Source organism: Acaryochloris sp. CCMEE 5410 (assembly GCF_000238775.2).
Lineage (GTDB): Bacteria > Cyanobacteriota > Cyanobacteriia > Thermosynechococcales > Thermosynechococcaceae > Acaryochloris.
Genome location: NZ_AFEJ02000001.1, coordinates 346027 through 403697 on the forward strand (window position 1 = coordinate 346027; position 57671 = coordinate 403697).

General features: G+C 47.1%; 42 protein-coding genes and 1 pseudogene (1 of these 43 running past the window's edge). 21 read left to right on the forward strand and 22 right to left on the reverse strand.

From position 1 onward, the window contains the following. Positions 1–53: 53 nt before the first annotated feature. Both ON05_RS01455 and ON05_RS01460 read right to left on the reverse strand, forming a co-directional pair. Positions 54–452 carry a hypothetical protein gene (locus ON05_RS01455; RefSeq protein WP_010473066.1) on the reverse strand — a complete coding sequence of 133 codons (399 nt, stop codon included), beginning with the start codon at positions 450–452 and terminating at the stop codon, positions 54–56. A 300-nt stretch (positions 453–752) separates the two neighbouring features. Continuing rightward, positions 753–1478, reverse strand: a complete 726-nt coding sequence (locus ON05_RS01460; protein WP_010473069.1) for a hypothetical protein — start codon at positions 1476–1478, stop codon at positions 753–755. A gap of 198 nt (positions 1479–1676) precedes the next feature. On the opposite strand from ON05_RS01460, the gene tnpC reads away from it, so the two are divergent. After that, positions 1677–3101, forward strand: a complete 1425-nt coding sequence (gene tnpC, locus ON05_RS01465; RefSeq protein WP_262562131.1) for an IS66 family transposase — start codon at positions 1677–1679, stop codon at positions 3099–3101. On the opposite strand, the gene ON05_RS01470 is transcribed toward tnpC, so the two are convergent. The 3 genes from ON05_RS01470 to ON05_RS01480 all read right to left on the reverse strand — a co-directional run bounded on the left by ON05_RS01470 (position 3086) and on the right by ON05_RS01480 (position 5866). Beyond that, positions 3086–3391, reverse strand: coding sequence for a hypothetical protein (locus ON05_RS01470; protein WP_010482443.1), 306 nt, complete (start codon positions 3389–3391; stop codon positions 3086–3088). The genes tnpC and ON05_RS01470 overlap by 16 nt on opposite strands. A gap of 213 nt (positions 3392–3604) precedes the next feature. Then, on the reverse strand, positions 3605–4570 hold the full coding sequence (locus ON05_RS01475; RefSeq protein ID WP_010482441.1) for a glycosyltransferase family 10 domain-containing protein: 966 nt from the start codon (positions 4568–4570) through the stop codon (positions 3605–3607). 494 nt (positions 4571–5064) lie between these two features. Beyond that, positions 5065–5866, reverse strand: a protein-coding gene (locus tag ON05_RS01480; protein WP_262562132.1) for an IS1 family transposase whose coding sequence is annotated in 2 segments (ribosomal slippage) — positions 5065–5550 and positions 5552–5866 — 801 coding nt in all. Because the reading frame shifts where the segments join, the coding sequence is not laid out codon by codon here. Positions 5867–6270: 404 nt separating this feature from the next. Between ON05_RS01480 and ON05_RS01485 the strand changes: the two genes are divergently transcribed. Continuing rightward, positions 6271–7265, forward strand: a protein-coding gene (locus ON05_RS01485) for an IS1 family transposase (RefSeq protein WP_262561043.1) whose coding sequence is annotated in 2 segments (ribosomal slippage) — positions 6271–6727 and positions 6727–7265 — 996 coding nt in all. Because the reading frame shifts where the segments join, the coding sequence is not laid out codon by codon here. On the opposite strand, the gene ON05_RS01490 is transcribed toward ON05_RS01485, so the two are convergent. The 4 genes from ON05_RS01490 to ON05_RS01505 all read right to left on the reverse strand — a co-directional run bounded on the left by ON05_RS01490 (position 7221) and on the right by ON05_RS01505 (position 11549). After that, complete coding sequence (locus ON05_RS01490; protein WP_262561044.1) at positions 7221–7748, reverse strand: hypothetical protein; 528 nt, start codon at positions 7746–7748, stop codon at positions 7221–7223. The two genes, ON05_RS01485 and ON05_RS01490, sit on opposite strands and share 45 nt — an antisense overlap. Positions 7749–7869: 121 nt before the next feature. Then, positions 7870–8409 carry a hypothetical protein gene (locus ON05_RS01495; RefSeq protein WP_262561045.1) on the reverse strand — a complete coding sequence of 180 codons (540 nt, stop codon included), beginning with the start codon at positions 8407–8409 and terminating at the stop codon, positions 7870–7872. Between the two features lie 326 nt (positions 8410–8735). After that, positions 8736–8993, reverse strand: coding sequence for a hypothetical protein (locus tag ON05_RS01500; RefSeq protein WP_029315032.1), 258 nt, complete (start codon positions 8991–8993; stop codon positions 8736–8738). 417 nt (positions 8994–9410) lie between these two features. Beyond that, positions 9411–11549, reverse strand: coding sequence for a serine protease (locus ON05_RS01505; RefSeq protein ID WP_010470120.1), 2139 nt, complete (start codon positions 11547–11549; stop codon positions 9411–9413). A 182-nt stretch (positions 11550–11731) separates the two neighbouring features. Here ON05_RS01505 and ON05_RS01510 point away from each other — a divergent pair, with 182 nt between their 5' ends. Continuing rightward, complete coding sequence (locus tag ON05_RS01510) at positions 11732–11866, forward strand: hypothetical protein (protein ID WP_255345074.1); 135 nt, start codon at positions 11732–11734, stop codon at positions 11864–11866. Positions 11867–12098: 232 nt separating this feature from the next. Here ON05_RS01510 and ON05_RS01515 read toward each other — a convergent pair whose 3' ends face one another. The 5 genes from ON05_RS01515 to ON05_RS01535 all read right to left on the reverse strand — a co-directional run bounded on the left by ON05_RS01515 (position 12099) and on the right by ON05_RS01535 (position 19558). Continuing rightward, on the reverse strand, positions 12099–12932 hold the full coding sequence (locus ON05_RS01515; RefSeq protein WP_010470118.1) for a PAS domain-containing sensor histidine kinase: 834 nt from the start codon (positions 12930–12932) through the stop codon (positions 12099–12101). Between the two features lie 367 nt (positions 12933–13299). Beyond that, positions 13300–13674, reverse strand: a complete 375-nt coding sequence (locus ON05_RS01520) for a hypothetical protein (RefSeq protein ID WP_236618855.1) — start codon at positions 13672–13674, stop codon at positions 13300–13302. Positions 13675–13927: 253 nt separating this feature from the next. Beyond that, complete coding sequence (locus tag ON05_RS01525) at positions 13928–14377, reverse strand: response regulator (RefSeq protein ID WP_010470115.1); 450 nt, start codon at positions 14375–14377, stop codon at positions 13928–13930. 19 nt (positions 14378–14396) lie between these two features. Then, complete coding sequence (locus ON05_RS01530; protein WP_010470112.1) at positions 14397–16052, reverse strand: GAF domain-containing hybrid sensor histidine kinase/response regulator; 1656 nt, start codon at positions 16050–16052, stop codon at positions 14397–14399. Beyond that, entirely contained in the window at positions 16049–19558 is a 3510-nt protein-coding gene (locus ON05_RS01535) for an NB-ARC domain-containing protein (RefSeq protein WP_010470111.1), read from the reverse strand. The genes ON05_RS01530 and ON05_RS01535 overlap by 4 nt, the downstream gene beginning before the upstream one ends. 243 nt (positions 19559–19801) lie before the next feature. On the opposite strand from ON05_RS01535, the gene crtL reads away from it, so the two are divergent. Continuing rightward, the gene (crtL, locus tag ON05_RS01540; protein ID WP_236618858.1) at positions 19802–20995 is read left to right on the forward strand and encodes a lycopene beta cyclase; all 1194 of its coding nucleotides are present in this window, start codon (positions 19802–19804) and stop codon (positions 20993–20995) included. On the opposite strand, the gene ON05_RS01545 is transcribed toward crtL, so the two are convergent. Further along, positions 20992–21297, reverse strand: coding sequence for a GFA family protein (locus ON05_RS01545; RefSeq protein ID WP_071826338.1), 306 nt, complete (start codon positions 21295–21297; stop codon positions 20992–20994). The two genes, crtL and ON05_RS01545, sit on opposite strands and share 4 nt — an antisense overlap. Before the next feature lie 277 nt (positions 21298–21574). On the opposite strand from ON05_RS01545, the gene ON05_RS01550 reads away from it, so the two are divergent. Further along, complete coding sequence (locus ON05_RS01550) at positions 21575–22810, forward strand: calcium-binding protein (RefSeq protein WP_010470107.1); 1236 nt, start codon at positions 21575–21577, stop codon at positions 22808–22810. A gap of 1264 nt (positions 22811–24074) precedes the next feature. Beyond that, on the forward strand, positions 24075–30674 hold the full coding sequence (locus ON05_RS01555; protein WP_010470105.1) for a GAF domain-containing protein: 6600 nt from the start codon (positions 24075–24077) through the stop codon (positions 30672–30674). Between the two features lie 17 nt (positions 30675–30691). Here ON05_RS01555 and ON05_RS01560 read toward each other — a convergent pair whose 3' ends face one another. Then, positions 30692–31273, reverse strand: coding sequence for a TetR/AcrR family transcriptional regulator (locus ON05_RS01560; RefSeq protein ID WP_010470104.1), 582 nt, complete (start codon positions 31271–31273; stop codon positions 30692–30694). Then, positions 31257–32666, reverse strand: coding sequence for a cytochrome P450 (locus ON05_RS01565; RefSeq protein WP_010470103.1), 1410 nt, complete (start codon positions 32664–32666; stop codon positions 31257–31259). The genes ON05_RS01560 and ON05_RS01565 overlap by 17 nt, the downstream gene beginning before the upstream one ends. Positions 32667–32994: 328 nt before the next feature. Between ON05_RS01565 and ON05_RS01570 the strand changes: the two genes are divergently transcribed. The 5 genes and pseudogenes from ON05_RS01570 to ON05_RS01590 all read left to right on the forward strand — a co-directional run bounded on the left by ON05_RS01570 (position 32995) and on the right by ON05_RS01590 (position 37713). Continuing rightward, positions 32995–35721, forward strand: a complete 2727-nt coding sequence (locus ON05_RS01570; RefSeq protein ID WP_139025621.1) for a GAF domain-containing protein — start codon at positions 32995–32997, stop codon at positions 35719–35721. A 24-nt stretch (positions 35722–35745) separates the two neighbouring features. Then, positions 35746–36216: a response regulator gene (locus tag ON05_RS01575; RefSeq protein ID WP_010470100.1), complete on the forward strand. Its 471-nt coding sequence runs from the start codon at positions 35746–35748 to the stop codon at positions 36214–36216. Between the two features lie 124 nt (positions 36217–36340). Next, positions 36341–36559: pseudogene (locus ON05_RS01580) on the forward strand (transposase); the annotation flags it as partial. A 96-nt stretch (positions 36560–36655) separates the two neighbouring features. Beyond that, on the forward strand, positions 36656–37231 hold the full coding sequence (locus tag ON05_RS01585; protein WP_262561048.1) for a winged helix-turn-helix domain-containing protein: 576 nt from the start codon (positions 36656–36658) through the stop codon (positions 37229–37231). Continuing rightward, complete coding sequence (locus ON05_RS01590) at positions 37171–37713, forward strand: IS630 family transposase (protein WP_262561049.1); 543 nt, start codon at positions 37171–37173, stop codon at positions 37711–37713. Before ON05_RS01585 ends, ON05_RS01590 begins: the two co-directional genes overlap by 61 nt. A gap of 176 nt (positions 37714–37889) precedes the next feature. On the opposite strand, the gene ON05_RS01595 is transcribed toward ON05_RS01590, so the two are convergent. Continuing rightward, positions 37890–39629, reverse strand: a complete 1740-nt coding sequence (locus ON05_RS01595) for an ABC transporter ATP-binding protein/permease (protein ID WP_010476311.1) — start codon at positions 39627–39629, stop codon at positions 37890–37892. Positions 39630–39714: 85 nt separating this feature from the next. Here ON05_RS01595 and ON05_RS01600 point away from each other — a divergent pair, with 85 nt between their 5' ends. Further along, complete coding sequence (locus tag ON05_RS01600; RefSeq protein WP_029315370.1) at positions 39715–40596, forward strand: inositol monophosphatase family protein; 882 nt, start codon at positions 39715–39717, stop codon at positions 40594–40596. Here the strand turns inward: ON05_RS01600 and ON05_RS01605 are convergent. Then, on the reverse strand, positions 40585–41712 hold the full coding sequence (locus ON05_RS01605; RefSeq protein WP_010476309.1) for a DUF6765 family protein: 1128 nt from the start codon (positions 41710–41712) through the stop codon (positions 40585–40587). The genes ON05_RS01600 and ON05_RS01605 overlap by 12 nt on opposite strands. A 636-nt stretch (positions 41713–42348) precedes the next feature. On the opposite strand from ON05_RS01605, the gene fghA reads away from it, so the two are divergent. From fghA to ON05_RS01640, 7 genes are all read left to right on the forward strand, one after another. Beyond that, positions 42349–43197 carry an S-formylglutathione hydrolase gene (fghA, locus tag ON05_RS01610; protein ID WP_029315369.1) on the forward strand — a complete coding sequence of 283 codons (849 nt, stop codon included), beginning with the start codon at positions 42349–42351 and terminating at the stop codon, positions 43195–43197. A 76-nt stretch (positions 43198–43273) separates the two neighbouring features. Continuing rightward, on the forward strand, positions 43274–43828 hold the full coding sequence (locus ON05_RS01615; RefSeq protein ID WP_010476307.1) for a phycobiliprotein lyase: 555 nt from the start codon (positions 43274–43276) through the stop codon (positions 43826–43828). A 40-nt stretch (positions 43829–43868) separates the two neighbouring features. Then, positions 43869–45230: a ribosome biogenesis GTPase Der gene (gene der, locus ON05_RS01620; RefSeq protein WP_010476306.1), complete on the forward strand. Its 1362-nt coding sequence runs from the start codon at positions 43869–43871 to the stop codon at positions 45228–45230. A gap of 268 nt (positions 45231–45498) precedes the next feature. After that, a complete protein-coding gene (locus ON05_RS01625; RefSeq protein WP_010476305.1) occupies positions 45499–47013 on the forward strand; it encodes a DarT ssDNA thymidine ADP-ribosyltransferase family protein in 1515 nt (504 codons plus the stop codon). Between the two features lie 1079 nt (positions 47014–48092). Next, positions 48093–49415, forward strand: coding sequence for an MFS transporter (locus tag ON05_RS01630; RefSeq protein WP_010476303.1), 1323 nt, complete (start codon positions 48093–48095; stop codon positions 49413–49415). Between the two features lie 124 nt (positions 49416–49539). After that, positions 49540–51639 carry a tetratricopeptide repeat protein gene (locus ON05_RS01635; protein ID WP_010476300.1) on the forward strand — a complete coding sequence of 700 codons (2100 nt, stop codon included), beginning with the start codon at positions 49540–49542 and terminating at the stop codon, positions 51637–51639. 139 nt (positions 51640–51778) lie between these two features. Next, the gene (locus tag ON05_RS01640) at positions 51779–52189 is read left to right on the forward strand and encodes a hypothetical protein (RefSeq protein ID WP_010476298.1); all 411 of its coding nucleotides are present in this window, start codon (positions 51779–51781) and stop codon (positions 52187–52189) included. A gap of 178 nt (positions 52190–52367) precedes the next feature. Here the strand turns inward: ON05_RS01640 and arsH are convergent, their stop codons facing one another. Both arsH and ON05_RS01650 read right to left on the reverse strand, forming a co-directional pair. Next, positions 52368–53000, reverse strand: coding sequence for an arsenical resistance protein ArsH (gene arsH, locus ON05_RS01645; RefSeq protein ID WP_010476296.1), 633 nt, complete (start codon positions 52998–53000; stop codon positions 52368–52370). Positions 53001–53201: 201 nt separating this feature from the next. Then, positions 53202–53543, reverse strand: a complete 342-nt coding sequence (locus ON05_RS01650; protein WP_010476294.1) for a hypothetical protein — start codon at positions 53541–53543, stop codon at positions 53202–53204. Between the two features lie 474 nt (positions 53544–54017). Between ON05_RS01650 and ON05_RS01655 the strand changes: the two genes are divergently transcribed. Then, on the forward strand, positions 54018–54506 hold the full coding sequence (locus ON05_RS01655) for a 2TM domain-containing protein (protein ID WP_010476292.1): 489 nt from the start codon (positions 54018–54020) through the stop codon (positions 54504–54506). Between the two features lie 124 nt (positions 54507–54630). On the opposite strand, the gene htpG is transcribed toward ON05_RS01655, so the two are convergent. Further along, positions 54631–56637: a molecular chaperone HtpG gene (htpG, locus tag ON05_RS01660; protein WP_010476290.1), complete on the reverse strand. Its 2007-nt coding sequence runs from the start codon at positions 56635–56637 to the stop codon at positions 54631–54633. 432 nt (positions 56638–57069) lie between these two features. Here htpG and ON05_RS01665 point away from each other — a divergent pair, with 432 nt between their 5' ends. Further along, positions 57070–57671, forward strand: the 5' end (the start) of a protein-coding gene (locus ON05_RS01665; protein ID WP_010476289.1) for a response regulator. It continues 613 nt past the right edge of the window; 602 of the gene's 1215 nt are visible here — the first part of the coding sequence; the start codon lies at positions 57070–57072; the stop codon falls past the right edge of the window.

Genomic DNA, 57671 nt, shown 5'->3' on the forward strand with positions numbered 1-57671 from the left:
GGGTATAAGCAATGGCACATTGACGGATCTTGTTAGCGGCCAAAAGGTCTGGGTTAAGGGGTTGTAGCGAGAGGCAGAATTTGCTGGTCAACCCAGTAGAGATCCCATGCCTGATTTAACATCACCGTCTTCATCGCAGCAAGAGCATCAGCAGTGGCTTCTGACCAATGCATCCCTCTGTTCTTCTGCCGTTTGGCAACAATCAAATCACACGCTTTCTCTGCATGAGCACTACCCATATATTGTCGTTGGAGGCGACGCTCATTGTAATTAACGATATAGGGTTTTCGAGCCTTGAGATAGTCAATCAATTCTTGGAGTTTGTTCTCGTTCTTGGTCTTAGGCCGACAGACTTCTAAAGCTTGAATAGCAGGGCCTATTCTTCCTACCCATAGAGAAGAGTTTAGCTTCCTTTTAAGAGCTTTTTTCTCTTCACGAGTCGAGCAAATCATCCCCGCAAAATCGGCACATTTTCGACGAAGATGATGCCAGTCGAGGAGCAGCTCTTTGTGAGTAAACTGACTCAGATCGGTCTCGAAATAATTGCGTAGCCACTTAGCGCCATCTCCTAAAAGGGCTATGCCTTACCCACAAGTGGATTAAACGCATATGCAGAAGCATTTTTGGTGCTAAGACAAATGTTTCAATATCCCGTAGATTGGCCTTTTCCACAGCATCGTCAACGACAGAATAGGGGTTCAACCTCCTCGCCGTGCCCACTAGGCATTCTCTGGGGCAAAGAATAAGGGGGGTTAGCTCACCTCAAGTCTTTTGCTGGTAAGTACTTCAGGACTTGTGGGTAAGGCATAGCCTAAAAGGGTCACCCATCCATTCAATCCAGCACAGAAGAATAGCATCAGAGAAAGTTGTTTGAGCACCAGTGAGCCAGTTGCACTCAAATAGCGAAACCCCTTAGTCGTCGCAATCCGGGCTACCCGAATCGTCAACCACTTACTCGCTTCTGGCTGACGAACTAAGATGTCATCCGTTGCTGCGATGGTCTGTTCGGGTTGAATTTCAGGACCCAAACGTCTTAGCTTTTCGGCTGGCCAGCAGGCAGCTTCATTGTTACGGGCTTGCAGAACCCGTTGCCAATCCTGATTTGTAACACCCTCAGGCGCTTTAGGATTGGGGGTGGCTAGAGCTTGCTCCACTGCAGCCGTCAGTTCGATTGGCCATGCGGCTCGATGACGAGGTGTTTTCGCCTCAATGAGATTGACCTGGAATTTGCTCAAGTCGCTTTGGTCCTCCCATTGCTCCACTTCCTTTGCTTCGGCAGCTCGGATCATGTCGCCATGCCGTTTCACTAGGACGCTCACTTCACTTCTAGAAATCACTTTGGGCTGTTGAGTTTGCCAGCTCAGTAACCGCTCGACGGTTCGGAAAGGTAAATCTTGCGGAAATAAACAGGCCCACTCTTGCAGCGTTCGAGTAATAATCGTTCCATGGTGCTCGGGTAATAGGTCGTTTCCGGGCATGATGTGTTTGTCAGTCTGCTGGTTGAAACACACTTGCCGTTGTAAGTGCAAAATGCCCAAGCGACAGGCAATCGTTACTGCCCAGGCTTAAATCATTGTGTTGAGAATGAAGGTATAACTCTATCTGAGACTATGTTTTAAGCACACCAGCAGTCAATCCGTACTCATTCGTTGAACAAGAAAGTCTCTGACCAGAAAATTAGTGAATCTGATATTCGAGCAATCTACCATCAAGGAGAGGATGCAGTTGTTGAGCTGGTCACCCTTCTTATTAAACGGATAGAGCGACTAGAAGAGCATCTTGGCAAAGATAGTCGGAACAGTAGTAAACCACCCTCAAGCGATGGCTTTGGGAAGCGGACCAAAAGTCTACGGGGTAAGAGTAAGCGTAAAAGTGGGGGTCAAAAAGGCCATCCCGGTAGTACCTTGGAATGGCGTGAAACCGTCGATGCCGTAGTGTTACATCCAGTCACTCAATGTCAAGGCTGTGGTGCCTCGTTAACAGAGGTCGCCGTCCTTGAGTATGAACTGCGCCAGGTTCATGAGCTGCCCTCCTTGTCATTACAGGTCATCGAGCATCAAGCAGAAGTCAAATATTGTGAGCACTGTCAAACCTTGAACCGGGGTAAATTCCCCAGCGATGTCACCAATGTGGTTCAGTATGGCAGTAATCTCAAAGGCTTGATGGTGTATTTGATGGAGGCTCAACTGTTGCCGTTTGAGCGCACCCGTGAACTGCTTAAAGACCTCTTGGGTTGTCAGGTTTCTGAAGGAACCCTGTGCAACACCCGTACAACCTGTGCCCAGCAATTAGAACCGATTGAAGCCCAGATCAAAGACGCTATTGAGCAAGCAGCTGTGGGACATTTTGACGAGACGGGGTTGCGAGTCAACAGCAAGTTGTGGTGGCTGCATGTCGCTTGTACGAGTGGATTAACCTACTACTTTGTCCATGCCAAACGCGGCACAGCAGCGATGGACGAAATGGATATTCTGCCAAACTTTACGGGCACGAGTATTCATGATGGTTGGAAGAGCTATGCCCGCTATGGTTGTACGCATAGCTTATGCAATGCCCATCATTTGCGCGAACTCCGATTTATTGTTGAACGCTACAAACAACCTTGGGCTGAGGAGATGATCTCACTGCTGCTAGATATCAAAGCTGAGGTAGAGCGGGCAAAAGCTGAACACTTAAGCGTTCTCGATGCGAGACAAGTCGAGGCGTTTGAGCAGCGGTATCGCCAAGTGTTAGCCGATGGATTCAAGCATAATCCAATGCCAACCGTCGATGAAAATGCACCCAAGAAACGAGGCAAGCAGAAGCAGAGTACACCCAAAAACTTGCTCGACCGACTTCGAAAGCACCAAGCTGCTGTCTTGGCGTTTATGTATGATTTTCAGGTGCCTTTTGATAACAATCAGGCTGAGCGCGATATCCGCATGATGAAGTTGAAGCAGAAGATATCGGGATGTTTTCGCTCCTTGGCAGGTGCCCAGCAGTTCTGCCGCATTCGCGGTTATATTTCAACTTTGAGAAAGCAAGATATCCCTGTACTGGATGCACTCAAAAGTATTTTTGCTGACAATCCTGTTAGACCAGTGCTTCAGCCTGGGCAGTAACAGGCAATCTTTTGACTAGCATAGCCATCAAGTTCCACAACATCTGGTCCAAATTGAGCACAGTACTCATCGACCTGCTGTTGGTCGAGTAGATCCCAATGAAGACATAACAAATGACGCATCATCTGTTGACCAACCGTGATAGTCTGCTGCTCTAGAGCGTCTAATGTATGCCCCAGAGACGGCTCATCTACTTCCAAGGTAGGGACAGGAATCCGATTCAATTCACTTATGGAGGATGAGGGAGAATCGTCTTCAACCCAACCAATAGAAATACACAAGTGACCCATCTGATGCCCTGCCAATAAGGATTAGAATGACTTTCTTCCTTACCCTATCAGTCTATTCCCAATGTATTTGATTGACCCAGACCTTTTGGCCGCTAACAGCCCAAGTCAGATCGCAGCATAAATTGAGTTAGTAGCACATCATGGAACGAATATTGCAAGAGGTCTACTGTAAAGGAATAGAACAACCCGCAAAAATTTATAAGTGGCCTATTTTTAGGAAAGAATTTCATTGATGCGTTCAATAATATTTACAAGCATTTTTTGATACTTATATTTAATTCTGTCACGATTATCAGCCAAGTTATTGTAAACACTAATACATAGATTCAAGCGTTCAATATACTCATCTTCAGTCATATTTTCAACAAAATTAAATATATCCTCATGTGGATAAAAATCGGCAACATCTATAAAGCTATTCTTAGGAAAAGTCTCATAGATGCGGTTGTATTTACCAAAATAAATTGGAAGACAACTTCCTGCAATACTGTCCCAAATTTTTTCAGTACAATAATAGTCAAAATTAGTATTTTCAAGACACAAGTTAAAATCATATTTCTTCAGTATATCTTGCTTTGAATCTAGCCAATTATCATTTCTTGATTCTCCAACTGACATGCCATTAGGCCAATCTTTTCCATATATGTCAACAAGCCCTTTTCGATAACCAGCAATACCTAAATTCTGGCGAATTTCTGTTAAATTAATATTGCGATTATCTTTAGTTAAGGTAAATTTTTCAGGCTGAGGAATATATGTGCTTAGAAAAGCAATACATCGCGTTTTATTCAAAAATGCTGAGTTATTAATCTTCTGTATTAATGGAACTTTTTCTCGAATTGCCCATGAGTAAATTGTATAATTACTAATATGAATATCGCCTGTATATACATTCATAATATAAAACTTTGGTAATATTGAATAAGACTTTAATTGAGCACAAAAATCAGTATTAAAGCGAGGCTCATGAGTCCAAAGGAGAATTGGATGATCACCGTATTTAATCATCAAATTTATTCTTTTCCGAATTCCTGGGTTTCGGCGAGTGATAAATAGATCACAATCGCTAGCACTATCAGTAAATTCAATATTGTGTTGTCTGAAGAAATTATTTGCTTTTGCATTATTAACTGCAAAAGGGGTATATTTCATTGAATCTAAACGATATAGTTTAATCATTAATAAACTTTTAATTACTTTAATTTAGTACTTTATAAATTAAATATCATTACATAACAATTCAGCATTGTTGTCATTCACTACATCGTAATGATAAGAAGACATCTTGCAAGGTGACCAAATCCAAACATGTCAATTGATCTTGATTCATCGACTATATCGTTTATTCACTAACGCTAACACTTTTGGCGCGAGTGGTTTCACGCCTGGTTGACTGACAAAAGTTAAATTACAAAACTTGAAACTTCTGCCAGATGTGGATTTAGAGCTGTCATTCAACTGCATATACAAACGTGTGAATCTGAAACTCAAGTTGATCTTAGCGTTTTCCATCTTGCTTGCGAGAAGCGATGGCCCGATCAGGATCCTTGTGAGTAATAAAACCCACAGAGCAAATTAACTGCCAGCACCTGGGTCCTGCGGCCTTGATCCACTCCCATCCAATGCGAAAATAACTATTGCAACGAAACCAATGGGTATCGATCGATTGTGCATCAACAAAGTGTGGGATAGGTGGCTAAATCTTGCCATTCCCAAGGATGCTCCGTCAGTCCAGCCCGTTGGGCAGCCGTGTTCTTGAATCGAGAGTGGCACCAGATCCAATTGAAATAAGTCAGCACCAGTCTTAATGTCACTGCACTCTGTTGCCAGACTTTACCAAACTTGTTCTGACGCCGATGCCAGCGCCCGGTCTGTTGGCGTAGTATGCCATTGGTCCGCTCTAAGCGCTGTGTCAGAGCTTTACTCACTTGATGGATCACCTCATCGGCTAATTGTCGTGAATACCCTTCCCAGCCATCGGTTTGCCAATGGTGACAGGCAGTTTTGCCTTCGGTATTCTCAATTAATTCTTGAGCGAGTTCGTCGGTATGTTTGCCAATACGGCCACTGAGCACCAAGCCACTGTCTTTGGCGAGACTCAACGCTATCCAGCAATCACCGACGCTCAACTCTTCCGGGTCACAGGGCTTTTGCTTTTTTGACAAAGGACCACAACTCATCTGCATTGATGACGTCAGTCGAAACGGCCTGAACGTCTTGGTTGTGAATCATTTGGGCTTTATGGCTCGCTGAACGAATCACACTCACACAAGGGTTGTAAGCCACACCTGTGATGCGGGATAGGCCTCTGAGGTTACTGCCTTCAGCATGAGATTGAAGGATGGTCTGGATGGTTTCAGAAGAAATCTGACGGCGATAATAAAGGGTATCAAAGGTCTCACTGAAGGTTTGGTGACAGTGGGGGCAACGGTAACGTTGGCTGCCTTTACTGGTTTTACCGTCAGAAGATAGGATAACTCAACTCCCTATAGGTTTAACAAACCCACACTTTTTTGATGCACGACCCAATTTTGAAAGCCTGTTTTTCAGACATTAATGGAGTCTCCTAGTTTGACATTTAGGCACAAGAATCCCGATTGCCTCGAAGAATCTTGGCGTAACGTCAGAAACGAACTAGGAACTCATATTGAAATTCCAAACAGAGTAATGTCTGCGTTCAATATAATCTCATATCCCTTCTTTTTTGAAATAAGTAAATCTGCTCAAATCACTATAAGTAAATCAGTTTGCAGACCATCCCATACATGACTATCTCTTGTCAGCTTTGGATAGTTTTTAGTCCTGCCTATTGTCCAGTTGGCACTGGTCTGTTAGCAGGATCTAGCTATAATGCTTCCGACGCAACCTAATGTAGATCAATGGAATGCCCATATTGTCTAAGCGAGAAGATCCTAAAGCGCGGCTTTGATAGCCTGCAAGATGGGACATTAGTCCAGCGATATCAGTGTAAGGATTGCAATCGGCGTTTCAACGAACGCACGGGTACCCCAATGGCTCGCTTACGCACCGCTAGTTCAGTAGTGAGCTATGCCATCAAAGCTCGCACCGAAGGGATGGGTATTCGTGCTGCAGGTCGAACTTTCGGTAAATCTCATACCACCATTATGCGTTGGGAAAAACGCCTAGCAGACCAAGCACAGAACTGGTCACCTCCCGCACCAGCAGCCTCTGATGTGACGGTAGAAGGGGATGAAGTTTACACGCGTGTAGGCAAAAATCTTCCCCCCAGCCAATCCCAGGGCTGGACCATCCATTTCCTTGAACGCGAAAGCCGCTATTGGTTGACAGCACAAGCTGGCCTCAAGGATGCACAACTTTTGCAAATGGCGTTTACTCAGCTTGGGAGTGGGTCAAAGCCTGTGATGGGATTCGATGGTTTACCGATGGTGAGAGGCGTTATGGACAAGAACTTTGGAAGCTCGCCAATGTCTATCTCAATGGTGAGGAGTGTCATCCTGACTATGGGCATCGCAAGGTTTGGCGAGAGGGGTTAGAAGTCGCGATGAAAGTTAAAGGGTCTCAGGGGAATCGGCGAGTAGAGTGGGTGAAAGCAGAGCATCCCTTTACCGCTATCAGTCTAGGGTCTGAGGTCCATGCCAATCATAATGAGGCTCACAATGCTGCCTTGAGGAGACGATGTAGTGCTTATCGAAGACGGCAGAATCTCTACGCTAAGAAGCGGTCGGGGTTACAGCGAGTGCTAGATGTACAACGCCTGATTCATAACTGGGTTAGACCCCATTGGGGGCTCAGTAAGCAGACCACACCAGCAATGGAGATGGGATTTTGTTCTCGTCCGTTGAGCACACTAGAACTCCTCACCAATAAAGGGTTTAGGTATGTGCCCTGTTAGTAGACCAGTGCCGTCCAGTTGATTGGAGTCTGGGGATGGTTGATTTGAGGGGGGTGTAACTTGCGGAGAAGAATTAGATTGAGATTTGATATTGTTAGAAGATGTCTCTAAATCCTTAATCTGAGTAGTAACTTGTTGTAATTGGGTTTGTAGTTGTGCCAACGTAGTTTGGTTGGACTGCAGGGTATCCGTTAAATTTCCGGGAACAGTCTTACGGAGGTCGGTCATTTGATGCTCTAGTTGCTCAACCTGATTAGCGAGACCTGGATCAATACCATTAGCCCTTTGCAATTCTTCTTGGTCTAATTTTTGCAAGTTAATTACTAACCAAGCAAATCCACCAACCGCCAATAGAATAAGTCCAATGATTAGCCCTATGAGGGATGTGGTACGGTTTCGTAGTTGTTGAACATCGCCATTGAGCTTAGTATTCTCAACTCTAATGTTTTGAACCGTCCGATCTAGCTCCGCATACTTTGTCAAATACGATGATTCATGGGATGACTCATAGAAACTAGGATCTGAACTAGATGGGTATGGTGGATTGCTCATAGGTTGTAGATGGTTTTTAGATGGACTTTTTATTATTTGGAAAGTACATGTGCTATTCAGTTCCCTCTGGGACTGGAACCACTGGCGGTGTCGTTGGTGCTCCTTGCGGATTGCTTGGGGGTGTGGGTTCCACCGGCATAGTATTTTCTGGTGTCATGGTCTCTGGAGGAGTAGGGACTTCTTCTGGGGAGGTCATTGTTCCATCGGGTTGTTCAGCCCCTCCTTCCATCGATTCATCCATATCATCCGTCGTAGAACTGTCTACTGGTGTTTCTTCTGACTCGGTATCAGAAGAATCCATCTCAGGAGCAGTGGAATCCTCAGGTTCTGAAATTTCGGGTTCGACACTTTCAGGCGTATCTGCAGCCCCTTCAACGTCAGATGAATTGTCAGATGAAGGAACAGTATCTGATTGACTAGTTCCTGAACAACGAGAGTTGAGAGGGAAGTTTTTACAGAGGATTTTCATTACCTCAGGAGAAAGTTCCTCTTCCTGGGTTTCACTCTCATCGACTTGTGCAACATGGGTATTCGTACTGGCTAAACCTTTAGTTGAATCAGGTGTGTCAGCTAGTGCAGGTAAACTTGCCATAAGGCTAGACATACCAATAACTGTTGAAACCAGCTGAATGGGAAAAAGAGATTTAAAATATTTCACGAAAATTCCTTCGCCTTCGTAGGCAGAACAATAGTTGGGTCGCAGGATGCTGTCCTTTATCCGTAGGACGACTGAGGACAAATACGATCCAGGTTGTGATGGATTATTTCTGGTAAATCAAATAGGAATATTGATTTGCACAGTATTCAATTACCAAAGTAGGTTGTGGGTTATGAATGATTTCTCCCACGATGGTTCAGCAAGCTAGGCTAGTCACCAGACTTATGCCATGTCAGTTTAAGACTGGCTAGTGAGGGTTCTTAAGGAGATGGTTCCTCAGAATTGTCAGGCGAGTTTTCTTCTTCATTAGGAGAAAGTGGTGCCTCAGAAGCAGGTGTTTCCTCTTGAACAGAGGGGGATGACTCTTCTTCTGATTGATTGAGTTCTGCCCCCCCTTGAGGAGACTCACCTTGGTTGACAGGCGGTGCAGGGATCTCTCGATTAGCCGTTTCACATGCACCCAAAATAGATGCCAATGCCATCATCAAAAAAAGAGGGACAAATCTAAGTTTCATCATGGATACCTCCTGACAAAACTACTGGATAGCAGTCTTGGTATATGGGCTATATTTCAGAGCCTACGAGGCAAAGGTGAATAATGTGAGAATTTATTGAGAACTCTTCAATTTGTGCAACGGAACCCATACAAAACTAAAGGGGTTGTCGATATATAGAGTGGTACTTGATGATCTGGAAGCGGTTGTTATTGTACAAACGATTTGCGCCACCCAGGTTTCTACTGTTGACTCCTAAGACAGTCTCAGTCAGGTCCTGGTCCTTTTGATACTTCAGACTTAGGGAGATTACAGCCCACGCCAGCCCCCATTTGCCCCAAGGATGATCAATTATATAAATCCCATGAAGCTCTGTTGGCGATCATATTTTGTGTTCGTGGCTGATGAACTTACCTGGCCTGCCATTTGGTTGATGGCTGACTATAGTTTATTTGCCCGTTCTAGCCAGTCCTTGGCACTGGACGGATCTCCCTGCTGTTGGTACAGCTTCGCCACCTGACGATAATCTGCCTTTGCCCCTGCACGCTGACCTGCTTTTTCTCTGGCGCTGCCGCGCATGATAAACCAAGACGTTTGAAAGGGCTGTAATTCAATCATCTTGGTATAGTCCGCGATGGCTTCAACGTAGCGTTTTTGCTTCTCGTACAGTTGCCCGCGACTCATATAAACCGATGTATCATTCGGTTTAAGGGTTTGCAGCTGACCATAGGCTGCAATTGCCCCCTCAATATCATTCTGATCTTCACTCAGGGAAGCAATCTGCTCATAGGCACGGGAATTGCGAGGATTAATCTTCGTGATCATCCGATAGTCCTGGAGTGCACCCTGGGGGTTGCCACTGTAACGGCGCACATGGGCACGACGATCGTAGGCTTCGACATTCTTTGGATTGAGCTTGATCAGCTGGTCATAATCTTTGAGAGCGCCCTGCTGGTCCCCTTGAATAAAGCGGGTACTGCCTCGTTGACTGAAAGCCAATACATTCTTTGGATCCAGCCGAATAATGGCGGAATAGTCTTGGATCGCGGATTGATAATCGGTCTGGGCCATATAAAGGGTGGCGCGCCACAGATAAGCCTGCAACCGATTGGGGTTCAGTTCAATTACCCGACTAAAATCCGAAATTGCACCCGCTGCATCACGACTCGCATTCCGATAGGCTCCCCGGAGCCAATAGGCTTGTTCGGCCTTGGGATCGAATTCGATTACTCGATCTAAATCTTGCAGAGCAGCTTGGGTTTGACCACTTGCGATCGCATAATTCGCCCTTGCTAAATAAAGGCGAGCTTCACGGGGCGAAGTGCCAATAGCCTGAGATAAGACGGCCCGAGCGCCAGCGTAGTCGCCCGACTGGGCTTTAATCGCGGCGTTAATCAGTGCATCATCAACGGGAGAGGGGGGCGGTGCATTGGCAGGTAGATGGGCCTTGAAGGTCATCCCTAAGGACTTGGCTTGTTTCAGAAATGATTCGATAGGAATCCCGAGATTAAACCCTGTTTTAATCCGAATATCGGTATTGATGGTTGAAGCTTCTAGGGCACTATCGACGTCTCCTCGCCCGTGAATGCCGATGAGTTCACCATTTCTATTGAAAACGCCACCGCCACTCATGCCCGGGAGGGTGCGGTTGGTGTAGATCATGGCATAGCCATCAGCAAAGCTGCGGCTGCTGCGGGCGGTAATTTTACCATCGGTAAAGTTATAGACGGGTTGAGTGATAGCCGCCGTTGTCATCGGAAATCCCGCTACGAAAACGGGTAACCCCTCGCTAGCGGTTTGCCCGTTGGCGAGGGAACAGACGCTGTAGGCGCGATCGCTTTGGAAGGTGACGACAGCAAGATCAATATCCTTTAATGGGCGCACCTGCAGTGCTGTATGTTGTTGCTGATCGTCGGTGGTAATACGGTAGGGGCTATCGGTTGCAGCCACAACGTGAGCAGCGGTTAGAAGAGTATAGGTGTTGCCTTGGCGCTCAATAATTACCCCCGAACCCTCGGTGATGCCATTCCCCAATCTAACGGTGACCTGCTTAGCTCGTTGGGCAATATTTCCAGTGGCCAGAGCAACGGGAGAAGTCCCCGTTGGTCGGTCGGTCTGGGGCAGGGCAATGGGCTGTGCTTTGGTTTTGCAAGTATCGGGATAAAGGGCGGCGATAGGCCCCGTGGATACGCCTTCTGGAACAGGAACCGCGGGACTACCTGGACCTTGGAGCGGTAGACCCGGTTTTTTGGTGACGACCTGACCTTCTACACGAACCCCATAGCCAATGCTGACATTATGACCAATTCTGACGGTGGCAGGCTGCGGTTCAGGTGGATTCGTCCCTGGGAAGGGGGACAGAGCTGCGGGTAGGGGTGCTGTGCTGGTGTGATGGTCTCCGACTGGCCTCTGGCCATCGCAGTTCTTGGATACGGTCTGGGCTTGACTGGAGGTTGGGGCTAGGAGTACTGGCAGCCCCAGTAGGCCTAGATTGAACAGCAGTAATCCCCACATTACCCCTCGATGTTGCTTCATAACCCGCTTTTGCTTTTGTACATCACCATAAAAATCCAGCGACATCTCAGTGCAGCTTTATACCTGCCTTTTCGCTGGATCTACAAGGCCATGATAGCCTTCCCATTGATGAACGTCCTGCCGACTCACCTCGTTTGCGTGAATTTTCTCGATTGGGCTGAAAAACACCTATCAAGTTTTTTGGTCTTCAGGAATTTTTTTCTGTAGCCCCTCGATACCTGGAGGATATGCCAGATTCTCGGCACCGTTGGTCCCCCCAAGTTAATGGGCATAAGAACCATTCAAAGCTTGGGTTAGAAAGCTCTGCAACTTTGGCCTTCCCCTGGTTTGTGAGCGAAAAACGGTTTGTCCTAGAGCAGTAAACTCATCCAAAGATCAAAGAAGGGGCAGCACCAAGGCGTCCCCCCTTGATTAGGCAAACGGTTTACTGACCATAATGAATTGGGCAATACAAAGGGACATTGGAAAGAAAAAGCTCAGGATAGTAATGATGCTATTAGAATAGGCCAGTAATTATCTAACGCAGGAGTGTAAGTACACGATGTTGTAGATTTTGGCCAAGCCCCTATTGTTATGAAACAACCTCAGTAGGCGCTAGCGGGGGATGGTAGGCAGTTCAACAGTAACGGTAGTTCCGGACTGTGGATCAGAGCTAATTCGCAAGTGTCCACCATGTTCTTCAACGATGCGTTGCACTATGGGTAGCCCTAACCCATTTCCTGTGGACTTAGTGGAATAGAAGGGCTGAAAGACCTTGGCTAACTGATCGTCAGGAATCAGCTCGCCCCAGTTATGAACATTAATGCAGACCCGATGGTTTTGGCTCTGTAGTTGAATATCAATTTCATCTCCAATACTGGATGCTTCGCAGGCGTTTGTTACAAGATTAATCAATACCTGCTTAAGTTTGTCCGCATTTCCCTGAATGTTAACTGGGTTACGCTTGGGGTTATAAGCCAATTTCTTATTAACCGCAGCAGGAATGGCTTGTAAGTTTTTGATACAGCTCGTGATTAGAGCGTTTAGATCTAGGGAGGTAGCGCTCAAGTTGTCAGGTCTGGTATAGAGCAAAATCTCATTGACGAGACGTTGTAACCGGTCCGCTTCATCTAGGGCGAAATCAAGCCGCAGTTGAAAAATCTCTGGCAAATTGAGATTTTTGAAAGACTGAAGGCTCATGAGTATTGTGGTCAATGGGTTCCGCACTTCATGGACAATCATGGTTGAGAACTTGCCTAGCTCTGCGAAGCGCGCATCCTCGGTTTGACGATTGCTTAAAAATGGTTGCCCTTTAGGGATTAGAGCATCTAATTGGGTAAACGCCCTCAGCTCAGACTGTTGTGTTTGGATTTGAGACTGATAGTCTCGACTGATGAACGGCTTACTCTGGGGTAAGGTCCGAGGTGAAAATGCCTGATATGTATTCATTGGAAAGATTAACCCACTGGAGAATAGAAGCATCGGACATATTAATCGTGCGAAGCACATCGTGTCGCAGTGTCAATCTGTTGTGAAGTTTGTCCAAGAGTCACTTGATTTTGCAGTTGGCCCTGACGATTGAATAGCTACACTGATGCTTTTACCTAGGTAAAAGCATGCCGATTGCTAGATTGATACACCTTTAGGATCCGCTGCTCCACCAGACAAAGGGGACTTCAATCTGTCTGAGAATTGTGATGCTGATGCAAGCACTGATATCCCTGGGGTAAGGAGTCGTTGTACCACTGATGAACGATTGAGACATGACACAGAGCTGTTGAATCGAGAGCTGCCACAGCTCTGTGAAAGGCCCTGACTAAGGGTCCGTCTTGGGTGTCTTGTCTGGAGACAGCATATTCAAGATCCGAGAAGAGAGATTGTCGCTACTTTCCATCATTTCATTGGCGAGTCCTTTGACTTCAGGATCATCAGATTTTAGGAATTCTGCTGCCATTTCAGAGATTTCCATCTGCATAACCAGCATTTCCATTAACTTCTTCCGCCTTTGGTAGGCTGGGCTGATTTCTTTCCGAAACGGAGAAGCAATCAAAAAGCTTGAATTGGGTTGGGTGGGTAAGTTGGACTGAGTTTTTTGTAAGGGGACTGCAGCAGCAGGAGCGGCCATACTTAATGCAATCAGTGAAGCAATGGAGCTAACTTTACCGGGGAGAGCCATTCTTTGAGATCTCATATACGGTGAACTGCACCCAATCTTCTATCTGCCTTTTCATCGAATGGGAAGATATTCCCAGTTCAAGCTAAAGATCGGTTGATAGATTGGTTGCGTAATCACCCTATCGGTTGCCCCTCCTAGGGAGTCTTTTAGTTTTTTGCAGGAGATAACAAAATCTTGCGGTTCGAAGGAAATGATCTGGTTAATGCAGAAATGTCAGAATTTTCTGTGTCTGACACTACCTTATTTGATGTTGTTTTGGCTGGGATGACTAGCTCAAAAAGGCATCAAATAGGTTGAGGGTTCGAAGGCGGAGGGTCGCAGCTAGGGCATCATACTGAATTTTGATGCGTAGCATAGAACGAACCCTTGCTCGCAGTTCTAGGCTATTGATGGGTTTAGAGATAAAGTCGTCTGCTCCGGCATCTAAGGATCGGGCTAGATCTTCTTTGGAGGTAAGGGCCGTGACGATGATGATGGGAATATGCTTCCAGTTGGGGTTGGCTTTAATCAGGCGGCAGGCTTCAATACCATCCATTTGTGGCATCATGACATCGAGCAGAATGACATCAGGCTGCAGGGAATCTAGCTGCTGAATGGCCGCTGGGCCGCTGGCCGCATAGGTCAACTGATAGCCTTCCCGCAGGAGTAACCCCTCGATCACGTCGAAGACCCGCTCTTCGTCATCAATCACAAGGATGGAATGTTGTTTGCTATCCATAATAATTCCTACAACATCGCTAAATCTGGAGGTGTTTAGTGAGCATCTGGGTGAGTTGCTCCATCTTTAAGGGTTTGGAGAGAGAGTCACTAAATCCAGCGGCGAGGAAGCGCTCTTGATCCTCAGGCATTAACAGGGCAGTCAGCGCAATGATAGGGGTATCAGGGAGATGGTTGCGAATTTGTCGAGTGGCTTCTAAGCCATCCATTTGGGGTAAGCGAATATCCATAAAGATTAAGTCTGGGATTTGAGTGGTGGCGAGGTCGATGGCGGTTTGGCCGTCGGTTGCGATCGCAACCCGGTATCCCTGTTCTTCCAGATAATCCGTGAGCAACAGAACAATAGCTTCTCGATCTTCGGCCAGCAAGATCAACGGCTCAGAGATATTCTGAGGTTGATGGGGCAAATCGGTAGGTTCTGCTTTTTCTGGGGGGAATTGAGAGCAGGGTAGCGTAACGGTAAAGGTGCTGCCTCTACCCACTTCACTCTCCACCTTAACGGTACCGCCATGGAGGTTGACGAGGCGTTGCACTAGGGTTAATCCTAACCCAGTGCCTGAATAGGGGCGTGCCCAGGAGCTATCCAACTGCACAAAGGGTTCAAAGATGTTGGAGAGTTCCGCCGGAGTAATGCCAATCCCGGTATCGGTAACGCTGACTTGGACTTGCTCAGCGTCTGCTGTCGCCTGCACAGATACTTCACCGTCCTGGGGCGTAAATTTGAGGGCATTGCTGATCAAATTCTGTAAGACTTGGCGAAGACGCAGCTCGTCTCCGGTGACCTCTGCTAAATCCGAGGGAATATGGTGGCTCAACGTAATATTCTGCTCCAGAGCCTGTGGCCGGACTATTGCTAGGCAGCTCTCAACCAAGGCACCCATTGAGACCCGCCCTCGCTCTAAGACCAAATTACCCGACTCAATTTTGGACAGATCAATTAAATCATTCAGCTGGGCTAGGAGGGTTTCACCACTCTCTTCAATGGTGCAAACGGACTTTAGTTGTTTGGGGTTGAGGGAACCGTAAACTTCCTCTCGCAGGACTTCTGCCAAGCCGATAATGGCCGTTAAAGGGGTGCGCAGCTCATGACTCATGGTGGATAGAAATTCATCCTTGAGCCCTGCTGCCCGCTTTAGGGCGGCATTGACAATCACTAACTGTTCACTCAGTTGCTGATACTGGGCATTGACTAATTGCTGACGTTGATAGAGCTGGTAGTTATCGATTGCGATCGCAGCCCGTTCTGCTAGGACCTCAGCGAACTGGACCTCTTCCTCTGTACAGCGATGGGGCTGTCGATAAAACGAACAGACGGTGCCTAAGACTTTCCCCATTGGGGTTTTAATGGGAATCCCCAGGTAGGCTGCATAGCCTGCGGGCATCTGCCCGATTGGATCATGAGCCGAATCCTCCACCATTAGTGTGGCCCCCTGTTCCACCACGCAATTGGTGATGGACCCATGCAAGTTCCAAACGGTTTCGGCATTGTCCATTTCCACGCTACTGGCCAGGATTTGATATTGCTCTCCTTGGCAGAGGGTGACGATGGACCAGTCGGTGCCAATCAGTTGGCTAATTCCTGAGACAACGGTTGTCAGATAAGCATTCAAGTCACTCTGGCGGTAACTCAGGGAGGTCAGGACTTCTAACAGGTGGAGAGTACGGTCGGGCGTCATGATTCAATCGCTCCCAAGCGGCGCAGCATCTGACGGCGCGATTCCGTGAGGCCCCGCGTTCCTGAAATATCTAGTCCTTCGTAGGGGCGCTCTAGGGACAGGGTGCCTAACGGTTGGCCAGATGCTACGGACCATAGCCGTAAGGTGCCGTCTTGTCCCCCACTCACCAAATACTGACTATCGGGGGTGAAAGCCACGGACCAGACCGAGTGGGTATGCCCTGTGAGGATCTGGAGACATTCCCCCGTCAAGGCATCCCAGAGCCGAACGGTGTTGTCCGCACTACCACTGGCAATATATTGCCCATCTGGACTGATCTGGACAGTCAAAGCAAGGCTATGATGACCTTTCAGGATTTGGTAACAGTCTACTGTGGAGAGATGCCAAAGTCGGATCGTCCGGTCTTCACTGGCCGTTGCCAGGATATCTCCAGCGGCACTGACAGACCAAACGGTGCCCGTATGTCCGGTCAAAGTGTGGCGACAGTCACCAGTGCCCATATCCCATACTTTAATGGTTTGATCCGCACTACTACTGATCAGCAAATTGTCGGAGAAGGTAACGGATAAGACCCAACTGTCATGGCCAGTGAATGTCCTAAGGGTGTGGTGATTAACGACATCCCACAGCCGAATCTGATGGTCAGCACTGCCGCTAGCGAGGGTCTGACCATCGGGGCTAAAGGCAATTGTCCAAACCGGGCCACTATGGCGAGGGGCCATGGTCAACTGCCGCCCGGTTCCAGGCTCCCAGAGCTGGACGGAGCCATCTTCTCCACCGCTGGCAATCCGTTGACCATCGGGACTAAAAGTGACCTGGCGAGCTGAGGATTGTAGATGGCGCTGCCGACAATGCTGCTGATTTAGATCCCACAGCCTAACCACATGATCGGTACTGCCGCTAGCAACGGTTTGACCATCTGAACTGATCGCTACAGACCAAACCGCATTGGTATAGCCTTGAAGGGTGCAGAGTCGCTGTAGGTCCTGCTGTAGCTGCCAGACTCCTAGGGTTTGCTTATCACAAGCTAGAAGCAGACCATTCTGACTAAAGTCGACGGCCCAGATTTGACGGTCGTATGTGGCCTGGAACTGCAGCAGTTCTCCGGTGGGAACCCGCCAACATTTGAGGAATTGGCGATCGCCTGCCCCTAATATTTCTCCATCCGCACTAAAAGCCATTGACCATACAGACGTTAACGCCTCAATCACATGAATGCACTTTAGGGTTCTTACCTGCCAGAGACGAATTGTTTGGGCATCGCTGCTGGCTAAATATTGGCCATCGGGACTCACGGCAATACAGGTAATGGGTAGGGAATGCCCGGTAAAGGTGGCTAGGAGCCCAGAGGTTGGATGCCAAAGCCGAACTGTTTGATCGGCACTGCCGCTGGCTATCCATTCCCCCTCTGGATGGTAGGCAACAGCAGTGACGCCATCGGTATGCCCAGAGAGGATGTGGATACAGTGTCCCGTCGTCACATCCCAAAGGCGAAGGGTGCAGTCATTACTGCCACTGACCAGGGTTTGACCATTGGGGTTAAAGGCAATGGACCAAATCCGATCCTGATGGCCGCTGAGGTTCTTTTGTCCCTGCCCCTGCTCCAGATCCCAGAGTGAAATGGTTTGATCGAAGCTGCCGCTGGCGAGGGCTTGACCATTGGGGCTAAAGGCAATGGACCAGATGGGTTCTGGATGGGCCTGGTAGGAACATAACAGCTTGCCATCCTGAATTCGCCAAATTCTGGAAATGCCATCGGTATGGGCAGTGGCGACCCATTCGCCGTTGGGGCTAAACGTGGCGTCACAGATATCGCCAAAGGTCTGGGTGAAGACGCTTTTAGCGATATCAGCATTTTTAAAGCTCCCATGATGGAGATTAATCCCTTGGAGATAGGCTTGCCAAACGGTGAGTCGGGAAAAGTCATAGCCCGTGAGATCGATATTGAAGTACACCAGCAGATTAAGAAGATTGCCTGCAGCATAGCTGGGCTGGGACGAGAGTTGCGACAGTATCTGCTTAAAGTGAACTTCAATCTGGGCGGGGCTGCCCAGTCTCTTTAGAAGCCGTTCGGCTATCGGGGCCAACACCAAGCGAATTTGGCAGTCGCGCAGATAGTCTGGGTTGTTCGCTTTGATCAGGGCATGGGAGTAGAACAGAGACGTCTCAGGCAGGGGCAGATTAAGGAGTTCTGTACTGACGGTATCAATCAAGCGATCGCAAACATACTCCATAATCACGGGCTGTAGGGTCAGCTCAAATACGGTACTATCCCGTTCCAACAGTGAGCGACGGTCAATGGATTCGATGGCTTCTAGAAGATGAGCTGAGGGAACGAGAATGTTAGCTTGGAGAGTTTCGAGCGAGAGGGGGGCACGTGCGATCGCAAGCCAATACAGAACCTGCTGTTCTAAGGAAGATAGCCTTGCAAACTGTTGATCCAGCAGGAGACGGATTTCACTAAAAGCAATTTGTTCTTGGTCGAGAAATCCTTGGATATCGCCCCCAAAGAGATCTTGGATGGCGGTGGCGACAATTTTTAAGGCCAGGGGATTACCCTGATAGGTTTCAACTAGCTTACCAGCGGCGGAATTGAGATGGGTAAAGCCTTTTTGACTAAGAAGTTTCTGACCCGTCGATGCTTCTAAGCCCTGTAGCAGGTAAGTACGAACGGGTAGGGCTTCCCCTTCAAAGGCTGCGATTCCTTGGGGTTTTTCACGGCTGGTGAGAATTAAACAGCTCTGATGGTGGGTGCTGGCGATTTGGTGTAACAGCTCCCCATACCCTTGAAAGTCAGACTGATACCGACCAGCGGGACGACCGCGCTCCAGGATGGACTCTACATTATCGAGAATCAACAGACATCGAGACTGGCGCAAGTAGTTGATTAGTTCAGCGATTTGGCCATCCAAGTGCTGGGGTAGGTCAGCCTGCCGTTGCCCAGACATGACTTGCAGGTAGTCCAGTAACAGCATCTCGATGGGGGGAGCATTACGCAGGGACCGCCAGATCAGGGTTGTAAATTGATCTTGGACTTGCTGGGCCAGTTTGACGGAGAGGGCCGTTTTTCCCATGCCCCCCATGCCCAGCAGGGTAACTAAACGACAGCGATCCGTGACGATCCAGTGGCTGACGGTTTCTAAAGCCTGATGGCGGCCATAAAAGGGAGTGATATCGGGTGCTCCACCCCAATCCTGTTGGGCGGGGATGGTCTGGAGGGGTGAAGGTTGCTCACAATCCTCTTGCGACAGGTCGAGGTCTAAGCCATAAAATAGAACTTCCAGGGTGGTGAAGTCTACAGTTTCTTGGCGCAAAATCTTGCGGACAGTGGTAGGGTGCAAGCCCTTGGGATCAATCATTTGAATCTGCTGAGCAATGCGGGCGGCATTATGTTTTACGCCCGTTTGGGCTTCTAAGGTGAGTAACCGTTGCTGCAGTTTCTTCATCCCGATTGGCGTCAGAGAGAATCCGCGCTGACGCTGGGGTGCAGAAGATTGATCATCCATACTGACTAGGGTACTGCTCTGGGGGCATTACAGACACTGCTAGTGACAAACAGTTTTTAGATTATCCACTCAGTCCTGAAACCAATCTGTGGCCAAGCACTAGAGCGATCGAGGAAGATTTTATCCGTATTCAACTGCATGTTACAGTGCGATCAAAGACCGAGGATTCCCTTGAAAACTCTCTAAAAGGACACGGCTAGGTTGGATTTTGATGCGCTGGTAATTGGAGCAGGCCCCGCTGGGATGATTATTGCGGCGGCCTTGGCCGAGCAAGGCGTAAACGTCGGCGGTCTGACGGCTATCCCACTGGAACAAGTCTGGCCGAATACCTATGGTATCTGGCGGGATGAACTCGAAGCGTTGGGATTAACGGACTTATTAGGCCATTGTTGGGACAATTGTGTTTCCTATTTTGGTAAAGGGGAAGTTAACCACGGTCGTGCCTACGGTTTATTCGATAAAGCCAAGCTGCAAAACCATTTGTTGGCCAAATGCGAAGTCGGGAGAGTGATATGGCAGCAAGGTGAGGCCACCCAGATAGAGCATAATCATAAGTACTCAATCGTCACGACTGCGGCGGGTGAAGCTATACGAGCCAGGGTAGTGATCGATGCCAGCGGCCACAATCCCATGTTTATCCAGCGGCCAGATCAAGGGGCGGTTGCCTTTCAAACGGCCTATGGTATCGTCGGACATTTTTCTGCACCTCCCGTTGAGCCGCAACAATTTGTGCTTCAGGATTTTCGCAGTGAGCATCTGTCAGCAACTGAACGGGCCACCGAGCCACTGACCTTCCTCTACGCGATGGATTTTGGGGATGATGTCTATTTTGTGGAAGAGACATCTCTGGCGATGGCCCCTCCTGTCAGTTTTGAACTCCTAGAGCGACGCTTGCACCAACGATTGGCAGCCCGAGGTGTTCAGGTGACCGCTGTCCACGAGGTGGAACGCTGCATCTTTCCGATGACGCTTCCCTTGCCCGATCTCAATCAGCCCGTGGTGGCTTTTGGTGGGGCGGCGAGTATGGTACATCCCGCTTCCGGTTATATGGTCGGGGCGCTACTGCGCCGTGGACCGGGTTTGGCCGCAGCGATTGCCATCGCTCTCCAGGATGCTCAAGCTGAGCCAGCCGAGATTGCCCGGAAGGCATGGCAGGAGCTATGGAATCGCGATCGCTTACGCAAGTACTATCTCTATCGGTTTGGCCTAGAGAAGTTAATGCGGTTTGATGAGGGGCTATTAAACCAGCATTTCGATACGTTCTTTAGTTTGCCTAAAAATCAATGGTCGGGATTTTTAGCTGATACCCTATCGACACCCGAATTGGTCGGAGTGATGATGCGCTTATTTGTCATCGCTCCCAATTCCCTGCGCTGGGGGTTGCTGCAAATGCCGGGTCAGGAAAGCAATCTGCTCTGGCAATCAGTCGCCTCCTAATCGCAAAATCGCCGCTGGCTGGGTTTTCCCAATAACGTCTGCCAAGCTTGCAATATTGGTTCGAAGGTTTCAGGCTGTTGGGGATAAAGAATGGCATCATTCGGGATTTGTACCCAAGGTTGAGCACTGGTTACCCAGAGATGGGTAACGGGCATGAACCATTTGGTGTTGTCGAGGGTTCCAGGCTTCACGTTAAAAATTTCTGGGTTGCGTTCTGGTGCATGATAAATCCGCGTTCCACAGCTAGGACAAAATGCACTGCAGAGATTGAATGAGTGCTCACTTAATTGGCCCTTTGAAATCGGCTGGTGTGAAGTCTAGGTTCAACGAGGTTATTCTTTTTGTGAATCTTATTTTAGAGGGAATTGATATCACTTTTAAAAGTATTTCTCTGCCATTTTCTTGCAATCTATTTAACGAATTGAAGCCTGTTTTTAATGTTTTATATTCTCTTGAAAATTGCATTTATATCTCATTTTTTAAACATGTTTAGCTCATATATTACTCAGCTTGTTCTTATTTTTAAAAAATAGTCTGGGCCATGAACCTGACTCAATTGAGTCACTATGGAGATTTGATATGTTCTCATTATTGCCAGGTAGCACCGACCCCTTATTTGTTAGCGAATTTGAGGGGGCTGAATTTTTCGGTAGCCCACAAGTTGGCGGTGGCGTTTTTGCGGTGGGCCAAGAAGATACCACCAATATTTTTGTGTTTGATGACACCAATGATGTGGCTGCAGGCGGCGATGAAGTTGATATCTTGATGGCCAATGGCGGTGACGACAATATTATGGGAGCCGAAGGAACGGACTTCTTATTTGGGGGATTTGGGGACGATATTGTTCGCGGCGGCGAAGGGGATGATGTTGTTGTTGGGAATGAAGGCTCTGATATCTTAATCAGCGGCAGCGGTAGTGATATTTACGAGTACTTTGCCGATCAAATCTTGCCGGGAGATCTGGATATCATCCTAGATTTTGAAGCAGGCGAAGATGCGGTGGTGATTGTTGGTAGTACGGATGTGACCTATGACAACACTACTGGTTTTCTAACGGTGGATGGAACGACAGCCGCTGTTCTTGATGCCGGGTTGGGGCTAGAGGTGTTGACGCGGGCGAATTCTGCGGTTGTCTTTGAGGCGGGGGCAGATGTGTCCAGTTTTGGCACTGCGCCCACACCTGAAGACGCGGAGGATCAGCCGGACACTTTGGATAGTGAGGAAGGATCTGAGGCGCTATCGATTGTAGATACTGCCCCTAGTCTGGCCCCTGGGAGTACCGATCCGCTGTTTATCAGCAATTTTGAAGGGGCGCAGTTTTTTGATGCTCCTCAAGAGGGCGGTGGCGTTTTTGCGGTGGGTCAAGAGGACACCACGAATATTTTCGTATTTGAAGACAGCAACGATGTGGCTGCAGGTGGCGATGAGGTTGATATTTTTATGGCCAATGGTGGTGATGACAACATTATGGGGGCTGAAGGAACGGATTTTATGTTTGGGGGCACCGGAGACGATATCGTCCGGGGTGGCGCGGGCGATGATGTCGTCGTCGGGAATGAAGGATCAGATGTGCTGATTGGGGGAACCGGGGCGGATATTTTTGAGTTCTTTGCCGACCAATTTGGTGTGGGCGATCTGGATGTGGTGCTGGATTTTGAAGCAGGTAGCGATGCCCTCGTCATTGTCGGCAGTACAGATGCTAGCTACGACAATGTGACGGGTTTTGTATCTGTGGATGGCACTGAAGTGGCTACCTTGGATGCGGGGTTAGGTCTGGATGTGTTGGTGCGGGGTAACTCTGCTGTGATTTCTTAGGGCCTTGGCCTGATTATCTGAAATTGCTAGGTAAACCTGGGTCTGGGCCTTTTCGTTAGGGGCTGAACTCGGGTTTGCCCCTGGGGCGATCAAAACTGCCCTTTGAGATTCGCTGAATTCTGCGGTAGGCGCCCCCATTGGAATCTTACTCGGATGGGAATTGCCGAAGTTCCTTCTATGAAAGCATCATCGGGGTGTTGATGCACCCATCTCCACATGCACTCTGAGGAGGGTTCTCAGGCATATCAACATTGAGAATAAAGGAACTGAGAGCGAAACCCAAAACGGCAAGGCAAGTAAGCGGAATAAATGTCTGTCTGAGTTCTTGCATGGTGGTTGGGGAGAGCGACACTTCCAATCTAGGGTTCATTTCTGAGAGAACCCTGATGCAGGATTGAGGGATTCAAAAAGATATCTGAAGGATTTCCAGATTATTGATGAGAATGCTGAAGATTACAGCTCAGAGAACTCAGTACAGGACAAAAATTGAAGTCATCACTCACTGTCGTCATCATGAGTCGCGTTGAGAAGTTGATTTGGAAGCCCAATTAAACTCCGAGTGATCCGATTCCATAACTCAGACGTTATGCACCACCTAGATCATGTACTTCAGCAAATCCGACAGGCAAGTGAGCAAAAGCATTGATGGACAATCAAAGTCCCCCAGAATGGGGGATTTAGGGGGCTAATGCAGCATAATTGAGGCTTTTGGATAGAAAAACATCGGATCTAGTTGTGAGGAGTCGTGCTCTCCTTAAAAACTACCCCTCGCTAGCTTACAAAAGTTTGTCCTGTACTAAAGTCAGTGAATGGTTATTTCGTCATGTTGTACAAAAGTGGTGAAAGGTCTATCTCAGGACTGCAAATTGATTAATGCTGAGATTTCTGCCGTTTGTTTTAGCAACCACCAGGCCCCCTGAATCCCTTATCCTAGGGGACTTTAAGGCTATATCTAGAGCAACCGCCAGGCCCCCTAAATCCCCCATTCTGGGGGACTTTGAGGCTATATCTAGGCTGATTATCAAGATTGAAGGCTCTATGGCTACGGAGGTTCAACTCTGTTGCTCTAATCAATTAAGACACAAGGGGCTATCAGTGATATTAGAGCTGTGTTCTACCATAATTTCTGGTGTTATTACGTCGGCTACCCTCAGGAGACGCACTCTGATGATTGATTGACCGCTATTCCTGATCGATGGACTAGGGGATTTTTTCGTGGATTACGGTAGCATTTGAGAATGCCAGTCAGAAGAGGTCAGTTGTGATGACTACTGAAGTTCGAGCAGACGGGCATCAGAATTTGCTCAGATCTGATTTATCAAGGCAAGAGCGGCTGCTAGCGGGGGTCGCTGAGGCTACGAGGCGGTTATTGGCGATCGCAGATTTTGATACGGCGGTCAATGGTGCTCTGGAAGCGATCGCAACTGCAGCAGAAAGCGATCGCATCTTTGTCTATCAGAATCATATAGAGCTGAATACCCATAGAGAGTTCGCAACCTGTCCCTATGAGTGGACAACTGCAGGTGTTGTCAAAGCAAGTAAGCTTCCCAATCAATTTCCAATGTTTTACGACGAAATTGAGGGGTATCGCGAATGGCTATCTGATTTAAAGACGGGCCAACCTGTACAAAAATTGGCCCGAGAAATGTCAGTGTTAGGGCAGGATAAACAAGTCCAGGAACAGGCGCTGTCAGTGCTCACAGTACCCATTTTTTTAGAGGGTTATTACTGGGGGAACTTTGGCTTTGATGATTGCACCACAGAACGGGTATGGAGCGAGGCGGAGATTGCCGTGCTGGAGACAGCAGCGGCGAGTTTCTCAGGAGCGCTGGAACGGCGCGATAATCTAGCGGAACTACAGCGGCGAGATGCATTACTAAAGAGTGTAAATGCAGCAGCGCAGTGCTTAGTTGCAACGAGTGAGCTAGAGCAGGCGATTCCAGAGGCGTTGCGAATTTTGGGGGAAGGAGCGCAGCAGGATCGGGTTTATGTGTTTGAGAATGTGGTGGAGGCTGAAACGGAAGAAATTCTGCTTGAGATGCCCTTTGAATGGGTAGCGCCAGGAATTATCTCTTCTCAGAAAGTCAGTAGGTTCCCGATTCGATTTCATGACTTTCCTGAAGTTGCAACTCAGCCGATTTTGGAAGGTCGAGTTGCTCAGTTTTTAACGAGAGATTTGGAAGGGGCTGCACCTAAACACAATGAAACTGAACAAACAAAGTCTTTAGTTGGCGTACCAATTGACATATCCGGTCATTGGTGGGGAGTGTTAGGTTTCGATGATTGTAAGGCCGAGCGGGTTTGGAGCGATGCGGAAATCGCTGTTCTAGAAACAGCGGCGGCTTGTATTGGCAGCGCCATTGAACGCGATCGCACCCGTAAAGAACGCGAAGCAACGGCTCAGGCGCGTGCTGAAGAGCTATCTCAAGTCAACAGTATTTTACAAACCAGTCTCACGAATCTTGCAAGTCAAACGGATCTCAATGCTTTTTTAGGTCATGTTACCCACTTAATCAATCAGGCTGCTGGCGCTTTTTCCGGTTATGTATTCTTACATGACACGCCGACCAATACCTTAGAGTTGCGACTTTCGGTCAAACAAGGACAGGTTTGTATCGGTGCATCTGCAACGGACCCCGAGTTATTTCAACACCCCTTTCCAGCAGATATCACGCCAGCCTACCCGGATTTATGTAAAACCCGTGAGATTGGTTTATATGGTGGTTATTTGTATACCGATTCGGACCTGATGTGGCCTGGGAATGCTGAATGGCATCGTCGGTCTGGGCATAAAGAAGCGGCGGCTGTGGCTTTATTTGCAGGCGATCAACCTATCGGAATGCTAGGACTCACCTTTGACCATGAGGTTGATCTTAGGGATGAAGATCGAGACCTGATTCGAGCCTTAGCAGACCAGGCTGCTTTAGCTATTCAGCTTGCGAACCTAGCTGAGGAAACAAAGCAAACAGCTTTATTACAGGAACGGGAACAGGCAGCTCAGACTCGTGGGGCCGAGTTGGCAAAGGTGAACCATGTCCTGAAAGAAACGATTGATACCCTTGTTGCTGAACCCGAACTGTCTCGCTTCTTGGGTTTGGTGCTGAAGGCAATCGCCCAACAATTTAATTCACCTTTTCTAGAGTTTTGGAGCAATTGGCGTACTGACGAAGAAAACGTTGCGTATTTAGAGCAAGTTGTCATTAATGGTGAGGTTCTAACGGGAGAGCAGCTTGGTGGACATCACGGCATCAATGGTCTGTCCATACCACCTGAGTTGATTAAGGCAGATGATTTATCGAAGCGGACGCAATACGTTGAGATTGATATTTCACCCAATAATCCGTTCGTAGAGCCGTTGTACGACAATCTCTATTCTTGGTGTCGAGATCGCGGCGTTGATCTACCAGATCATGCCATTAACTTTCCGATTATTCTGGGTCAGCAATCTTTAGGCGCGATCGCAATTTTCTTACCTAAGGAACGAGAGTTATCTGAGGAGACTATTAAGCTAGGATATGCTCTTGCCAATCAAGTGGCGTTGGCTATGCAGCTGACGCAGCTAGCTGAAGAAACAAAACAAACCGCTTTATTGCAGGAACGGGAGACGGTCGCTAAAGCAAGAATTGCTGAGTTGGCAGAACGCGATCGCATCTTAGAAGCCACGGCAGCAGCAGCTAATATCATGCTCACTGACGAGAACTTTGATAGTGCTATTAATACAGCATTAGCGATTGTGGGGCATGGGCTAGAAGTGGATCGAATCTTGCTTGGGCAGCACATCGATGCGTCATCGACAGAAGAACCAATCTACATTCAGTTTTTAAATGAGTGGGTTTCTGCTGGGACGACCAGCCAAATAGAGCATCCTGAACTGGTAAAAGTTAGCGATGAAGGCATTGAGTTTATCTATGAATCACTCCGTCAAGGCCAGATCTTTGGAGGAATCATTGATGAGTTACCCGAACCGTTTCGTAGTGGTCAGATAGAGTTAGGAGTCAAATCTACCTACTCTATTCCAATTATGGTTGAGGGCGATTATTGGGGGGTAATCGCTTTTGATGATTGTCATCAGCTCACGCGGCGCAGTGAAGCTGAACTAGAAGCATTGAAAACATTAGCAAACTGTATAGGTAGCGCTATTGCGCGTGATCGAACCCGCAAGGAACGAGAGGCTGCTGCTCAGGCTTATGCGGCTGAGCTAGAGACACATAACCTAGAATTGGCAAACCGCGATCGCATCCTCGAAGCCACTGCAGCAGCAGCCAATGTTTTGCTAACAGATAAGGACTTTGAAGGTGAAATTAAGCAAGCACTCCAACTCATTGGGGAAGCCGTAGGAACAGATCGAGTCGGCATTGCCCAACATCTTGAGGATCTCACCGAAACCAGCCCTGGGCACTGGCTAGTGATTCATGAGTGGTCCATTCCTGAGATGACCCCTGTCGCCGACCTTTGCTATCCAGACCCCATGCAAGGAACCTATGGTGGTGCTGAACAGCTCTACAAGATACATCAACGAGGTGAAAGTTTTAGCATCAAAACGGAACAGATGATGGAGCCGTTTCGTAGTTCTATGGCGTTTATGAACATCCAAACGTTACATGCGGTCCCTATTATTTTGCGCGAGCAGTATTGGGGCACCGTGGTGTTTGGAGATTGTCGCCAGCAGCGGCAGCGTAGCGTAGCTGAACTTACGGCCCTACAAACGGTAGCGGATTGTATCGGCAATGCCATTGATCGCGATCGCATCCGCAAAGCCCGTGAAGCTGCCGAGCGCACTGCCCTAATCGAACGGGAAAGGGCGGCCCGTGCAGTAGAGCTAGAAGCGGCAAACCAAGTCCTGACCACCCGAGATCGTTGGCTAGAGACCACCGCTACCGCTGCCAACCAGCTCCTAACCGCCGATATCTCGACCAGTGTTAACACGGCTCTGCAGACGATTGGCACCAATCTAGAGAGCGATCGCCTGGGCGTGATGCGTCATGTTGCTGATGCGACTGAGCTAGGTCATTTCCAGATCCTTTATGAATGGGACTCAGCGGGTACTGCGGCTCAAATCGACGACCTAGAACTTCACCAAATGCCTGCCAGTGACTTTGCTGAGTGGACCTGGCATTTGATGACAGGCCAACCCGTCGGTGGCCCCGTAGAAGAACAGCCCGAACCCTTTCGCAACACAATGCGGAGCCTTGGTACCCTCTCGACCTATGCCGTCCCCATCTTTATTGAGACGGAGTTCTGGGGGGTGATGTTTATGGATTACTGCCGTGAATTGCGGCAGCTTACCTCTGCGGAATTAGCCGTGTTTAAAACCGTTGCCACCTGTATCGGTAGTGCTATCTATCGAGAGCAAATGAGCTGCGATCGCGAACAGGCTGAACGCGATACCCTTCTGCAGCACGAGCGGGAACAAGCGGCCCAAAAACGAGCTGCTGCCCTGGAGATCTACAATCGCCAACTTCAACAGCGCGATACGTTACTCAATAGTGTTAATGCTGCCGCCCAGAGTTTGGTAGCTAATGAAGACCTGGCTACGGCATTACCCACAATGCTGAAAATTTTGGGTGAGGGAACGGGCCAGTGTCGGGCCTATATTTTGCGGAATTCACTAGATGAGCAAACAGGCCAACTGTTGTTTAACCTGATGCTGGAGTGGGATGCCCCTCAGATTCCCTCCAAAATGGAGGTAGGGGCTCATTTCCCGGTCCCCATTGATCGCTTTCCTGATCATTTAACCGCTCCCCTCAAAGCAGGACGGGCGACTCAATTTCTGGCCAGTGAATTGGACGGTATCAAGCCCGCAGATCGTCAACCAGGGCAAGTTCTCTCTCTTGTGGGCGTTCCCATTACAGTGGGCGGTGAATGGTGGGGATTATTAGGATTAGATGATTGTGTGGAAGAGCGGGTCTGGAGCGATACCGAAATTGCGGTTTTAGAAACGGCTGCTTCTGCAGTGGGGGGTGCTGTGGAACGCGATCGCAGCCGTCAAGCTCGGGAAACAGCCGAAAAAGCGGTTCTGGCAGAGCGGGAAAAAGCTGCACGGGAGCGGGCGGCGGAGCTAGCCAAAACCAATGAAGCGATCGCAAGAAGTCTAACCAGCTTAGTGGCCAGTCCCGAGTTGGATCAATTTTTAGGTGCAATCATTGCCGAAATGGCTCGACAACTCAATGCTTGTAAGGTGCATCTATTCCTCTACGACAAGCCTACCCATACCCTAACTCAGCGCGTTGCCGTACAAGACGGACATATTTATCTCGGTGCTGGGCCAAACGACCCCGAAATGCTCAGCCATCCTATTCCAGCCGATATAACCCCTGGGTGGGATGCCATCATCAATGGTGAACGTCCCCTCACCTATGACGAGACCCTGCCCTACGACGAAGAAATTTGGTGGCCAGAAACGTTAGTGTGGCACAAAGCACAGGGTCATAAGGCGATTACCTGTATTCCCATGAAAGCAGGGGATGTACCGATTGGTTACATTGGATTCTGCTTCTACGATCGCACCGTCCTCAGCGATGAACAGCTCGAATTTATGCAAGCGCTGGCGAACCAAGCGATTGTTGCCATTCAACTCACCCGCCTAGCCGATGAAGCCAAACAAGCCGCAATTTTGCAAGAGCAAGAAAAGGCTGCCCGAGAACGAGCGGCAGAGCTGGCGAAGACCAATGAGGCCATTTCTCAAACTCTGGATGCCCTCACCACTGAGCCAGAACTAGATCGTTTCCTCGGTCAAATCTTGACCCAAATCATCGAGCAAATCGGCGCGGATGATACCCACCTCTTTTTGTATGATGCCGAAACCCATACCTTGCACTCCCAACTTGCCGTTCAAAACAACACGGTCTATTCAGGCAATGCCCCTGGCGATCCCGAAATTTTCCACACCGATATTCCAGTTGATATCACCGCATTTTGGCAAATCCTCCTTAATGCCCCTAAGCCAGTTACCCTGGATGAAAACAATCCTGATGCAGCAGAATTCTTCTGGCCGACAACCGTAGAGTGGCACACCTCCCGAGGCCACCAGTCTGCCACCTGTGCTTGTATGAAAATCGGCAACCAACCCATTGGATTTATTGGGTTCGCCTTTTGCGATCAGACGGTTCTCAGCACAGAACAGCTCGAATTTGTCCAGGCTCTCACTAATCAAGCCACCCTCGCCATTCACCTCACCCGTCTGGCGGAGCAGGCCCGCACCAATGCCCTTACTGATGAGCGCAACCGACTGGCCCGCGAAATCCACGATACCCTGGCCCAGGCATTCACGGGCATCTCCCTGCAGTTGGAAGCCGCTAAAAATATCATGAACCAACAGCCGGAAACTGCAAAAAGCTATCTCGACCAGGCCCGCGACCTCACCCGTCAGGGACTCTCTGAAGCCCGTCGTTCGGTTCACGCCCTGCGCTCCCAAGCACTGGAAAGCGAAACGCTTGTCAAAGCGCTCCAGAAAAATCTTACCCAGATGACTCTCAATACGTCCTTACAGACTGAATTCCAAATTCAGGGGACTCCCATTCTTCTAGAAGAAGGGCTGCAGCTCAATCTCCTCCGCATTGGTCAAGAAGCCATAACCAACGCCCTCCGCCATGCCCAGGCTCAAACCCTCACCGTTACCCTGACCTTTACGGACCAAGAGGTTAGCCTTTGTGTCACGGATGATGGCCTGGGCTTTGAACCCCAAGATGTGGCAGATATAGCAGGATTTGGACTAGTGGGGATTCGTGAGCGCACGGCCCGTTATCAAGGCCAAGTCAAAATCACCAGCCATCCGAGTGAGGGAACCACAATAGAAGTGAAGTTGCCAGTGCAGCCCAAACCATCCTCCCCAGGTAGGGAAGAGGATGGCAGAACTGGACGTTGATTCTAGCTTTGCAAAACTCACCCTTGCCATTGGCGAATAAACCACTCAATTACCATTTCTAGACTCTTTTCATCCAATTCATAGTGGTCTTCTGCTGTCGGCTTGGGGAAAAAATACCCAATGGAGTACAAGAACACCTTCAGATCTTGTTCAAAGTTCTCAACCTTAAAAACGTTTGCCTTAATCCCTTCTTTAAGTAGAAACGCAACATTATCTCTAACCACCTGACTTTCTTCTTCCTGCAGCTCTGGTTTAAGGCGCATCACCGCCCGAGCGAGTTCTGCCGCATGAGTTCCGCTTAAACGATGGTCTTGAACAGCACGGAAACGATTAACCAGATAACGTTTAAGCTTTTCAGGGGCTGGCAACGGTGACTGTAAAATCTGATTTGAATCAAGCATATGTTGCTGAACATACGCCTCAGCTGCCGCAATCAAAATCTGATTCTTATTCTTGAAATATAGATAGAGTGTGCCAACCGCTATACCTGCATCCTTAGCAATTTCCTGCATGGTCGTTTTCTTGACCCCATATTGACTCAGCCGTTGCTTTGCCGCTTGCAAGATCGCGTCTCGTTTGGCCTCATCCAGTCGCTGCATATCGATCAGTCTTTTGGTGGATCGTCACTTTAATGCCATATTTTGGACGCAGGGTGAATCTTGGATCAATTTCAATTGGCTGATTTGGCACTAACGAGATCCTAAACTTTTGAATGATCGCTGCCAAAATTGTCTTCGCCTCCATCAGGGCAAAATTCTTACCAATACAGACATGGGGGCCGGCCCCAAAGGGGAGATAGGCATACTTGTGGCGATGGACTTGGTCAGGTAGAAAGCGATCTGGATCAAACTGCTCAGCATCATCCCAATACTGGCGATGGCGAGACGTAAAGTAACTGTTGATATTAATAATGGCACCCTTGGGAATAGCATATCCTTGCAGCTCATCCCGCTCCAGTGCCATTCTCGGCGCTAGCCCTATTCCCGGTGGATAAAGCCGCAAAGACTCATCAAAGACACGTCCGGTATATTCGAGTTGCGGCAATGTCTCAAAACTGGGAGCCTCTGCACCCAATTCAGTGTTGATTTCATCCTCTATCCTGGTCAGGATATGAGGATGGGTGCCCAGAATATACCAAGTCCAGGCTAACGCTGTGGCCATCGTTTCATGGCCTGCATTGATCAGGGTAATGACTTCATCTTGCAATTGGCGATCGCTCATTCCTGTTTGAGTCTCTGCATCCTGGGCAGTCAGCAACATGGATAGCAAATCATAATGTTCGGTCCGATCATAGCGACGCGATTGAATAATATCTAAAACGATACGATTCAAGGTTTGTTTGGCTTGGCGAAATTTTAAATTTCGAGGTGTGGGCAGCCAAACCGGCACGGCAAGGGGGGAAGTCAGACGAAAGTAAACATACGCCAATGCCGTTCGGAAGGCTTTACCCAAAGCATCAGATTCTTGACTGATATCGACACTAAACAGGGCTAGACTAACGATCTGGAGAGTCAGGCGGGTCATTTCAGCCGCGATATCAATGACTGCTCCCTCGGGCTTTTCTTCCCATTCCCGAATCAGGGACTGAACGCATTTGAGCATCACAGTATGGATATAAACCAACTTTTTCTGCTGGAAAGCAGGCTGCATCAACCGTCGATGTTTCTGCCACAAGTCACCTTCGCTGGTAAATAACCCCTGCCCCTGAACTAATCCCATTGGCTTTAGGAAAAAATCAGGCTTGCCATATCGGTTTGGGTATGTGGATAAAATATGCTCTGCATGGTCGGGATGAATGGCTGAGTACAGCGTCAAACCCGGCATGATCGGCAATCGGACTAAATCCCCATACTCCTGATGGAGCGTGCCCAGGTATTCAATGGGCGTCTTTTGCAGGGAGGGAAGCTTAAAGAGCAAATACCCTGGTGGGCCAGGCGGGGCTGGTAGATAGCGTTTCGTTCCCTGTTGAGGGACTTCTTCTAGATCAGGCATAATGTAAACGTTAAGTGAATAATGAATATATTTATATAATATTCATTATTGCTCACACCCCAATTCAGTAACTGTGTTGAAAAACACAGAGCACCTAAAAAAGTGCCGACAACCAGGATCTAGCAAAAAAATTCTCAAACTGTGATGCCCACAATACTGAGCCTCCGGTAACAGGTGGATCTTTATCCTGTATAAGGACTTTGGGAAATAATTGGGAAATCTACACAAATGCGGGGCATCCTAACGCTAGGAGAGCTGTGTGTAACTCATGCACGATTACTAAAGAATGGCCAATCGTGGCATACATTTGTCTCATCGCTCAGAGCCAATGCAATTAGATCCTCAATCTACAACGCTTCCAAGTCAGACTTCTGAAGTAGCTCTTCAAACCCAACTTCAGCAAGCGATTTTATTATTGGAGGTTACCAAAGAGATTCGGCAGAGTCTGGAAACCCAAACTATTTTTGAAACCTCTGTTCAGCGGGTTTTGGAATTAATAAAGGCTGATAGAGTCGCCATCTTCAAACTGGATCCAGCTGCCAACTATACAACGGGATGCTTTGTTGCTGAAAAAGTAGTATCGCCTTTTGCCTCTGCTTTAGCCGCTAATGTACGCGACGATTGTTTTGGTCATAATTATGCCAATAAATATCAGCAAGGGCGGGTGTTTGCTGTTTCAGATATCTATGCCCAAAATCTGAGCGATTGTCACATTCGAATTTTGGAGCGGTTTCAGGTTCGGGCAAATCTCGTCGTCCCTTTACGCCAGGGAGAGAAATTATGGGGGTTGTTATGTATCCACCAATGCAGCGGCCCTAGAGTTTGGCAACCCTACGAAACCCAATTTATTCAGGAGGTGGCGGACCATCTGAGTGAAGCCTTAAGGCAAGCAGAACGTTTAGAAGAGACTCAGCAGCGTTCGCAAGACTTACAGACTGCTCTGAAGTATGTTGATACCCAACGCAAGCGGGAAATTTTAATTGCTAACCATGACCGCAATGTTGCTCAGATTGTCAGCCAAATTCGTCAAAGCTTAGATATTAACGATATTTTTACAGCGACAACAGAAAAGGTACGAGCGTCTCTAGAATGCGATCGCGTTGTTGTCTATCATTTCTTACCGGACTGGTCCGGTGAATTTATTTTTGAGGCATCGGACAGCTCATTCCTTCCCCTGGTGACGGCTAATACCACGACTAACTGGGAGGATACCTATCTACAAGAAACCCAGGGAGGACGCTATCGCCACCAAGCAACAACCGTAGTGGCCGATATTTATGAGCAAGGCTACACAGATTGTCATCTTGCCATGTTGGAACGGTTTCATATCCGCGCCTTTATGGTTGTACCTGTATTTGTGGGTGAGAAACTATGGGGCTTATTAGCTGCCTATCAACATTCTCAAATCCGACATTGGCAAGATTTAGAGTTGAAACTGCTTAGAAAAGTGGGAGCCCAATTAGGAGTAGCGCTGCAGCAAGCGAATTTACTCAAAGACTTACGTGAGGCCAAAAATGCTGCTGAGACCGCAAATCAGGCAAAAAGTGTTTTCCTTACCAATATGAGCCATGAGCTACGCACACCTTTAAATGCGATTCTTGGCTTTAGTCAGCTACTCAGCCGTGATCAGAATTTGACCCTAGAGCAAAAGCAGACCCTGAGAACGATTAATAGCAGTGGTGCCCATCTGCTCAACTTAATCAATGACGTTTTAGAAATGTCCAAGATTGAGGCTGGAAAAGTTGATCTGAATCAGGGGCAGTTTGATCTGAGAGCGCTTCTAGAATCTCTGTTTGAGATGTTTAACCTTAAGGCTGAAGCCCGCCAATTGCGTCTTGACTTTGAGCTTCCACCTGATTTACCTCAATATATTGTGAGTGATGAAAGTCGGCTACGTCAGGTGCTCATAAATGTTTTAGGTAACGCGATTAAGTTTACGGAAGTAGGATCAGTCACCTTAGCAGTATCCACCCTTCCCCTGCAATCTGTAAGTGAACAGATCAGTGACAATAGTTCTGACAATGAAGTCATAACGCTTGAGCCAACCTTGGAAAACGACACGCTCTTGCAGATCACTGTTACAGATACGGGGGTAGGCATTGCTGACGACGAATTACCCACTCTTTTTAATCTGTTTACACAAGCCTATGCGGGGCGGCAGTCCTTTGAGGGAACTGGTTTAGGGCTTGCCATCAGTCGCCAATTTGTACAGCTGATGCAGGGAGATATTCATCTCTCTAGCAAAGAAGGCCAAGGGACAAAGGTCCAAATTCAAATTCCAGTTAAAATCGCGGTAACTCCACCAGCTCAAAGGTGTAATTCTCCCGGAACTGTGGTGAGACTCGCTCCTGATCAAGCGGAACAACGGATTCTGATTGCAGAGGACCACCCTGAAAATCGACAACTTATGGTTAAGCTACTGCAAAGTGTCGGCTTTCAGGTTCGAGCAGCTGAAGATGGTCAGTCTGTGATTGATCTATGGCGAACTTGGCGTCCCCATCTAATCCTAATGGATTGGCAGATGCCAGTACTCAATGGCTATCAAACCACGCAACAGATTCGCTATCTGGAAGCACAGTGTTCCACTCCCCCTTCCACGACGCAATCCACTGAGAAGAGGACAGTGATTATTGCATTGACCGCCAGCGTTTTTGAAAGTACCCAAAAGGAATCGCAAGAAGCGGGATGCGATAGTTTTATTTGCAAACCCTTTAAGGAAGAAGAACTGTTCAATGTTCTGGCTACGTTCTTGGGGGTGGAATATATCTATGACCCAACCCAGGATGAAGCGTCTAATGAAAGTGAAGTCAAAACCTGGACTGACTTAGAAATCCAACAGCATTTATCGTTATGGCCAGCAGATCACTTACTTGATCTTAAGCAAGCGGCGATCACCTTAGAAGAAGAGGCAGTCTTTCATCTATTGATGGCCTTTCAAGCAAAGGAGCCAGCATTAATCAAAAAACTCATGGAATACTTCGATACCTTGCGATTTGATAAATTGGTTTATTTTGCCCAAGAAGCGTTAGACCTTGGGCAAAATAAGCCCAAGTGAAATTAATCATAGCTACTCATCGCAATGCAACTGACAACTCCTCAGGCTGCCAACATCTTAATCGTTGATGATAACTTGAATAATCTCAAGGTTTTAGTAGGGATATTGTCGGATTCGCCCTATAAAATTCGACGGGCTGTGACTGGAGATATTGCCTTGCAATGTATTACTGCTGCACCTCCCGATTTAATTATGCTAGACATTATTTTGCCTGATTTCTCAGGTTACGAAATCTGCGCAAAGCTCAAGCAAGATCCTGAAACCGCGAATATTCCCATTATTTTTATGAGTGCCTTAAGCAGTAATGCGGATAAGGTAAAAGCTTTTACAGTTGGGGGAGCAGACTACATTACCAAACCTTTCGAGAGTACGGAAGTGAAGGCTCGAATCCATAATCAATTGCAGCTAAGAGCGGCTCAAACACAAGTAAAATTGCTCACTGCTGAACTTGAAAAAATGCGTACAGTCCAAATCAGTCAATCTGGCAATAATTAGCAGAATCTTGCGAGTGGTGACATCAAGCGCAAGCCAAATCTGTACATTATTCAAATTAGTTCAGAGAGTTGAAGGCTCAAACCTTCAAGATCAATTTCATACTGTTTCAACAATGTATTGAGCTGGTGAGCGGGTTTATTTGTTGAAGACTGGGCGTAGAAGCGGTCGAGTCAATATGATTGCGGCGTTGAGGGCAAAGCAGTTGATGGCCCCGTTCACGATCGAAACGGTTTGCAACCGGACGGTATTTGAAATTTGGCTGGAGCGTTGCTTGATACCTTTGCTCAAACCTGGGCAAAAGCTGGTGATTGATAATGCCACCTTTCTCAAGGGAGGACGAATCTAGGAATTGGTGGAAAAAGCAGGATGTGAAGTTTGGTATTTACCGCCTTATACCAAATCCGATTTATATAACTCCGATATAATGCATAATTAGAGAATGCCAAGAAAACTATATCTCGAACCCCATTTTTCGCCTGACGAGCTGAAGTCTCATTATCGAGCCAGCCAAGACCCAGTAGAATCGCGCCGCTGGCATCTGCTGTGGCTCGTCAGTGAGCAAACAACGCTAACTCAAGCAGCCCAAGTGGTCGGTCTCAACTACGATTACGCTCGAGAAATCGTCAGGGAGTATAACCACAATGGCGCCCATGGGTTACGCAACCGACGCAAAGATAAGCGACCTCATCAATCTCGCAGTCTTCTGACTCAAGACCAATGTGCACAATTGTTGACTCGTCTACAAACCCCACCCGCCGACGGTGGTCTATGGAACGGCCCCAAAGTAGCCCAGGTCATCGCTCAGATGACAGGAGTCGATAAGGTTTGGCCCCAACGCGGTTGGGACTATCTCAAGCGATTGGAGCAGTCCCTGCAATGCCCACGTCCTCACCACCGTAAAGGTGAACCAGAGGCCCAAGCCGCTTTAAGAAACTGCCTGAGTACAAAGCAGAATTGGAGCGACGCTACCCTAAGGCTCAGGTCGAAGTTTGGTCCTTTGATGAACATCGTTTAGGCCTTAAACCCATTATTCGAAAGATTTGGGCGCCTGTGGGTCAGCGTCCAATTGCTGAGGTGGACCATCGCTATGAATGGACCTATCTGTATGGATTCGTTCATCCCGCAACTGGCAATACCGAATGGTTCATTCTGCCTCGGGTCAATGGAGAATGGTTTAATCAAGCCCTACAAAGCTTTGCTCAGCAAGTTGGAGCGGGAAAGCACAAACAGATTCTTCTCGTTCTCGATGGAGCCGGATGGCATACCTGTAAAAATCTGGTGGTACCTAAAGGCATTCATCTGAAGGTTTTACCCCCCTATTCTCCAGAGCTACAGCCCGCTGAACGGTTGTGGCGGCTAGCGGATGAACCACTGGCCAATCGATGCTTTGAGACCCTGGATGAGTTGGAAGATGTGCTCGAGCAGCGCTGTCGAACTTTAATGACAATGCAATCAGACATTCAAGCTCTCACTCACTACCATTGGTGGCCAGCTTGACAGATAAGATATTTCGGGGGTTAATGAGTCGGATTTGGTATGATTTAGTAATTTAGCTAATTGATCAGCCACTTTCGATGATCTTCTCTCAATGTTTAGTAGGTGTAATGGACAGAGGCAACCCTTTCTCAGAAGAGTAAGTTGAGCCTCCCCATTATGCGCCTGAGCAATCCAGGTTATGCGATCGCATTCTCCACTTTCTCAGACTCAGACAACTCCCAAGTCGTATCTGCTGCTAACTTTAAGGTGCGCTCGTGGTAGTTCGTTAACGTTGATCGGTGGCCTACACTCAAAAAGGTGGTTTCCAGATGCTGTAACTGCTGATAGAGAGAAGCTTCATTACTCAAATCCAAAGCACTCGTAGCCTCATCGAGAATGGCATATTGGGGCTTATTCAGTAACAGCCGAGCAAAGGTGAGCCGCTGCTGTTCACCCAACGACAACACCGAAGACCAATCTTCTACCGCATCAAATCCCTCAAACCGTTCATCTAAGTCCGGTAGATTAATCTGCTGCAAAATGGCCTTGAGTTCTTCGTCACTGGCCTCAATCTCCATATTGGGATAAATCATCTGATCCCGGAGACTGCCCACAATCATATAGGGTCGTTGAGGTAGGAAAAGGATATCACCAGGTTGAGGACGGTGGATGGTACCTTGGCCCGAATTCCATAACCCGGCCATCGCTCGCAGTAAGGAACTCTTGCCACATCCACTTGGCCCTTTGACCAACAGCCCTTCGCCTTCAGACAACGCTATAGAGAGATCGGTAATTAAAGTCCTCTGATAATTGGGGGTCATCAGGGTTAGTTCAACTAGAGATAAGCCTTCCCCTTCCTCTACGGTAAAAGTGGGCTGGGTGAGTTCTTCTTCCGCATCAGACTCTGTCGATTCCTCTTCCGTCTGGCTCGGCTGTTCCAAACTTTCAGCAAAGGTATAGAGACGGTCGATGCCTGCCCCAAAGGAGGTTAACTCTTGGAAACGGGCCACAATCAAATTCAACGAAAAGAAGATCCGAATAAACGCGCCTTGGGCTTCGGAGACTTTACCCACCTCTAGCTCACCCGCAAAGATGCCAGGGGCGACGACAATGGCAGGTAGGATAAAGGGCAAAAACTCATAGGCATTGGAAAACACATTCAAATTCAACTGCCAAATAATCAGGTTCTTGAAATTATCAAAGGCTTCCATAAACCGCTCTTTCACCTGATCGGCTTCCTGCTGTTCTCCCCGATAAAAGGCAATGGATTCAGCGTTTTCGCGAATACGTACCAGGCTAAACCGGAAATCGGCTTCCTTTTTCAGTTGGGCAAAATTGAGCCTGACGAGTCCTTTTCCAAAGACCCCCACCGTCACCACGGTACCCAGGACGGCATAGAGCACCAAAAACAACACTAAGGAAGAGGAAATCTTCCATAGCACGCTGCTAAAGGCAATAATCCCCAAGAGGGAATCCACAATAATCAGCAGAAAGGTCAGGGATTCTTGGGTAAAACTTTTAACATCTTCGGCAATTCGCTGGTCCGGGTTATCGATATCTGTATGGAGGTTGTTGAGATTGTAGTAGGCGCGATTGCTAAAGTAGTTATCCACGTAGCGATTCGTCAGCCAGCGTCGCCACTGTAACCCTAAGCGATCGCGCAAATAGGTATAACCTGCAAAAATAGGTGCATAAGCCACCAGCACCCCCAGAAAAATCATAATGGTTTGCCAAAATCGGGCTTCATCCTGGGCGGAAAGGGCAGAAATCATTACTCCTCGGCGATTGTTGAGAAGTACGCTTAAGCCGGTATACCCCAGAGAAAGTACCATCACTAGCAGGAGCAATCCCCTGGCTTTCCATTTCTCCTCGCTATTCCAATAGCTAATGGCAATTTTCCAAAATCGCCCTAAAACCTGCAAATTAAATCGTTCCATTAGACCTTATCAATAACCCATCCCATACCTGACGTTAACCTAGTTAAGGTAAGAAGGGGTTGTTTGCCCGTAAACGATGGAAACTATGTCTAACTCACCCACGCCTCGGCAGATCCTAGAAACATTACTGCCGCCCTTAAGATTAGCCGCTGCCTATTCCAAAAATATTCAGTCCGTCATTGCGGCTCGCCCGGAAAAAACGAATCAGCACAATCACTTTGGTGCGGCCTTATCGGATGCCGATCTGTCCATTCAAACCTTAGTAGAAGTGGCCCTGTTGGGAGCTTATCCTCAAATCCGCTTCTACGGGGAAGAGTATGAAAAAACAGCTAATACCAAATATTTCCGAGCCATTGATTTAGGACCGGAGGGAGATTATTTAGTCACCCTCGACCCCATTGATGGCACTCGTTTTTACCTGGATGGCCATGATAACTACCAGATTATTGTGGGTGTCCTTAATCAGGATGAGTACGAAGCCGTATTAGCCATTTCTCCGGCCCAAGATTGCTATTACTATGCTCTGCGAGGCATGGGTACGTTTTCTGGTCCACTCAATGCCTCTCTGGACCAGTGCCAGAAGCTACAGATAGAGAACCCTAAACCCCTAATCTATTTGGGTTGGGGACTGTCGGATCAGATTCCCGATGTTGGTCCTGACTACCAAATCAACGACTTAAAAACGGCCTATTCCGACGAGCAGTTTGCCCCCAATATCAACGCTATCCTCAAGGGAGAGCTAGCAGGGGCGATTTTGGAATCGGGAAAATTTATTGACGGGGCTGCCATTGCTTTCCTAGCCCAAGAAGCAGGCTGTATGATCACCACCTTAACGGGAGAGCCGATGCCCCCCTTACATACCAGCCAGAATTACCAAAGACCGGGCCTGATTGTGGCAACTTCGGCGACTGTTCATCAGGATCTATTGCAGGTGGTTGCCAAAACTTTACTGGTGTCAGCGGGTTAGTTTAACGGCTTTATTCCCCCCAACATGAATGTTGTACTGGGGAAGCAAGGTATCAACAATATAGGAGCGATGGGCGATTAAGGCTTCGTGGAACCGTTTCCAATGGCTTTCTAGAAAACTGGGGTAATACTGAAAGATTTCTTCACCCGTATCTAGAAAAGCTTCGGTGCCGATCGCATTATGTTTCCAAGAACCGATGCCTTTATGGATATAGGACAGATGGGCACTGCCGAAACTAAATCGCCCCTGGTTGATTAAGTCGAGCCACTGCCGATACCGCACCTCATTATCCTTATGGGTAATGGATTGTAAGTATTCAGCAATTACAGCTTTATCCGCTGCAGGCAGTCCGGGGACGAGGGCATTCGGATCCCCCAATCGGTAGCGTCGCAACCACTGACACATATGATCGGCGGCTTCAAGATAGTCTGTCGGATTGTTTCGGATAATTTTCTCGTTGAGACCGTTGGTATAGCCCCATTTCAGAAACGGCTTGTCGGGATGCCCTAAGACCGCTCCATGTCCCAGGGGAAAGACTTCGCTGAGCAGATGGCCTGTGAGATTGTCGACCAGATTCTTTTTGAAGTAGGCTTTGACCTTTTTAGTGAATTTGCGGTCGAGGTTGCCTCGGGCGTCAATCAGTTTGGTGGCTTCATTGACCTGGTGGTTAACGCCTGCAAACCCTTGGTGAGCCCAAGTATCGGCATAAACATGCATGGCGATACCCAGCCGATATAGACCATGATGGGTCTGGTGAAGCTGGATACATTCTCGCAACATATCCTGGGCGACATGGCTGTTGGGGCGGCAAATTAATTTATTGATAAAGGTGCCATTGGGGTTCTGGTGAGCGGCCAGTCCCTCATTCCCTGGTAAAAAATGAAACGGAATCCAAACTTGATAGTTTGCCAGCTGGCGAAAATTTCGATAATCCAGCAGTTTATGGGCAGAACTAATGTGATTAAATACGGTGCCATTGTTAAAGCGAATTAAGCCAGAATTTGTGGCGTCATCGACATATTGGGCGCAGTGGGCAATGACATCGGCTTCTGGGTGATCGAACCCAGCCAAACGGGCCACGATATAGGTGACACCGTTATGGAAATCGATTTGCATTCTGGGTGTGGCTCCCTCAGCGGGAAGGGTTGCTATCAGACTACCTGAAGATGGTGACGACCGTCAGTAAGTTTATTTTTTATTGAGATAGTGTTCTGGATGCCGATTTGAGAACGGGTTGACAGCCCATTTTGATGGATTGAACTGGGTTTTAAGGCGATTTCCGAACGGTTTGGCTAGGGTTGAAAGACTCGATTCGGGAGCAGTTATTGAACCAACCATAATCAAACCTTAATCGAGAAAAATGCGAAACTTAACCTGTCTTTGCGGACGGATTTAAATTGAATTCTTCAGAATAGACGGCAGGTTCACAATTTCTCAGAGTAAACTGATCGGCTAAGTAAGCTGATTGATATGAAGGGAATCGCGGGTTAGATGTTCTTAATCTTGAGGTGCTATGGAAACAAAAACCTGGGATTAATTGCCACGCCCTTGTTTGTGCCTGCGTTTTTTGATCTTGCTCTATGCCCAAACCTCTAGTTGTGAAAGCGGCAACAAGTAGGCTCGCCTATTCTCAAGGTACAAAGCAATGGTGGGCGAATTTGCGATTCGTAAATTGAGGTAAACAATCTGATGATCAGGGATGCGATCTCATCTTCATCCTCCATAATGGCGAAGTTGCTCTAGATTGCATCTATGTCAGTATCGTTCACCTGCCGCCAGGAGACTGTCTGCTTTGGCGGCACCATGGGATTCTACAGCCATGACTCCCAAACCTGCCGCACCCCCATGAATTTTGCCGTCTATCAGCCTCCCCAAGCTGAAACAGGCCGAGTTCCCGTGCTTTATTTTTTATCGGGACTCACCTGCACAGAAGAGAATTTTGTCACCAAGGCGGGTGCCCAGCGATATGCGGCTGAGTATGGCGTGATGCTAGTGGCTCCTGATACCAGTCCGCGGGATGGCGAAACCCCTGGAGCAGAAGAGGATTGGGATTTAGGGACCGGGGCAGGGTTTTATGTGAATGCAATGGCGGATCCTTGGGCCAAGCACTATCACATGTATGACTATGTTGTAGAAGAGTTACCAGCACTAATTGCCCAATTTTTCCCGGCAAATCCAGAGCGGCAGAGTGTGTGTGGTCATTCCATGGGCGGCCATGGGGCCTTAGTCTGTGGGTTACGGAATCGCGATCGCTATCGGTCCATTTCTGCCTTTGCTCCCATTGTGGCTCCGACTCGCTGCCCCTGGGGCCATAAGATCTTCTCCAATTATTTGGGCGTGGATATGGAAACTTGGAAGCAATACGATGCCTGTGAGTTGGTGCATCACTACCAAGATGATCGCCCTTTGCTAGTAGATCAAGGCACAGCAGACTCTTTTCTTGAAGAACAGTTGCGACCTCACTTGCTGCAAGAAGCCTGTGAGCAGGCCCAGCGTCCCTTAACCCTGAGAATGCAGCCGGGCTATGACCATAGCTACTATTTCATCGCCAGTTTTATCGGCGATCACATCAAATTCCATGCCGAATATCTGTGTTCGTGAGGGTTTCCTCAACTGAAATTCGATACCAGGGGGAACAATGTCCTAAAATTAGGGGATTGCCCACCCTCACAGTTCCATGGACATCCAGGCATTTATTCAACAAAGTTGCGGCCGATGGTTTACGCAGCGCACATGCCATCAGATGGGAAATTTATCCTCTGAGGCCCAATCGGCGCAGCTTTGGATGGAACAACTGAGCTTGGAAGATAGCGCTGTTTTGGAGTTGTGCAACGCTGCCGAAGTTGATCCAACGGTGGCTCAATGTGCCGCTAGAATTTCTTGGAAAGAACAGGGGTTTCAGGTTCAACCTCAAGAAACGGGGGAGTTGTTGTTGGTCGCCCTATCAAACACACCCCATCAAGGAGAAATTCTGCAACAAGTGGGTTCAGCTCCTTTGATGCGACTCAATTTTCAAATTGATGGTGATCAGAGACTGATCCTCACGGGAACCCAAGATCAATTGCATTTGGAGGAACGGGTATGGTTCGCCAGCCCTAATTTGCGTTTACGCATCAGTCTATTAAAACAGGCGAATCAACTATATCAAGCGACTTGGTATTCTGAAGTGCGGATGGGAGTTTTACCCGAACCTGCGCCCGAAGAACTACCCCATGCCGCCTCAACCAAGTAAGCGCCAATCATTCAATTTATTTAGAAATAGGGATATCAGTATGGGGTTACCCATTGTTGCCATTGTTGGTCGCCCAAATGTGGGTAAGTCAACCCTCGTCAATCGACTGACAGGGATGATGGATGCGATTGTCCATGATTCGCCAGGAGTGACTCGCGATCGCACCTATCGTCCGGCCCTCTGGAATGGTCGGGATTTTTCCCTAGTGGATACTGGCGGATTGGTGTTTGACGACCAGACGGAATTCCTTCCCTTTATTCGGCAGCAAGTCATGATTGCCCTAGCGGAAGCTACCGTGGTGGTGATGGTGGTAGATGGCCAAGCTGGCCCCACCCCCGCAGATCATGAGATTGCCCATTGGCTGCGGCAGCAGGATACCCCTGTGCTGTTGGCAGTGAATAAATGCGAATCCCCAGAACAAGGCATCACCCAGGCGGCCCAATTCTGGGAATTGTCTTTAGATGAACCGTTACCGGTCTCAGGCATTCACGGTAATGGCACTGGCGATCTTTTAGATCAGGTGGTCGAATATTTCTCCGAAACCCCTGAATCTGAAGATGAACCGGAGATTAAGGTGGCGTTGGTAGGACGCCCAAATGTGGGTAAATCCAGCTTGCTCAATGCTTTTGTGGGCGAGAATCGCTCGATTGTGAGTCCCATCTCCGGCACAACCCGCGACACCATTGATATGGTGGTTCGTCGGGGTGAGCAAGCCTACCGCTTTATTGATACGGCAGGCATCCGTCGCAAGAAAAATGTCTCATACGGACCGGAGTTCTTTGGCATTAATCGGGCGTTTAAAGCAATCCGGCGATCGCAAGTCGTATTGTTTGTGATTGATGCCTTGGATGGGGTTACAGAACAGGATCAGAAGTTAGCTGGGCGGATTATTGATGATGGTCGAGCTTGTGTATTGGTGGTGAATAAATGGGATGCCGTCACGAAAGACACCTACACCATCAATGAATTCAGCAAACAGATTCGATCTCGCCTCAATTTTATGGAATGGGCAGAAATGATTTTTGTCAGTGCCCAGACCGGGCAACGGGTGGAAAAAATTCTGAACTTGGTGGATACGGCTGCTCGACAGTTTGAACAGCGGGTAACCACTTCTGTGATAAATGAAGTTTTGGAAGAAGCGGTGAGCTGGCATACGCCTCCAACCACTCGCCAAGGACGGCAAGGCAAAATTTACTACGGAACCCAAGTCAGCAGTCAACCACCGACGATTGCTCTGTTTGTGAACAATCCTGACCATTTCAAAGACAATTATCGTCGCTATATCGAACGACAATTCCGAGAAAATTTAGACTTTACAGGTACCCCGATTCGTCTACTCTGGCGAGGGAAGAAGCTGCGGGATGTGGAGCGGAATACTGCGAATCGAGCAACAAGAGCTTGATTTAATGTTTACACCCAATTTTTCAGAGTTAGCTTTAGAAATATCTAAATAGCTGTGATTCTGTGTGGCAATCAATAAAATGATAGCTTTCTGAGGAAACAGCCACATATGCCAAATCTTATTCCAAAAAAAAGATTTGGTAAATGTGGCTGTTTTGGTAACAAAGATGGGGAATGATAATAGAAATGTTTTTTCAGTAGATTATTGATCTAACATTTTTTTCTGGCGTTTCTCACTTATTAACCTAAATAATAGCTATCCCTGAAAAATGAAAAGCAAGTGGATTGCATTGAGTGGCTTAAGTTTTAGTATTGGTTTTTGTCTATCTATACCCATTAACAAAAATATTGAAAAATCTCTATTGATGGGGGTAGGTGCATCAGCTAGCACTATGGCATCTGTATCAATCTTGAGTAAGCTAAATAAGATTGATGAGCACATTTATAGAAGCAGATTAGATCTTACTGAGCAACAAAAAGATGTAGCGGCTCAATTGGAGCATTTGCAAGAAGATAAAGCATCTGCTGGTGAATCACTGGCGGTGGTGGTTGAGCAGCTAGATAAAAAAAATGAAGCTTATTCTCAGATTTCTGATAGGAATAAGCAGCTAGAGTCAGACAAAGAGGATTTAGAATCCTTAATCAATCAATACTCTTCAGAGTTAGATGATATCAGCTGTTTAATTGAAGAAAGAAATGAGGAAATAGATCAATTAGATCAAAGTAAATCAGATCTTGAAAGCACTCTAAAAGATTTACATGGCCAACAAACCAGCTTTGAGCAAAGACTTGAAGAGAACAGATCCTCCCTGAGCCTAATTGAAGCTGAAGTAAGTTCTCTAGAGGAACAGAGAGTTGGATTGCTAGCTAATTGTGAAACCCTTAATGAAGAGATTAAGAGTATTGAACAAAATAAAACTGAGATAAATGCTTCTATTTCTAATGCAGAACTACAGTTAAGTCAGAATAATGCAGAAGAGAAGAGTTTACAAGAGCGTATTATAGCTCTTAGTTCTCAAGCTGAAGCCAAAGAGACTGAAGTAAGCAAATTAAATATAGAAATCAGTAAACTAAATAAAAATAAGGAAATCATAGAAGACAAGAAAAACTCCTTCTCTTCCTTAGATTTTATTTACCTAAGTAATACGGGGCTTGATAACAGACAACAAAAAATAAAGGAAATATGTGAAGATAAGGATATAGATATTTGTACTCATTTTACAAGAATCAAAAACTTACCAAGTATACTCACTCATGGCTTACTCCCTAGAAAACATCTCAAAAAACTAAATATTAATTATGAATCTGTCAATCCTGAAAGAGTAGATAGCTATAATGATTCAGTTTCCCTAAATATAAGCTTTCCTCATTATGATCTAGTCTTTGATTACACTGAAAGAACTCAGAAGAATTGGGTCTGCATAAGTTATGCCAAAAATATTCTTTGGGAGTTGGACTGTGCATTCTATTTTACTGAATCCACTAGCAAAAAAATATTATCAACCTCTTTAGAGGAAAGAAAAAGCGTAAAATCATTTGAAGAGCTTTTTATAGGAAATGATCATCTTCCTAAAGAATATCCAACAGATTCTAAAGCCGAGGTGCTAGTTTTTGGTGTTATCCCCCCTTCTTATCTTAAAACAGTTACTTTCTATGATGATGAAGTACGTGATAATTGGATGAGAGATAATCCGATATTCAGTTTTAATGACAGACTATTTAGTCGCAGAGATAAGATTAGAAGTGGCTGTGAAAGTGCCAAAGAGGTAAACATACATCATTGATTTACATCAAAAGTCTGAAGTTGTAGGGGTTTTGTTTATAATGATTTGACTCGTTTTAAGATACTCAGTATAGTTTAGGTTTTGGGTAAATCAAGGTGAATCTATAATCGAATATATGAGTGTCAAACTATTTATCACAGCTATTTGATTTTGATTTAGACTTCGAAGCTTCAGATTGGTCTTTATTGTCATTCTCTGATAGCGAACCCAGAACCTTAGTGAGTGGGAACCCTTTGCGAATTCTTCCATTATTGGGTGAATCCAAAAGCACTGAATCTGAGCCTGAATTGGGTTGTGGGTTCGATTGTGCAGTGTTTGATAATTTCTTACTGATTTGACAGAGATCTTGGTTAGTGTAAGAGGTTTCTGACTGCTGATCTGATAGAGAAGCAGGAGAAGTGTCCTGTATATCTGAGGCTTTTGGAGATGGACTATTTTTCTCCTGAGCCAGTGATAAAGAAGGTGAAAAACATAAACAAGACCCTAGCAATAGAACTGCTGATTTTGGATGCCAATTCATCAGGATACCCACCAGTATTGAGAAAGTGAAAAAGCTTGACTGTTATTCCCAGTCTAACGAAAAGTTAGTTTTATCAAGAGGGATGCATACAATACAGCGCTGTAACTTTTTTACTTTAGGTGTTGATTTTTTATTGAATAGAGAATGAACACGGAATATCACAATTGTAAATAAGCGTGGACAATACATTGCATTGAATCTTGAGGGTTTGGTTTTCCGGTCAACTTAACCCATTATAGTACAATTATACTATAATGATTCTTCAGCTATTACCAAAATTTTTTAATCGTTTAGTATTTATAGCCCCGCTCTCATAGGCTTGTTTGGATAAGGCTCCTAGCCTGATTAGGCCGTTAAGGTTCAACATGTTAATAATTACTCTCTGCCGACTTTACCTATGTGGCAAAACTCATTTTGAACGAGGGGAGTAGGGAAGCACTGCTTCTTCCCCAAATAGAGCTGGCGTGCCACTTTCGACATATGAACTGTGCTGGAAGCAATTACTGCCATAGCACTCAGACCCTTCTGTCCAAGACTTACGCGATCGCAAGTTGGATTCATGACAAAAGTTTTCTATGCCATTTTGGTGAACTCACTAGTTGCCCTGTTGACGAATACCTTTGTTTGGTTTGCGGCAACGTTTTGGGTGTACTTGCAAACAGAGTCTGTTGTGGCGATGTCGATGATGGCGGGCATCTATTTAATTACCGTGTCTATTTCCGGTTTCTTCCTGGGGGCATTGGTGGATAGCTATTTCAAGAAAACCGTGATGCTGCTGTCCAGCTTCTGCTCCCTTGTTTTATACCTCTTGGCCTATGGGGTTATTGCTTTCTCACAGGTCGAAGTCTTTACCAATCCTGCAAACCCCAGACTCTGGGGATTTATTCTTCTAGCATTAGCGGGTGTAATCGCAGGTAACTTACGATCCATTGCTCTCCCTACTTTAGTGACGCTTTTGGTCCATAAATCTAAGCGAGACCAGGCCAATGGTCTCGTGGGAACCATTAATGGTGTTTCATTTTTAGTGGCGTCTACCTTCAGTGGATTGGTGATTGGTTTTTTAGGTGTGAATTGGATGTTGGAAATCGCGATCGCATTGACCTTGTTAGCCATCCTTCAACTTGTAACAATCCCCATACCTGAGCAGAAAATCCTACGAACTGAGTCAGAAACTCGAAATGTTGATCTTCAGGGCACGATTCGATCGATTTATCTTGTCCCTGGTCTATTCGCATTAATTTTCTTCAATACCATCAACAACTTTTTGGGTGGGGTCTTTATGTCTTTAATGGATGCCTATGGACTATCCCTGGTATCTGTTCAGGTTTGGGGGATTTTATGGGGATTCTTAAGCTTGGGCTTTATTTTGGGTGGGATTGGGGTGGCCCGCTGTGGCTTAGGGAAAATTCCCCTGCGAACCTTATTTCTGGCCAACCTAAGCATATGGGGAGTGGCCATCTTTTTTACCATTCAGGCGTCAATTGTGCTGTTGGCGATGGGGTCTTTTGTTTACCTGTGTCTAACCCCCGTGGTGGAAGCTGCCGAACAAACCATCTTGCAAACAGTGATCCCCCTTGAGCGCCAGGGGCGGGTTTTTGGCTTTGCCCAAAGTATTGAGCAAGCGGCTTCCCCCTTGACTGCATTTATGGTGGGTCCTATTGCCCAGCTCCTGTTTATTCCGTTTATGACCACAGGGGCTGGGGTTGAACTCCTGGGTCCCTGGTTTGGAACGGGTCGGGCTCGGGGAATCGCCCTATTGTTTACGGTGACGGGACTGGTGGGATTAATGATTACCGTATTGGCAATGCGATCGCATTCCTACCGAATCTTATCGAAGCAATATCGCAGGGCCAAAACCCATCAACTTGAAGCAAGGGTATAATCCCACAGAGGTTCTGTTCCCCTTGGGAGAGGTGAAAATATGGATTTAGCACCGATGCTACAAGAATCACAGTGGGCAGAAAGTTAGAATTGAGTATAGTTCCTCATACTTTCGATGTTGCAACATGATCTGTTGCCTCAGTCCTACCTGCAATCAGCCCCAAAACCACGATGGAGATCACTACTGCCAACGATGTGGTGCGCCCCTATCCGCGTTACTCAGAAACCGCTATAAAGTTATCAAACTTTTAGGGAAAGGGGGGTTTGGCCGGACTTTTCTGGCCCATGATACGGATAACCTGAATGAGCGTTGTGTTGTAAAGCAGCTCACCTTCCAATCCACCAATGCCTGGATGAAACAAAAAGCCATTCAGCTCTTTGAAGGGGAAGCCCAACAGCTCCAGCAACTGGGGACTCACCCTCAAATCCCTGCTTTACTGGGCTATTTTGAAGACGAAGGCTGTCTGTATCTGATCCAGCAGTACATAGAAGGGAAAAATTTAAAGCAGCTCCTTGAACATCAGGGCCCTTTTTCTGGGGAACAGATTGAGCAAATATTGCTTAATCTGCTTCCAGTTCTGCAATACATCCATGAACGCGGCGTTATTCATCGAGATATTAAGCCCGATAATATTATGCATATTCCTGGAACTGGGAAATATGTGCTGATCGATTTTGGCGTTGCAAAACCTATCCCTAATCCTGCGAAAGAGCTATCTGGGACCGTCCTGGGTTCTCCTGGTTTTGCACCCTTTGAGCAAATGCGATTAGGCATTGCCACCCCTAGCGGTGATTTGTTCGGATTAGGCGCGAGCTGTTTTTATCTATTAAGCCAAACCTCTCCATCCACTTTGGCAACGGAACTCGGGTACAGTTGGCTAGAGTCATGGTATTCCTATGTTTCTCAGCCCCTCAGTCCCTTGCTAAGACAGGTTTTGAGTCAGCTTTTACAGAAAGAAGCCTCAAACCGCTATCAATCGGCAGAAGCAGCCCTAAAAGCGTTATTCAGGACGGTCCCAACCCCAGGGGCCAGCGCCACAGCAACGACTCTCCCCAAAGCTTCGACGTTACCGTTACCGGGGCAAGTGCAGAATTCCCTGGAAGCGTCTTTGCCCCCTACAAAAGTGGTTGAATCTTCGGTGGACCGACGGTCCAAACCCTTTATCTTTTATTTAGCACCCCAATCCAATACCACTTCCCTTCAAAAAGACTCGTCTCCCCGCATGAGTCGCAAGGTAGTTGGCAGTGCCCTATTCACCCTGACACTCCTGGGCGGAATCGGGTATGTCGTGGCCCAAGGGCTACAATCAGCTGTTTCCCCCAAAGCGATCACAGTTGCTGAGGTCAACCGGCAAGTTCAAGGTCATCTCCAACAAGGGGATCAAAAGTTTGCCCAAGGAGACTATCAACGGGCATTGCGTGAATATGCAGCTGCGATTCAGAAAGATCCTGAAAATGCAGAAGCCCACTTTAACAGTGGGATTACGAAACGTCGGCTCAACGATCTTAAAGGGTCCATCGCCCATTACACTACCGCCATCCGCCTCAAGCCGACCTCAGTTGATGCTTACAATAATCGAGGATTGGTGCGTAGCGAGCTAGGGGACAAACTGGCGGCCATTGCTGATTTTACGGAAGCGATTCGCCTCAATCCCCAGCATGTTCAGGCCTATAACAATCGAGGAACCATCTATTCTGAGGTGGGGAAAAAACAGGCGGCCATCGCCGATTATTCCCAAGCGATACAGATTGATGCTCAGTATTATGAGGCGTACTTTAATCGCGGCATTGTGCAGTCAGATCTGGGCAATACCAAGGCTGCGATCGCAGATTATTCCCAGGTCATTCGCCTGAACTCCAACTATGCTCAAGCCTACAATAATCGGGGAATTGCATATGTTAACCTCGGCAATTTGAAGAATGCGATTGCCGATTATACTCAGGCGATTCGTGTTGATCCCAAATATGCCAGAGCTTATACTAATCGGGGCACTGCCCAATTAACCTTGGGAAATAAACAAGCCGCAATTGCTGACTACACCCAAGCCATTGACATTGATTCAACCTACGCTAAAGCATATGAAAACCGTGGTACGGTAAAAGGCCAGCTCGGCAAGAAGCAAGAGGCGATCCAGGACTTACAAAAAGCTGCAGATATTTACCAAGTTCAAGGAAAGACGAAGGATTACCAGAAAATGATCGAGGCTATAGAAAAATTGTCATAACATCCCAATTATAAATACTACTAGAAAAGGGTAAATTTTTAGTGAAAGATGGAAATTGTGTGTCAGAATCTTTGAAACTTTAATTCTGAAAATTTCGTCTTTTTAGGCAAACGTTCCCTATACCTTTGAGGCATTTTTAATGACTAAATTTGCTCCCAGTATTCAAAGAATAGTCTTATCCGCAACCACCGTGGGTTGCTTGGCAAGTTTCTCTATTCTGTCTCCTCAGCTGGTTAGATCCCAGGATATTCCTCAACCGGATCAATCCCCAGCTGCAACCGATGAAATCACGCCCACCCCTGAAGCTGACCCAACGCCCGGAGCCCCTGAAGCTGACCCAACTCCTGAACCCGCGGCTCCCAATAGCGGCCAGACTATCTCACCCACGACAGTGGAAGAAAGTTCTGATGCAATTGGTGGTGCTGACAGCCCAGCTCCTGCAGCTCCCACAGGCGATGTTGCCCCTGCTGACCCTAGCGATCCAGCACCGGTTACCCCAACAACCCCAGCAGAAGAGGTTGCCCCACAACCTGTCCGTGGACTGTGGTAACTCTCATCTATTGGGCTGGATTTGAGTAAAGATTCAAACTCAAAATGCCAGGTTGATCAATCCGCATGGTTGATCAACCTGGTATTTTTATGATTAGCCGAGCCATATCGACACCTTTGCCCCTTTTGTTAATAGTCCTACGCAACGCGGTGAGGCAGCTCAAAAAGTCCGGCTATCATTATTTCAGTACTTTTGACATATCCATCTGTTGCTGTGCCTTGCGTTCACTGTAGCGATCAGTGAGTTCATCCACTTTGTCACGCAGTAACAAGGTAAACCGATACAGTTCTTCCATCACATCAACGACCCGATCGCGATAGGCAGAATCTTTGAGTCTGCCATCTTCGTGAAATTCCTGGTAAGCCTTTGCTACAGAAGATTGATTAGGAATGGTGAACATTCGCATCCATCGTCCCAGCAATCTCATGGTATTCACCGCATTAAAGGATTGAGACCCGCCTGAAACCTGCATCACAGCAAGGGTTTTTCCTTGGGTGGGCCGAACAGCCCCTAATTTTAGAGGTATCCAGTCAATTTGAGTTTTCATCAAGCCAGAAATATTGCCGTGGAGTTCAGGGCTAGACCAGACCTGCCCCTCGGACCATTGGACCAGGGTGAGCAATTCCTGAACTTTGGGATGGGTATCGGGTTCAGCTCCATGTAACGGAAGCCCGCGAGGGTTAAAAAAGCGCACTTCTGCCCCCATCTCTTCAATAATCCGTGATGCTTCTTCTGCCAGAAGACGACTGTAAGAGCGCTCTCTCAAAGAACCATAAAGGAACAAAATTCTGGGAGGATGATCAAGACTCATCTTTATTATTTAATTCTGTAGGCGGACTAAAAATAGTGTCGACTTTGATTTTACAAAGATACGGTTAAAGTATTGATTTATATTTTTAGCCAGATAAAGATGAGACAAATTTAGGAAGATTTTTGCTTGGCCGAATACTGGCACGAGTCAGGGACAATAACATGATTGATTGTGTTGCATGGCAATCTACCACAGAGGTGGTTACTGTGGGCCTTCAACAGACATTGAGCCATTCGTATTGAGTAATTCGCTGAGCTGGTTGAAAATCTGAAAGCAATGATTCTGTCTATGGAAAGGCAACTCTTCATTCGTCACAACCACATCCATCTGCTTAGCATTGGCAGAATCTAAAGCATTGTCTACCACAACTTCAATGGTGACGAGTTTGGCAATGGCAACTTGTCCAGGGTGCTCTCTAGCAATCAGACAGTCCTTTTGGAAAAATAGGACTTCTAGACCATTTCCATCTAAAAATGTTCGTAATTTTGAATAGATATTGTCTAAGGGTTGTGAAACGGTGGTTGAGCAAGTATATCTAGCCATAAAAATGTATTAAAGTGTTATTCGCCTAAAGGAAAGCCACTCTCAATTCACCTTGTCTGGGATTGAATTGAATCGAGAAGTTAGCTCCTATGGGCTCAACCTCTCATGTATTTGTGAAGTTCCGGTTAACCCCGCTCTGCTCGGAATGATTGCCCCATAGACATAGGATGGCGGCGGACAAAAAATAGCTTATGACAGATAGACAAATCTCATCGAATTTCCTGGTAACAATCTCTTTGGGACCTGTGTGAAGCAAAGCTTGGGGAAGGACGTAGAAATTTCCGAACCCGTTCCGCATGGACTTAGCTTAGGGCTAAACAGCTGACAATACGGCTATTTGTGGCCTTCGCCATAGCTGCAGATATGCCCCATAACAAGCTGTAGTTAAAAAAAGATTAGGGCTAGCCTCACCACCTTCGAAGCGTGTCGGTCAGCAAGTTTGTCATAATAGGATTGAAATACTGGATATTTGGCATGGCAGCGGAACCGTCAAAAGCAACATTGACCTACAGCCAAGAGCAAGTTCAGCAAATCCTCAACCTTGCGATCGCACAACAAGACTATGAGGGTGAATTTTCCCATGCGCAGCTTCTAGAAATTGCCGAAGAACTAGCGATTCCCCAAATCACCTTGGAGCAGGCTGCTCAAAGTATCAAAACCCAACAAGGGGAATTAGTGAAGCGCCAAAGCTTTAATTTGTATCGTCGCGCTAACTTGCGAAAAAAAGCAGGACGATATGCGATCGCAAATGCCACTCTCATCCTCATCAATACCCTTATGGGATTCTCGTCCCCATGGTCTTTGTATATTGCCTTGATCTGGGGATTGCGTTTAGGACTGAATGCCTGGAATGTCTATCACACTGGGGATGAAGCCTACGAACAGGCTTTTCGGAGATGGGAACGCAAGCATCAGTTTCAAAAGAAAGTGGATACCTGGCTGGGACGATTGTTAAGTGTCTAATCCAGTAACGCCTCTCTTATCCCTTCCACCTAATCTGCCCCCAATCACATAGCCCGCTCAGCAATGATACTAAGCGGGCTATAAATGTTGAAGCTTAGGGGCGCTTCCCCAAGTTTCAAGGTCTCTATTTCGCAGCTAACTCAGTCAACCGAGTGAGCACCTGGTTAGAGCGCTCGGTAAATGCTTGCATTCCCTCAGCATCAAACCCTTTCTGAGCCATCAGAGCCAAATCATAGACATGGTGGCAAATCTGATTTGCTAATTCTCCTGCAGGGGATTGACCATCCGCTTGGACCACTCCTCCCTGACTCAGAGTCAACAGATTTTGAATCAGCGGATGAGAGGTATTGACTAGCAACGTATATTCAGTAGGAAACTGCATATTCTGCTGCTGCATCATGGCCATCATCTCCTGCATCCGACGAGCAGATTCCGGTAACAGCACTATTGCTGGAGGTGCCCCTTGAGGAGTATCCGACTTCAACGCTTCGGTGCGGATGGTTAGACTAGAATTGTCCAGAGATTTCTCAAACAGGGCCTTGATAATTTCACTGCGTGTTTGATTGGTAGTGGGATCGACAATTTCGGCTGCTTGATCCTTATCAATAAGGGTTTCATCTAAATCCGCATCCACCCGGGCAAACTTTACGTCTGTATATTCTCGTTCTAGGAACGGGACAAAGTGGGTGTCAATAAAAGTATCCAGGAACAGTACTTCCAAACCTTGATTTTTCAGCAAGGAGACATAGGTCGCTTGGTTGACCTCATCGGTACAGTAGTAAACCTGGTTCTCATGCCGCTCCTGATTGCGCTCCAGATACTCTTTCAACGTCGTATGGGGCGGTTCAGAGGAGGCAGCAGAAGCCTCTTCTCTGGCATCAGCTGGAGAATCTGCCCAAGCATCATCCGTCGTATCTTCAGAATTTTCAACGGCAGGTTCAGCCTTAGGCTCTGGGGCTGGAGCAAGTTCAGCAGTGGTTCGATAAATCAAAATATCTTCGATTTGTTTCTTGAACTTATCGTTGTTGATGGAGCCGAATTTGACGAAAGTCCCCACATCTTGCCAGCAGCGAATATAGGCATCCCGGTCATCACGATAGAGGGCTTTTAGACGATCCCCAACTTTTTTAGCAATGTAATCCGCAATCCGGCGAACCGTGCGATCGTTTTGCAAAAAGCTACGGGAGACATTGAGAGGGATATCGCTACTGTCAATTACGCCCTGGAGCGGCATCAGGAACTGAGGAATCACCTCTTCACAGTTGTCGCTAACAAATACCTGATTGCAAAACAGCTTTATTTGGCCTTTCGTCACATCAATATCCGGCTTCAGCTTCGGAAAGTAGAGAATGCCATTGACGATAAACGGATAGTCCGTATTTAGATGTACCCAGAGTAAAGGATCTTCCTGGAAGGGATATAGATACCGATAAAACTCCAGATAGTCTTCATCGGTAAGATTGCTAGGAGACTCTTTCCAAGGTGCTTTTTGCTTGTTAATTTGCTCATCCCCTAATTTGATGGGGACAGGCAGGAAATCACAGTAGGTCTTCACCAAAGACTTGATGCGAGCCTCTTCGGCATATTCAATCTCCTCTTCCATCAAAGTGAGGGTAATCTTAGTCCCTCGCTGATTCCACTCTGAGGCCTCTAACTGATAGTCCGTATTGCCTTCGCAGGACCAATGAACGGCTTCCGCCCCTTCTTTATAAGACAGCGTATCGATTTCAACTTTTTGCGCCACCATAAAGGACGAATAAAAGCCCAAGCCGAAATGGCCAATTATAGCCTGATCACCACTGTCTTTATATTTCTCGACAAATTCCTCTGCACTGGAAAAGGCCACCTGAGTAATATATTGCTTGACCTCATCAGCTGTCATGCCGATGCCATTGTCGGTAATGGTGAGCTGCTTGTTGTCCTTGTCAACGGTGATTACAACCTCAGGTTCCCCCACTTCACCGGAATATTCCCCTGCCATCGACACCATCTTCATTTTCTGCATGGCGTCCACTGCATTGGAAATCAGTTCCCGCAAGAAAATCTCATGGTCTGAATAGAGCCATTTTTTGATGATCGGGAAGATATTCTCGGTATGTATCGAAATTGTGCCTTGTTCCAGCATAGTCATTGGTATCCGTTCAGGCGATCAATAGTAATTCCATCATTTCCCTTAAAATATCGCATTTCCAACAGCCACTTAGATACTGTAAGTGCAGGTGAGATCACCGATGGTATGGGATTCGGATATCCCTACCTACCCAGCTAGTAAACGAGATGGATCTATAACCAGTGATTAAAAGAGTTAATGTCTACGATGAAAGTATTTTGTTACTTTTGGTATGGTTATCTATTTCTATCGAAATCAATCGATAGGGTTATCCTATAAACCATAGCTAAAATTATCGTCAAAACATCCTTGAATGATAAAGAGGGATCTGAAATTTTGCGGAAATAGTACTTGGTTAAGGTGTAAAGCCTGTACTATTAGGAATAAAATTAACGATCTTTTGCCATTTAGTCAGATTTCTGTTAAATTCAGCCCGACTTTGCGAATGAAATAATGACAACTTTGCCGAATAAGACCCTAAAGTCAAATATTTTGGTCGTTGATGATTCGGCAGAAAACCTGCGTATCCTCTCTAGTATGCTGACAGAAGAGGGATTCGCTGTTCGCTGTGCCCGCAGTGGCCTTATGGCTTTGACAACATTACAAAATACTCGTGCTGATTTAATATTGCTAGATATTAAAATGCCTCAAATGTCAGGTTATGAGGTGTGTGAACATCTAAAGGCTGATCCCGTTACCCGTGAAATTCCAGTAATTTTTATCAGCGCTCTAGACGAAGCGATGGATAAAGTCAGAGCGTTTCAATTAGGTGGTGTTGATTATATTACTAAGCCTTTTGAGTTACCTGAAGTACTGGCACGAATTGAAAATCAAATTACCATTAGTCGCCTAAGAACTCAACTGCAAAACCAACAGCGAAAACTGCTCAGACAGAATCAAGAGCTAATGCGGTCTAACCGAGAATTAGAGCAGTTTGCCCATGTGATGTCCCATGATTTGAAACAGCCATTACAAAGTTTTCTATTCGCCATCGGGCTAGTCGAACAATGCTGTCAATCGAATACGAATCCCAAAGTGTTCGACTATTTAAAGCG

Bases quoted from the DNA above. Each gene is read 5' to 3' on its own strand.
- ON05_RS01625 (WP_010476305.1), top strand. From the start codon at position 45,499: ATGAAAAGCAAGTGGATTGCATTGAGTGGCTTAAGTTTTAGTATTGGT.
- ON05_RS01460 (WP_010473069.1), bottom strand. From the start codon at position 1,478: ATGCCCGGAAACGACCTATTACCCGAGCACCATGGAACGATTATTACT.
- ON05_RS01475 (WP_010482441.1), bottom strand. From the start codon at position 4,570: ATGATTAAACTATATCGTTTAGATTCAATGAAATATACCCCTTTTGCA.
- ON05_RS01575 (WP_010470100.1), top strand. From the start codon at position 35,746: ATGCAACTGACAACTCCTCAGGCTGCCAACATCTTAATCGTTGATGAT.
- ON05_RS01525 (WP_010470115.1), bottom strand. From the start codon at position 14,377: ATGGATAGCAAACAACATTCCATCCTTGTGATTGATGACGAAGAGCGG.
- ON05_RS01520 (WP_236618855.1), bottom strand. From the start codon at position 13,674: ATGAGATCTCAAAGAATGGCTCTCCCCGGTAAAGTTAGCTCCATTGCT.
- ON05_RS01655 (WP_010476292.1), top strand. From the start codon at position 54,018: ATGGCAGCGGAACCGTCAAAAGCAACATTGACCTACAGCCAAGAGCAA.
- ON05_RS01640 (WP_010476298.1), top strand. From the start codon at position 51,779: ATGACTAAATTTGCTCCCAGTATTCAAAGAATAGTCTTATCCGCAACC.
- ON05_RS01510 (WP_255345074.1), top strand. From the start codon at position 11,732: ATGCCAGATTCTCGGCACCGTTGGTCCCCCCAAGTTAATGGGCATAAG.
- htpG (WP_010476290.1), bottom strand. From the start codon at position 56,637: ATGACTATGCTGGAACAAGGCACAATTTCGATACATACCGAGAATATC.
- der (WP_010476306.1), top strand. From the start codon at position 43,869: ATGGGGTTACCCATTGTTGCCATTGTTGGTCGCCCAAATGTGGGTAAG.
- ON05_RS01565 (WP_010470103.1), bottom strand. From the start codon at position 32,666: ATGCCTGATCTAGAAGAAGTCCCTCAACAGGGAACGAAACGCTATCTA.
- fghA (WP_029315369.1), top strand. From the start codon at position 42,349: ATGTCAGTATCGTTCACCTGCCGCCAGGAGACTGTCTGCTTTGGCGGC.
- ON05_RS01535 (WP_010470111.1), bottom strand. From the start codon at position 19,558: ATGGATGATCAATCTTCTGCACCCCAGCGTCAGCGCGGATTCTCTCTG.
- ON05_RS01650 (WP_010476294.1), bottom strand. From the start codon at position 53,543: ATGGCTAGATATACTTGCTCAACCACCGTTTCACAACCCTTAGACAAT.
- ON05_RS01495 (WP_262561045.1), bottom strand. From the start codon at position 8,409: ATGGCAAGTTTACCTGCACTAGCTGACACACCTGATTCAACTAAAGGT.
- ON05_RS01455 (WP_010473066.1), bottom strand. From the start codon at position 452: ATGATTTGCTCGACTCGTGAAGAGAAAAAAGCTCTTAAAAGGAAGCTA.
- crtL (WP_236618858.1), top strand. From the start codon at position 19,802: ATGATTATTGCGGCGGCCTTGGCCGAGCAAGGCGTAAACGTCGGCGGT.
- ON05_RS01550 (WP_010470107.1), top strand. From the start codon at position 21,575: ATGTTCTCATTATTGCCAGGTAGCACCGACCCCTTATTTGTTAGCGAA.
- arsH (WP_010476296.1), bottom strand. From the start codon at position 53,000: ATGAGTCTTGATCATCCTCCCAGAATTTTGTTCCTTTATGGTTCTTTG.
- ON05_RS01595 (WP_010476311.1), bottom strand. From the start codon at position 39,629: ATGGAACGATTTAATTTGCAGGTTTTAGGGCGATTTTGGAAAATTGCC.
- ON05_RS01470 (WP_010482443.1), bottom strand. From the start codon at position 3,391: ATGGGTCACTTGTGTATTTCTATTGGTTGGGTTGAAGACGATTCTCCC.
- ON05_RS01585 (WP_262561048.1), top strand. From the start codon at position 36,656: ATGCCAAGAAAACTATATCTCGAACCCCATTTTTCGCCTGACGAGCTG.
- ON05_RS01605 (WP_010476309.1), bottom strand. From the start codon at position 41,712: ATGCAAATCGATTTCCATAACGGTGTCACCTATATCGTGGCCCGTTTG.
- ON05_RS01500 (WP_029315032.1), bottom strand. From the start codon at position 8,993: ATGATGAAACTTAGATTTGTCCCTCTTTTTTTGATGATGGCATTGGCA.
- ON05_RS01505 (WP_010470120.1), bottom strand. From the start codon at position 11,549: ATGTCGCTGGATTTTTATGGTGATGTACAAAAGCAAAAGCGGGTTATG.
- ON05_RS01560 (WP_010470104.1), bottom strand. From the start codon at position 31,273: ATGCAGCGACTGGATGAGGCCAAACGAGACGCGATCTTGCAAGCGGCA.
- ON05_RS01635 (WP_010476300.1), top strand. From the start codon at position 49,540: ATGATCTGTTGCCTCAGTCCTACCTGCAATCAGCCCCAAAACCACGAT.
- ON05_RS01600 (WP_029315370.1), top strand. From the start codon at position 39,715: ATGTCTAACTCACCCACGCCTCGGCAGATCCTAGAAACATTACTGCCG.
- ON05_RS01555 (WP_010470105.1), top strand. From the start codon at position 24,075: ATGACTACTGAAGTTCGAGCAGACGGGCATCAGAATTTGCTCAGATCT.
- ON05_RS01570 (WP_139025621.1), top strand. From the start codon at position 32,995: ATGCAATTAGATCCTCAATCTACAACGCTTCCAAGTCAGACTTCTGAA.
- ON05_RS01515 (WP_010470118.1), bottom strand. From the start codon at position 12,932: ATGAATACATATCAGGCATTTTCACCTCGGACCTTACCCCAGAGTAAG.
- ON05_RS01630 (WP_010476303.1), top strand. From the start codon at position 48,093: ATGACAAAAGTTTTCTATGCCATTTTGGTGAACTCACTAGTTGCCCTG.
- ON05_RS01615 (WP_010476307.1), top strand. From the start codon at position 43,274: ATGGACATCCAGGCATTTATTCAACAAAGTTGCGGCCGATGGTTTACG.
- ON05_RS01530 (WP_010470112.1), bottom strand. From the start codon at position 16,052: ATGACGCCCGACCGTACTCTCCACCTGTTAGAAGTCCTGACCTCCCTG.